General features: G+C 73.0%; 41 protein-coding genes, 1 pseudogene and 2 CRISPR repeat arrays (1 of these 44 cut by a window edge). Of the genes and pseudogenes, 5 read left to right on the plus strand and 37 right to left on the minus strand.

Features of this window, described 5'->3' with window-relative positions:
- The 20 genes from ACFVSN_RS30440 to ACFVSN_RS30535 form a co-directional block, all read right to left on the minus strand.
- Positions 1-789, minus strand: the 5' portion of a protein-coding gene (locus ACFVSN_RS30440) for a hypothetical protein (protein WP_387594146.1). 99 nt of this gene lie to the left of the window's left edge; the window shows 789 of its 888 coding nt (coding positions 1-789); its start codon is at positions 787-789; the stop codon falls past the left edge of the window.
- A complete protein-coding gene (locus tag ACFVSN_RS30445; protein ID WP_387594148.1) occupies positions 786-1,682 on the minus strand; it encodes a type II secretion system F family protein in 897 nt (298 codons plus the stop codon). The genes ACFVSN_RS30440 and ACFVSN_RS30445 overlap by 4 nt, the downstream gene beginning before the upstream one ends.
- Positions 1,682-3,319 (minus strand): CpaF family protein, encoded by a 1,638-nt coding sequence (locus ACFVSN_RS30450; protein WP_387594150.1) that lies wholly within the window; start codon positions 3,317-3,319, stop codon positions 1,682-1,684. The genes ACFVSN_RS30445 and ACFVSN_RS30450 overlap by 1 nt, the downstream gene beginning before the upstream one ends.
- 1 nt (position 3,320) lies before the next feature.
- A complete protein-coding gene (locus ACFVSN_RS30455) occupies positions 3,321-4,130 on the minus strand; it encodes a hypothetical protein (RefSeq protein ID WP_387594152.1) in 810 nt (269 codons plus the stop codon).
- A gap of 1 nt (position 4,131) precedes the next feature.
- Positions 4,132-4,809 (minus strand): SAF domain-containing protein, encoded by a 678-nt coding sequence (locus tag ACFVSN_RS30460; protein ID WP_387594154.1) that lies wholly within the window; start codon positions 4,807-4,809, stop codon positions 4,132-4,134.
- Positions 4,810-4,833: 24 nt separating this feature from the next.
- Positions 4,834-5,760, minus strand: a complete 927-nt coding sequence (locus tag ACFVSN_RS30465; protein WP_387594156.1) for an ATP/GTP-binding protein — start codon at positions 5,758-5,760, stop codon at positions 4,834-4,836.
- Positions 5,754-6,548 carry a hypothetical protein gene (locus ACFVSN_RS30470; RefSeq protein ID WP_387594158.1) on the minus strand — a complete coding sequence of 265 codons (795 nt, stop codon included), beginning with the start codon at positions 6,546-6,548 and terminating at the stop codon, positions 5,754-5,756. The genes ACFVSN_RS30465 and ACFVSN_RS30470 overlap by 7 nt, the downstream gene beginning before the upstream one ends.
- 111 nt (positions 6,549-6,659) lie before the next feature.
- Positions 6,660-7,664, minus strand: a complete 1,005-nt coding sequence (locus ACFVSN_RS30475) for a replication-relaxation family protein (protein ID WP_387594160.1) — start codon at positions 7,662-7,664, stop codon at positions 6,660-6,662.
- Positions 7,665-7,677: 13 nt separating this feature from the next.
- The gene (locus ACFVSN_RS30480) at positions 7,678-9,864 is read right to left on the minus strand and encodes an ATP/GTP-binding protein (RefSeq protein WP_387594162.1); all 2,187 of its coding nucleotides are present in this window, start codon (positions 9,862-9,864) and stop codon (positions 7,678-7,680) included.
- Entirely contained in the window at positions 9,861-10,154 is a 294-nt protein-coding gene (locus tag ACFVSN_RS30485) for a hypothetical protein (protein WP_387956931.1), read from the minus strand. The genes ACFVSN_RS30480 and ACFVSN_RS30485 overlap by 4 nt, the downstream gene beginning before the upstream one ends.
- Before the next feature lie 303 nt (positions 10,155-10,457).
- The gene (locus tag ACFVSN_RS30490) at positions 10,458-10,592 is read right to left on the minus strand and encodes a hypothetical protein (RefSeq protein ID WP_387594165.1); all 135 of its coding nucleotides are present in this window, start codon (positions 10,590-10,592) and stop codon (positions 10,458-10,460) included.
- 70 nt (positions 10,593-10,662) lie between these two features.
- Positions 10,663-11,676 carry an NAD(P)H-dependent glycerol-3-phosphate dehydrogenase gene (locus ACFVSN_RS30495; protein WP_387594167.1) on the minus strand — a complete coding sequence of 338 codons (1,014 nt, stop codon included), beginning with the start codon at positions 11,674-11,676 and terminating at the stop codon, positions 10,663-10,665.
- A 227-nt stretch (positions 11,677-11,903) separates the two neighbouring features.
- Positions 11,904-12,032, minus strand: coding sequence for a hypothetical protein (locus ACFVSN_RS30500; protein WP_387594169.1), 129 nt, complete (start codon positions 12,030-12,032; stop codon positions 11,904-11,906).
- 167 nt (positions 12,033-12,199) lie between these two features.
- Entirely contained in the window at positions 12,200-12,532 is a 333-nt protein-coding gene (locus ACFVSN_RS30505; RefSeq protein WP_387594170.1) for a hypothetical protein, read from the minus strand.
- 248 nt (positions 12,533-12,780) lie between these two features.
- Positions 12,781-13,209: an NUDIX domain-containing protein gene (locus ACFVSN_RS30510; protein WP_387594172.1), complete on the minus strand. Its 429-nt coding sequence runs from the start codon at positions 13,207-13,209 to the stop codon at positions 12,781-12,783.
- A gap of 222 nt (positions 13,210-13,431) precedes the next feature.
- Complete coding sequence (locus ACFVSN_RS30515) at positions 13,432-13,926, minus strand: NUDIX domain-containing protein (protein WP_387594174.1); 495 nt, start codon at positions 13,924-13,926, stop codon at positions 13,432-13,434.
- Between the two features lie 75 nt (positions 13,927-14,001).
- Entirely contained in the window at positions 14,002-14,340 is a 339-nt protein-coding gene (locus tag ACFVSN_RS30520; RefSeq protein WP_387594176.1) for a hypothetical protein, read from the minus strand.
- A 63-nt stretch (positions 14,341-14,403) separates the two neighbouring features.
- The gene (locus tag ACFVSN_RS30525) at positions 14,404-15,741 is read right to left on the minus strand and encodes a UDP-glucose dehydrogenase family protein (RefSeq protein ID WP_387594178.1); all 1,338 of its coding nucleotides are present in this window, start codon (positions 15,739-15,741) and stop codon (positions 14,404-14,406) included.
- Positions 15,742-15,814: 73 nt separating this feature from the next.
- Positions 15,815-17,083: a hypothetical protein gene (locus ACFVSN_RS30530; RefSeq protein ID WP_387594180.1), complete on the minus strand. Its 1,269-nt coding sequence runs from the start codon at positions 17,081-17,083 to the stop codon at positions 15,815-15,817.
- Positions 17,084-17,114: 31 nt separating this feature from the next.
- A complete protein-coding gene (locus tag ACFVSN_RS30535; protein ID WP_387594182.1) occupies positions 17,115-17,594 on the minus strand; it encodes an NUDIX domain-containing protein in 480 nt (159 codons plus the stop codon).
- A gap of 255 nt (positions 17,595-17,849) precedes the next feature.
- Between ACFVSN_RS30535 and ACFVSN_RS30540 the strand changes: the two genes are divergently transcribed.
- Positions 17,850-19,223 (plus strand): sporulation protein, encoded by a 1,374-nt coding sequence (locus tag ACFVSN_RS30540; RefSeq protein WP_387594183.1) that lies wholly within the window; start codon positions 17,850-17,852, stop codon positions 19,221-19,223.
- Positions 19,224-19,443: 220 nt separating this feature from the next.
- Positions 19,444-19,659, plus strand: a pseudogene (locus ACFVSN_RS30545) (GNAT family N-acetyltransferase); the annotation flags it as partial.
- A 667-nt stretch (positions 19,660-20,326) separates the two neighbouring features.
- Here the strand turns inward: ACFVSN_RS30545 and ACFVSN_RS30550 are convergent.
- The 8 genes from ACFVSN_RS30550 to ACFVSN_RS30585 all read right to left on the minus strand — a co-directional run bounded on the left by ACFVSN_RS30550 (position 20,327) and on the right by ACFVSN_RS30585 (position 25,906).
- Positions 20,327-20,866 carry a LuxR C-terminal-related transcriptional regulator gene (locus ACFVSN_RS30550; RefSeq protein ID WP_387956932.1) on the minus strand — a complete coding sequence of 180 codons (540 nt, stop codon included), beginning with the start codon at positions 20,864-20,866 and terminating at the stop codon, positions 20,327-20,329.
- Between the two features lie 37 nt (positions 20,867-20,903).
- On the minus strand, positions 20,904-22,292 hold the full coding sequence (locus tag ACFVSN_RS30555) for a tetratricopeptide repeat protein (protein WP_387956933.1): 1,389 nt from the start codon (positions 22,290-22,292) through the stop codon (positions 20,904-20,906).
- On the minus strand, positions 22,289-22,780 hold the full coding sequence (locus ACFVSN_RS30560; RefSeq protein ID WP_387956934.1) for a hypothetical protein: 492 nt from the start codon (positions 22,778-22,780) through the stop codon (positions 22,289-22,291). The genes ACFVSN_RS30555 and ACFVSN_RS30560 overlap by 4 nt, the downstream gene beginning before the upstream one ends.
- A 248-nt stretch (positions 22,781-23,028) precedes the next feature.
- Complete coding sequence (locus ACFVSN_RS30565; protein ID WP_387956935.1) at positions 23,029-23,430, minus strand: hypothetical protein; 402 nt, start codon at positions 23,428-23,430, stop codon at positions 23,029-23,031.
- A complete protein-coding gene (locus ACFVSN_RS30570) occupies positions 23,430-24,134 on the minus strand; it encodes a hypothetical protein (RefSeq protein ID WP_387594193.1) in 705 nt (234 codons plus the stop codon). The genes ACFVSN_RS30565 and ACFVSN_RS30570 overlap by 1 nt, the downstream gene beginning before the upstream one ends.
- 487 nt (positions 24,135-24,621) lie before the next feature.
- Positions 24,622-25,209: a hypothetical protein gene (locus tag ACFVSN_RS30575; protein ID WP_387956936.1), complete on the minus strand. Its 588-nt coding sequence runs from the start codon at positions 25,207-25,209 to the stop codon at positions 24,622-24,624.
- Positions 25,206-25,472 carry a hypothetical protein gene (locus ACFVSN_RS30580; protein ID WP_387956937.1) on the minus strand — a complete coding sequence of 89 codons (267 nt, stop codon included), beginning with the start codon at positions 25,470-25,472 and terminating at the stop codon, positions 25,206-25,208. Before ACFVSN_RS30580 ends, ACFVSN_RS30575 begins: the two co-directional genes overlap by 4 nt.
- Positions 25,472-25,906, minus strand: a complete 435-nt coding sequence (locus tag ACFVSN_RS30585) for a recombinase family protein (RefSeq protein WP_387956938.1) — start codon at positions 25,904-25,906, stop codon at positions 25,472-25,474. Before ACFVSN_RS30585 ends, ACFVSN_RS30580 begins: the two co-directional genes overlap by 1 nt.
- A gap of 265 nt (positions 25,907-26,171) precedes the next feature.
- On the opposite strand from ACFVSN_RS30585, the gene ACFVSN_RS30590 reads away from it, so the two are divergent.
- From ACFVSN_RS30590 to ACFVSN_RS30600, 3 genes are all read left to right on the plus strand, one after another.
- Positions 26,172-27,491: a hypothetical protein gene (locus ACFVSN_RS30590; RefSeq protein ID WP_387956939.1), complete on the plus strand. Its 1,320-nt coding sequence runs from the start codon at positions 26,172-26,174 to the stop codon at positions 27,489-27,491.
- A 20-nt stretch (positions 27,492-27,511) separates the two neighbouring features.
- Positions 27,512-28,078 carry a GNAT family N-acetyltransferase gene (locus ACFVSN_RS30595; RefSeq protein WP_387956940.1) on the plus strand — a complete coding sequence of 189 codons (567 nt, stop codon included), beginning with the start codon at positions 27,512-27,514 and terminating at the stop codon, positions 28,076-28,078.
- Between the two features lie 690 nt (positions 28,079-28,768).
- Positions 28,769-29,548, plus strand: coding sequence for a hypothetical protein (locus ACFVSN_RS30600; RefSeq protein ID WP_387956941.1), 780 nt, complete (start codon positions 28,769-28,771; stop codon positions 29,546-29,548).
- 74 nt (positions 29,549-29,622) lie between these two features.
- On the opposite strand, the gene ACFVSN_RS30605 is transcribed toward ACFVSN_RS30600, so the two are convergent.
- The 9 genes from ACFVSN_RS30605 to ACFVSN_RS30645 all read right to left on the minus strand — a co-directional run bounded on the left by ACFVSN_RS30605 (position 29,623) and on the right by ACFVSN_RS30645 (position 39,360).
- Positions 29,623-30,807, minus strand: coding sequence for a C40 family peptidase (locus ACFVSN_RS30605; protein WP_387956942.1), 1,185 nt, complete (start codon positions 30,805-30,807; stop codon positions 29,623-29,625).
- Positions 30,804-32,987: a hypothetical protein gene (locus tag ACFVSN_RS30610; RefSeq protein ID WP_387956943.1), complete on the minus strand. Its 2,184-nt coding sequence runs from the start codon at positions 32,985-32,987 to the stop codon at positions 30,804-30,806. Before ACFVSN_RS30610 ends, ACFVSN_RS30605 begins: the two co-directional genes overlap by 4 nt.
- Positions 32,987-35,494, minus strand: a complete 2,508-nt coding sequence (locus tag ACFVSN_RS30615) for an ATP-binding protein (protein WP_387956944.1) — start codon at positions 35,492-35,494, stop codon at positions 32,987-32,989. The genes ACFVSN_RS30610 and ACFVSN_RS30615 overlap by 1 nt, the downstream gene beginning before the upstream one ends.
- 39 nt (positions 35,495-35,533) lie before the next feature.
- Positions 35,534-36,130 carry a hypothetical protein gene (locus tag ACFVSN_RS30620; RefSeq protein WP_387956945.1) on the minus strand — a complete coding sequence of 199 codons (597 nt, stop codon included), beginning with the start codon at positions 36,128-36,130 and terminating at the stop codon, positions 35,534-35,536.
- Positions 36,127-36,408 carry a hypothetical protein gene (locus ACFVSN_RS30625; protein WP_387594211.1) on the minus strand — a complete coding sequence of 94 codons (282 nt, stop codon included), beginning with the start codon at positions 36,406-36,408 and terminating at the stop codon, positions 36,127-36,129. The genes ACFVSN_RS30620 and ACFVSN_RS30625 overlap by 4 nt, the downstream gene beginning before the upstream one ends.
- Positions 36,409-36,470: 62 nt before the next feature.
- Positions 36,471-37,565 (minus strand): conjugal transfer protein, encoded by a 1,095-nt coding sequence (locus tag ACFVSN_RS30630; RefSeq protein ID WP_387956946.1) that lies wholly within the window; start codon positions 37,563-37,565, stop codon positions 36,471-36,473.
- The gene (locus ACFVSN_RS30635; RefSeq protein WP_387956947.1) at positions 37,562-37,837 is read right to left on the minus strand and encodes a hypothetical protein; all 276 of its coding nucleotides are present in this window, start codon (positions 37,835-37,837) and stop codon (positions 37,562-37,564) included. Before ACFVSN_RS30635 ends, ACFVSN_RS30630 begins: the two co-directional genes overlap by 4 nt.
- A gap of 30 nt (positions 37,838-37,867) precedes the next feature.
- Complete coding sequence (locus tag ACFVSN_RS30640; RefSeq protein ID WP_387956948.1) at positions 37,868-38,449, minus strand: hypothetical protein; 582 nt, start codon at positions 38,447-38,449, stop codon at positions 37,868-37,870.
- Between the two features lie 41 nt (positions 38,450-38,490).
- Complete coding sequence (locus ACFVSN_RS30645; RefSeq protein WP_387956949.1) at positions 38,491-39,360, minus strand: hypothetical protein; 870 nt, start codon at positions 39,358-39,360, stop codon at positions 38,491-38,493.
- Between the two features lie 1,429 nt (positions 39,361-40,789).
- Positions 40,790-43,300: direct repeats of the CRISPR family, unit length 29 nt; unit sequence CGGCTGACCCCCGCGCTCGCGGGGACGAC.
- 241 nt (positions 43,301-43,541) lie between these two features.
- Positions 43,542-45,034: a CRISPR direct-repeat array (repeat unit 29 nt; unit sequence CGGCTGACCCCCGCGGGCGCGGGGAGGAG).
- Positions 45,035-45,039: the final 5 nt, after the last annotated feature.

A 45,039-nucleotide genomic window follows, 5' to 3' on the forward strand; every position in this document is an offset into this window, starting at 1 on the left:
GTTCGCGCGGGCCTGTTCGGCGGCGGCCAGCTCTCCGGCGAGGCTCTCGGAGCGGGCGCGCAGCGTGTCGTAGATGGCGGCGCCGTCGCGCCCGGAGATGCTGACGATGTCGGCGATGTCCTCGGCGGCGGTGACGCCGGTGTCCCGCCCGAAGGCGCGCAGGCCCTCCCACGGTGGTTCGCGGTCCAGGCGGGCGCGCAGCAGGGCCTGCTGGATACGCTGGAAGACCCAGCCGTCGGCGACGTCGGCGGGGCGCTCCAGGGAGTCGGCGGCGCCGGCGTCGGAGGCGCGCTCCATGGCGACGAGCTCCATGTAGGCGACGACGGCGGTGGTTGCCTCCTCCCGGGCGCGTTTGGCCTTGTCGCGCAGCGCGAGGTCGGGGACGAACCAGCCCGCGGCCGCGATGGCGGGCCCGGTGAGCGCGGGCAGGGTGAAGCCGATGCCCCAGCCGCCGAGGACGAGGATGGCGGTCAGCAGGGAGGGCAGCAGCAGCCCGCCAGCGGCCATCGTCGCCTTCGCGGCGACGAAGTTGCCGACGGACTGGCCGGTCAGGTCGAGGTCGCGCAGCGGCAGGCGTAGCACACCGGCGAACCGTACGGCGGCGGTGGCGCCGGCCCGTTCCCACCACGGCACGCTCTCTGCAGGGGCGTCCTGCGCGTGTTGGGCGGGGGCGGCGTCGATGGCCTCCAGCACCGCGCCTAGGTCGGGCGGGGCCGGGACGAGCTCGCGCAGCAGCAGGGCCAGGCCCGCGCCGAGCAGGGCGCCGGCGATGAGGGCGAAGGGGCTCACCGGGCCACCGTCCGGGGCCTGGTGGCGTGTGGCGCCGCTCCGGCGGTGTGCTCGCCGTCCTCCAGGAAGCCCGGCTGCGGCGGCGTGCCACCGAGCCGGTGCATCCACGCGAACAGGCCGACCACGGCGGCGAGCAGCAGCAACAGGACGATCATCCCCGGGAAGGTGTTGTAGGGCGCGAGGTACTCCCGGTTGAACGAGAACCCGGCGATGACCACGACGGTGATACAGCAGATCCAGCGCGCCGTGGTGCGGGACTTGGCGCGGTCGGCCTCGACGTCGCGCCGCCGGCGCACCACGTCGGCGGTGCGCCGGCCCAGGTCGGACAGCACCTGCGCCAGGCCCGGGCCGCGGTCCTTGATGCGCAGCGCGAGGGCGGTGGCGACCAGGTCGGCTTGCGGGTCGGCGAGCTCGCGGGCGAAGGCGCGCAGCGCGTCCTTCGGGTCCCAGCGGGCCTGCAGACGGGCCGCCAGGTCGGCGACCTCGCGGGCGATCGGTGCCGGGGCGGTGCGAAGCGAGGCGCCGATCGCCTCCTCGATGCCGATGCCCACCCGCACCAGGTCCCCCAGGCGCTTGGTCCACTGGGCGAGGGCGTCCAGGCGCTCGATCCGCTCCGTGGCCGTCTTGTTCGGGGCGAACAGCCACGGCAGGAAGAACACCGAGGCGGCGATCACCACGGCCGAGGGCAGCCAGCCGGTGACCAGCCACACCAGCACGAAGGAGCCTGCGGCGCAGGCGGCCTGGATCCGCAGGCGGCTCCGGGCCCTGGGCGGACGGGCGACGCGGGCGCGCCGGGGCCGGGGCGGCGCGGTCGTGCCGCGCAGGCCGGCCGTCAGCCCGGCCGCGCCCAGCAGCAGGCACATCCCGGCGAACGCGGCGATCAGGACGCCCATCAGATCACCGTGCTGACGGTGGCGAGCGGCTTGGCCCAGACGCCGGCGGTGGACAGCCACGCCGGGTCGAACCCGGCGGCCTCCAGCTCGTCCAGGCAGGCCGGCAGCACCCCGGTGGGCACCGCCCGCGGCTCGCCGCGCCGGGGCGCGAAGATCGTGTTGTAGGCGGGGTGGCCGCCGCGCTCGCCGATGCCGGTGACCTCCAGGACGTGCTGGACGAAGCGGTGCCGGCCGCCGCCGACCGCGGACTCGTCGACCATCCGGATGTGCACGACGAGGTCGAGCGCGTTCGCGGCCATCAGGTAGGCCAGCTCCTGGGTCATCCCGGAGCTGCCGTGCTCCAGGCACAGCTGCGCGATGCGGGCGAAGACGGCGTCCGGCCGGCGGACGTGGATCGTGCACAGCGATCCGCCCTCGCCGCCGGACATGGCCTGCAGCATCGGCACGATCTCCGCCGAGCGGACCTCGCCGACGATCATGCGGCGTAGGTTCATGCGCAGGGACGGGGCGATCAGGTCGGAGATGGTGATCCGCCCGACCTCCCGGCCGTCCGCGCCGCGCTCGCCGTTGCCCTCGCGGGCCTCCATCGGCACGACCTGGCGCAGGTGCCCGATCCGGTGCAGGTACAGCTCCGACTCGGTCTCGAAGGTGCCGATCCGCTCGTCCGGGTCGATCTCCCGTGCCAGCGCGAGCAGCATCGTCGTCTTCCCGACGCCCTGGGTGCCGGTGACCATGATGTTCTTTCCCGCGCGCATCGCCGCGCGCAGCAGCGCCAGCAGCGCGGTGTCGATCGTGCCGGAGCCGACCAGGTCCTCCAGGGTGATGTCGCGCACCCGCTGGCGGCGGATCGTCACGTACGGGCGCGGGGTGACCTGGGTCATCGCCTGCAGCCGGTAGCCGCCCTGAAGGGCGAGCGCCAGCATCGGGCTCGCCTTCGACAGGGAGCGCTCGCCCTGCCCGTGACGGCGCGCCAGCAGCTGCAGGAACTCGATCAGCTCCTCGTCGCTGTCGGCGACCGGATCCACCCTGCGCCGAGGGCGCCCGGCCCAGTCCGCCCACACGTCGTCGCAGCCGTTGATCATCAGGTTCTCCAGCTCCGGGTCGTCCAGGTAGGGCTGGATCCGTCCGAGGCGGAACTGGGCGTCGAACACCGCCTGCCCGAGCGAGCGCTCGTCGGCCGGGGTAGGGGAGACCTGACGGGCCGTCGCGTAGTCCGCCGCCCACCGAGCGACCAGGTCGCTGATCAGGGACCGGCCCAGCTGCTCGGCGTCCTCACCGGGCATCTCCGCGCCCCGGCTCTCCTTGTAGGCCTGAAACTCCGGGGCCAGGCGGTCGGCGAGCTCGCGCCGCAGCCCGCGCACCGTCGACCACTCCCAGCGCACCGCCCGGCCCCCGAGCACCGCAGCCGCCGGGCGTGCGGGCGCCGGTGCGACCGGGCCGGGCCGCACCGCCGCCGCGACGGTGCCCGGAGCCGGGACCGCGGGCGGCGCCGGGTAGGCGGCCGGGGCCGGGGGAACCGGTGCGGCCCACACCGGGGCCGCCCCCGGATCCGCCGACGCGCCCGCCGGCACCGTCCGCCCGGCGGCCGGGTCCGCCACGTACACGCTCGGGTAGAGCGGCCTGCCGCGCACCGCCACCTCAGACCACCTCCCCGACGGCCGGGGCGAGAAGCTGCTCCTGCCGCGCCCAGGCGAGCTGCTGCAGGCGCCGGCCCACCCCGGCGGCCTCCCGCAGCAGCGGCGAGCGCACGAAGCCTTTTCCGCCCTCGCCGCCGTGGGTCAGCACCCGGGCCGCCTGCGCGTCGAACGGCAGACGAGCCAGGACCGGCAGGCCCAGATGGGCCGTGATGTCCCGCTCCGCGTACGGCCCCTCGCCGACCAGCAGAATCCCGAGGTTCTGCGCGCCCCGGCCCCCTGCCAGCTCCCGCAGCGCCTCGATCCGCGGACGCGCCGCCACGATCGAGCGGAGTGTGCCGCGCACCACGACCGCGACCACGTCCGCTCCGGCCGCCAGCGCGGAAGCGCCCTGGGCCGCACCCGAGCGGCCAAGGTCCACCAGCACGTCGCAGCCCGCCCCCCGGTGCCACGCCCCGAACAGGGAGGCCAGGTGCGGCCAGACCTGCGCCATACCGGCGGCCTGTGCCGGGTGCCTGAGGCCCGGCAGAAGCAGTCGGTCCGCCGACATCTCGGGCACCGACAGGTTGATCAGCTGCTCCCACAGCCCGGCCTCCAGGCGGCCGAGCCGGTCAGCGACCTGGAGGTTGGCGAGCGAGTGCGGGCCGGGGACGCGGCCCTCCAGGTAGCCGGCGACGACCGAGCCGCCGTCGGGGTCGCATTCGGCGAGCAGCACCTTGCGTCCGGCCTGCAGCGGCCAGGTGAGCAGCAGGGCGAGCGCGCTGGTGGTCGCGCCGGGCCCGCTGCTCGCCCCGGCGAGGGCGATCACCGCCATGTCAGCTCCCCGCCGGCAGGACTAGGACCGCGACCTCGCCGCGGGCGCTCCACCGGGCGAGAGTCGCTCCGTCAGCCGCGGCCGCGGCGACGTCCACGACGATCCCCCCGGAGCTCGCGGGCGTGCCGACCCGCACGACGACGGCCGTCACGGGGGCCGCCGGGGCCTGCGAGGCCGTGGTGGCCGCAGAGTCCCTCGGGGCCTGTACCAGCTGCAGCTTCTGGCCGGGGGCGAGCGGGCTGGCCGGGATCCGCGAGGGCTCCAGCGCCACCGCGACCAGCTGCTGGCCGGGGCCGACCAGAGGGTCGGCGGTGACGGACTTCCCGGTCAGCAGGCTCCCGGCCGGCAGGGCGGAGACCGCGCGCTTACCGACCACGGTCTTGAGGTCCTGGGCCGCGACCGGTCTGAGGGCCGGGTCGGTGGCGATCTTCGCCTCCACGAGGTCGTCGGCGCTCAGCACAGCCCCGGCCGGAACGTCGCGGGCCAGCGCCAGGACCGGGGCGCGGTGGCCGGTCGCGGCGTAGAGGTAGGCACCGGACAGCGAACCGACGGCGATCAGCGCGACCGAGGCCGCGACCATCGCCGGACGGCGACGGCGTACCGGCAGCTGACGCACCGGCGGCGCGGCCGGCACGGAGACGGGGGGCTGCGCCGGGCGGGGGAGACGGGTGGTGGTCATGGTTTTTCCTCGGTGCTCAGGGCCTCAGGGCCTGACGACGGCCTGGGCCTCGGCGACGGCCACGTCGGTGGCGGAGGTGCGGGTGAGCGTCAGCTGTCCCTGCTGTCCCGCGCCGCTCCAGTCCACCTTCCACGTGGTCACGGCGCCGACGTGGAACTTCCCGCCGTCCTGCCGGGCGGAGGTAGAGGTGTAGGTGTGACCGCAGTCGGGGGAGGGGTGGGCGCCATAGGACGGGTCGTAGGGGGTGCCGGGGCCCCTGCAGGTGACGCCGTGCCCGTCGCCCATCGACCAGGCGATCTGCGTGGCATGCGCGGTGGCGGTCACGGTGACCGCACCAGCCGTGGCGGTGGCGGCGTTCGGCCCCCAGGCCGTCGGGGAGACCGCGGTCCACATCCACACCGGCATGCCCACCAGCCCGGTGGTCCCGGGGGCGGGCGCCATGCCGATCTGAGGGCCCGTGAGCAGCATCCTGTCGACGGCCTGCTGCGCGAGCGCGGCCAAGTCGACTCCGCCGCCGTAGCCGGGCGGCGGGTTCTGCAGCCACTGGTTGGGCCCGGAGGACATGCCGCCTCCGGCCTGCATACAGGCGACCGAGTAGACCGCGCCGTCGCCGGGCTTGTGTCCGGCCCAGGAGGGGTCCCCGGCCGGAGGCGGGGGTGACAGCTGTTGCCAGTAACAGCCGTCCGCGCTGTTGAACCAGCCAAGCTCGCTGTCGTGGCAGGGCCACACCATGCCGTTCCAGCTGCACGCAGGCTCGACGTCCGGGGCACTGGCGCTCGCGGGCTTGCCCGACGCGCCCGAGGTCGGCGTGGCTGGGCTCTGGGCGCGCACGCACACGTACGCGTCGTCGCAGGCGTCTGTGCCGACGTCGCCCGGGACGGCCGAGGCTGGGACGGCCCAGAAAGGCAGGAGCAGCGCGCCGAAGACTGCGGGCATGCGTCTGGTCAGCACGGCTGGTCCCGGTGCGAGGCGACATCGGCCATCTTCCAGTCCGCGCCGACGGTGCGGGCCGTGTAGACGACGATGTAGCGGAGGTGCGCGTTGGTGACCTCCAAGGGTGTGCCGTTGGCCTTGTTGACGGGCTTCCAGCTGCTGATGTCGAGGCAGTCGCGGATCGTCGCCGTTTGCGGTGAGGACGCGGTGTCGACCGACTCCACTACGGGCTGATGCGTCGGGGCTCCGGTGAGGATGATGCCCTGATCCCGCCGCTTCGAGAGGTCGATGTGGATGGTCCCCAGTGCCTTGTCCGTGGCGTACTTCTCGATGTCCGTGCCGCTGCTGCTGGCCTGGGCGTACGCCTTGACCTGCTCGGCCCAGTACGCCGTGTAAGCCGCGAGAACCTGGGCTTTGGCATCGGCTGTGGGATCTGCCGTAGTCGGCGGCGTCATTGTGGTGCTGGTGGAGGACGCGCTCGCCGGGGTGTTCGATGGTGGGGCTGCTGCCTTATCCGGCGCAGATCCGCATGCACTGAGCAGCATTGCTGCACACAGAAGCCCGGTAACCGCCGGGATCGCCCGGACGGCCGAGCGCATTGTTGAGTGATACATGTCATCCCCCGGGCGTTCATGGCTGAAAGTGGTTGTCCGTGCGGCGGTACGGGTGTTCCTGCGATCGGTGTAACTGGCCTGCGGCCCCTGAGTCACGCATCCGAACAGGAGCGACTGCGGCTGGTCGGCCGTAACCGCAACGTTCTTTGCGCACGTCTTTCCCCTGTCGTGCGTCTGCGTCGCATCGGCCACACTACGAGAGGACAAGCCTTATTCCTACGGTCACTTGGCGTGTCGTTTGTGCGATTCTCTGAACTCTTGTGGCAGATGTGACAGTTGATGTCCAGAGTGGCGGGATTGGACTCAACATCCTTTCGCTGCAGCTGTCTTGGTGGGGAAGTCGCGGTCGCGTTCACCGGGCGGTAGCGCTGGGATGGCTTCATGGTGCAGCCAGGCGTCGGTGGGATCATCCGACCCGAGGATCGGTGTGAAGATCGGGGCGAACGGTCCGACTCGTTGGAGCTGGTCGAGAGTTGTCGCACCGGCTCGCAGCGGTTGGGCCAGCAGCACCGGATTGCTCGCGGCGAGGCTCCGCAGGTCGGCGATGCGCCGCTCCAGGCGAGGCCGGGGGGCGCCGGTGAAGACGATCAGGAGTCGTGGAAAGACGGGGTAGCGGCTGCGCCAGGCCTGTGCGGATGGGCTGTTGGTACTGCGCCTCCGGGTGCTGGGGGTTCGGGCACCGCCCTGGGGCACGTACTTCTGGTAGCAGGCGTAGGCGTGGAGCTTGTGGGCGAGACGTGCGACGGTCATGGTGGCGCGGTCGATCTCGACGAAGAACGTCAGCAAGGTGCGCTTCCGGGCGTCGGTGTGGACGTAGCTGAGGACGGCGTCCGGTACGAGGGAGAGGTCCTCTCCGGGCCGGCTCTCCTCGCGGAAGTAGTGGGCGATCTCCGGTGACCAGTCGAGGGGGCCGCAGTCGTGGCCGAGCTTGCGGGCCCAGTGAGCGAAGCTGATGCCGGTCTCCACGGTGGCCAGGGTGTGTTCCTGGAGGGGGCCGGCGGCGGCTTCCGGGCTCATCCGGTACGGGCGGGAGGGGAGAAGACCGGCAGCCTCGACGGCCTGGGCGCCCTTGGCCGTGAGCCACCACAGCAGGCTCGTCTGTCCGTGGGCGCGCCGCCCGACCGCGTCCGCCAGGCCTGCCATGCGAAGCCGGTGAAGCTGGCGGCGCATGTACTCGGCTCGGGTGTGGTGCGGGGTCAGGAGGCGGTGCAACTGGTCGGTGGAAACCAGACGGTGCTGGTAGAGGACGGTCATGGCCTGCTGCGCGATCGCTCCGACGCCTAGGGCGACGGTGATGGGGTAGGGCATGCGTTGCTCCGGGCTAGTCGAGGATGGTGACCGGGTCGCCGTCACAGGGAAGGGCGGACGGCAGACCGAGGTGGTGGGCGAGAACGCTTCCGTCGAGGTCCTCAAGGGCGGTGAGGATGTCGTCGACGGTGCGGCGGCTCAGGTTGGCGTCGATGGCGCGGTCGAGATCGGGGATGCCGTCCGGGTTGTCGTAGTGGGCGTAGATCTCCTCAACGGGCAGACCACGCACTCGAAAGGGGGTGGTGCGCCGGCCGTCCAGGTTCATCGACATGACGTAGTGGTACTTCGGCAGCTCGGTGATGGTCTCGGGGGTGATGTGGCCGTTCCAGCGGCGGGCGACGAACGCGGCCTCGTCGAAGTCGGCGGCGCAGGTGGCCAGCAGGCTCTGGTTCTGCAGCAGCGCCTGCCGGGTGGTCGCGGACAGGCGCAGCGCCATCTGCGTCATCCCGGTGAAGCGGACCTCGTATTTGCGTAGTTGCTCGGCGATGGCGGCCAGGAATCCCTTGCTGGAGGCGTCCAGGGCGGTGAGCTCGTCGCCCCACGCCCAGAAGGTGGCGCGCTGCTCGCGCGGGGTGTCCTGGCGCGAGAGGCCCGCGCGGTGCAGGTCGTGGATGAGCAGGCACGAGACGAGGGCGTCGGACTCTGAGCCGGACGGGCAGACGAACACGATCCGGTTCTCGTCCATGGCCCGGCGCACGTCGTAGGCCGAGCGGGGGGAACCGAAGAACGCCTGCAGACTCCGGCTGGTGTCGAGGCGGTCGATGACGTAGGTGACGGTCGGCACCGCGTCTCTGGCCAGGGATGGGAACGTCTTCTCCCAGTAGGCCCGCACCCGGGGCGGCAACTTCGGCAGCAGCAGGGCGCGCCAGTCCTCGTCCGTCAGCCAGGTTCGCAGCTGGAACAGGGTGCACTGTGCCTCGGGGAAACCGTGTTCGACGGCTTGGAGGTTGAGCAGCGCCAGGGCCTGGGCGGCACGCGCGAGGATCGTGCGGGCGCGCGGCGCGTGGTCGCCCCAGTCCTGGGCTGCGGCGATGCCTTCCACGATCGAGCGCACGACCTCCTGGACGTCGCCGAGCGATCTGCCCTCCATCGACAGCGGGTTCCAGGAGACGACCATCTGGTCAGGCTCGGAGCGTGCCAGGTTGATCTCCCACACCCGGGGCGCGATGGGGGGATGCGCCAGGTACGGCTTCGCCCGTGCCCAGGCCTCGCCGTGCGGGTCGAGGAACCAGGTGCCGAAGCCCGCGTGCGCGAGCGCGATGCACTGCACCAGCGCCGACTCCGTTTTGCCGTGCCCCGACTTTCCGAGCATCAGCGCGAACAGCAGGTCATCGATCCGGGCCGCGCCGATGCGCTCCACGCCGTCCGGGTAGACCACCGCGCCCAGCGGCACCAGGTCGCGCTGCCCGGTGTACACGGGCAGGTCCGCCGGCGCCGGGGGCACCAGGCCGCCGGAGCGCACGACGCCGGCCGCGTGGCAGCGCGCGCTCGGAGGTTTCAGGAACCCGGCCAACTCCGGGACCGTCACCCACTGCCGACGGCTCGGCGCGAACTCTCCGCTGGCGAACCGCCGGTCGAACGCCGCCACCGACTGCCGGGTACGCGGCACCCTGGCCTTCAGATAGTTCTCACCGCCGGTGACCGCGAACGCGGCGAGCAGCTGGTGCATCCGCGCGAGCGCCGCCTGCGGGTGCGCCGCCCGGGTGCGCAGCAGCAGCTGCAGAGCGAACACCGCCGAACCAGGCTCGAACTTGCCCACCCCGTCGCGTACATCCGTCATCCGAAGCAGCCGCTGCCCAGTGCCACCGCGGCCGGATCCTCCGCTGGACCAGGCCGCCGAGAACGACTGAGCCAGTCCCGTGCCCCACAGCCCGCCGGTCAGCCGCTCCCCGTACGCCGACGGCCCCCGCCGCCTCGACTGCGCCAACAACCGGCGCCGCCGCCTCGCCAGGGCCTGCTCCGACACCGGAACCAGATCGATCACCACGTCGGCCTGCTCGCCCGTCCCGGCGAGCACCGAGGCCATGGCGGCGGCGACCTGCTGCAGCGGGTCCGGGGTCAGGCCCAGCGCCGCCAGCGGGCGGCGGTCGGCGAACGCCAGGACCAGCTCGGCCCGTTGCACGTACAGCCGCCCGCCACGCCCGGTGGCGTCCGGCTGGCTGCCGGAGGGCTTGGCGAGGCTGACCGTCGACACGCTCACCGTGCGTCCTTCGCCACGGCGAAGCGGACCGGGGTGATCGCGCTCCGGGCCCCGGCAACGCGGACCTCCACCCCGGCGAAGCCCGGCATCGCCAGCACCGCCGCCGCCTCGGCCGGCCCCTCCAGATAGCAGTGCATCCGCCCGCCCTCGGAGCTGTAGTGCAGTCGCACGGCCGAGCCACGCGCGGGAACGCTGCCGGCGGCGAGGTGGACGCGGGCCAGGTGGCGGCCGAAGCGGGCGACCTCCCCCTCGCTCGGGTCGAATGCGGTGGTGGGGATGACCTCGACCACCGACCGCCGAGCCAGTGCCGAACGGCACCGGCTCAGTCGGCGCCGCGCCGCCCAAATCCACGTTCCGCCGCCCGCAGTTACGGCGGCCGCCAGGTACGGGGTGGCCTGGGTGCCCCAATCGAGAGCGTCGGCAGCGATCACGACGCCCCCAGACGGGTCGTGCGGGGAACGGGACGGCGGCGCACGGCAACCTCCTGGCTCGCAACGGATATCTCGTCTGGACCAAGCCGCCCAGACCGCTCCGTCCGGACATCACCCGCCAGAGGTTTGCCAATCCGTTATATGGCGGCCGTTCGAAGCGGGTCAGCCGGCGAAGGCGAGGTAGCTGCCGAGGGTGAGGCGCCAGCGGCCGGGCAGGCGGGTGAAGCCGGTGATCATCCAGCCCGTCAAGGCGAGGGTCAGGGCGGTCTGGGCAGCGGGTAGCACGGATCCGTGCATGGGTGGGAATCTCCGTGGCGGGAGAGCGAAGGCGGTGGCGGCACACCCCCGCAAGGGGGTGCCGCGGGGGTCAGCGCTCGGGCTTGGGCGGGCGCTGCATCAGCGCGCCGGCGGCCTCGGCCAGGGTGACCTTCTCGTGGAGCAGAGCGGAGACGACTTCGGTGATCGGCATCTCGACGCCGTGGGCGTGGGCCAGGGCGAGGATCGCCTCCGCGCTCTTGACGCCTTCGGTGGTCTGCCGGGTGGCGGCCGCGGCCTGCTCGATGCTCAGGCCATGGCCGAGGTGGGTGCCGAAGGTGCGGTTGCGGGAGAGCGGGGAGGCGCAGGTCGCGACCAGGTCGCCGACGCCGGACAGGCCGGCAAGGGTGGTCGGGTCGGCGCCCATGGCGGCGGCGAGGCGGGTGGCCTCGGCCAGGCCTCGTGTGATGAGCATGGCCGTGGAGTTGTTGCCCAGGCCCATGCCTGAGGCGATGCCGACGGCCAGGGCGATGACGTTCTTCACCGCGCCGCCGAGCTCGCAGCCGATCACGTCGGTGGACGTGTAGGGCCGGAAGTAGGGGGTGTGGCAGGCCCGCTGGAAGCGGTGTGCCGCGTCTTCGTCGGGGCAGGCGACGGTCGCGGCGGCGGGCTGGCCCGCCATGATCTCGGCCGCCAGGTTCGGGCCGGACAGCACCGCGACCCGGTCCGCGCCGACGCCGGTCACCTCGGTGATGACCTCGCTCGCCCGCAGCCCGGTGCCGACCTCGATGCCCTTCATCAGCGACACGACCACCGTGTCCGGACCGATGTGCGGCGTCCATAGGGCGAGGCTCTCGCGCAGGGACTGCGCGGGGATGGACAGCACCAGGAAGTCCGCGCCTTCCAGCGCGGCGCCCGGGTCGGTCGTGGCCGTCACGGAGGAGGTCAGTTCGACGTCGGGGAAGTAGCCGGGGTTGCGGTGCGTGGTGTTGATCGCGTGGGCGATCTTGTCGCGCCGGGCGTGCAGGACGACGTCGGCGCCGGCGTCGGCCAGCACCTTGGCCATGGCGGTGCCCCAGGACCCGGCCGAGAACACCGCCGCACGGACGGGACGTTGCTCGTGCACTGGGGGATCCTCTCGCCGGACACGGGCCCGCTGCCGGGCGCGGGCATCCTATCGGCCACGACCGATCCGTCCGCTCCGTCCCAAACGTCCCCGCTGTGCCGCAGGGTCAGCAGGACGGCCCGGCGCCCGCGCAACGCGGGCAGTACTCGGTGCCCCTCGCGGAGCATCGTCTCGGCCGGGTCCTGGCCCAGCTCGCGGCGTAGCTCGTCGGCGCGCTCGATCCACAGTCAGTAGAGGTGCTCCCACATTGCGGGCTCACCGGGCCGCTCGTCGAGGTGCTCCTGGACGAGTTCGGCGGCGTCGATCTGGGCGTGCCAGGGCGGGTGTGCGCTGTGGCGCGTCGCTCGGGTGATCACCAGGTGCCCGCCCGGGCCAGGACGCGGCCGAGCTCGCGCAGCGCCACCGCGCGGTCGCCGGCGCCGCCGAGGATCTGGACGACGGCTTCGATGACGACCTGGAGGAGCCGGACGGCTTCCGGCTCGGGGGCTGGTAGCGGGGCCGGACGGCCCGGGGGCCTGCGCAGCTATGCCAGTCCTTGCTCGCGGGCGATCCAGCAGGCCGCAGTGATGCGCCAGTGGAGTTCGGGGCCGGTGCGTTCCTGGAGCCCCTCGGGCAGGTGCAGGTCCGCCATCGCGTCCTTGAGGATCTGGTCCGCGCGGACCAGCGTATGGATGTAGAGCGTGAGCGTGGGCAACGTCACCTCGCCGAACGCGGCGGTGACGGTGTCGGTCACGTCCTTGGCATAGAACTCCAGCAGCTGCTGACCACGGTGCCCTTGCGCCAGGATGTCCGCGATGTTGTCGCCGGCCGCGTTGTTGAGCCAGTCCGGGATGGTCGGCCACGATCTCCCGCTCATGCTCCGAGTCTCGCTGGGGTCTCGGCCGTCTGCTCGTCGTACTCGTGCAGCATCCGCATGGCGGTGGCGGGTGAGGGGTGAGGCAAAGCCGCCCTGGGTCCGGCCCTGGCCTTCAACTTGGGATAACAGCGAGGCTGGTCGTGGCGGCGATGCGCTGATCTTGATCGTAGGTTATCGCCCTGTCAACGACGGCCGGCGCGCCGAGTCATTGTCCGGCTGCCCCGGGCTCTGTCGCAGATCAGTAAAGCTTAAAGCTCCAGGTAGGCGCTTTCCCCGGCACGCCGGGCCCTGTCGGCGATGGTGATCGTGGTGTAGCGCCCGTTCTGAGTGAGTGCGCGCCAGCTGGGCAACGAGGCGATGCGCCACTCGGTGTGCTCGTCGCTGAGCCGGATGCCAGCCAGCTGCTCATCGGTCATCCGGCCGCCGTCGAAGACCAGACCGATCTTCCCGCAGGGCCAGTCGGCAACGGGCCGGTGGTAGAGCACGGCGAGCAGTCGCGGGTCCGCGAACAGCCCCGGCTGCAGCTCGGCGAAGTTGTGGCCGGTCTCCTCGGCGAACTCGCGGACCGCGGTCTCGAACGGTGTCTGCCCGGGGTCTGCGTTGCCTCCCGGCCACTGCCATTCGTCCGGGTCGAGGGCGGAACGTAGCCCGAGCGGTCGACCGGCCTGGTCGGTCACGAAGAAGCATCCATACATGGTGATCTTGGGGAGCGTCTGGACGTACTGGTCAGGGGGGAGCCACCAGGCGGGGCGGGTGGCCGGCCTTGGCTGGGGTGCAGACATCACTTTGATCTCTGTCCCGGGCCCGATCAGCGGAAACGGGCGAGCACCTGCTCGGCCCACACCGCAGGGGGCGCCCCTGCCGCCGTGGTGGGGCCCCCGCGTTGAGGTTCCAGGGGGTCAGATCACCTTCTGCGCGCTGATGGGCTCGGTGACGCCGGTCTTCCTGGCGGTCAGCGCAGCTCGCAACCGGTCTCCCCGGCTGCGGCTTGCGGCGGCTTCGACGTCGGCCGGCAGCGCCCAGTCGTAGTCGGTGATCTCCCCGTCCGCGGGCAGCGTGATCGGGGTGGTGTGCTCGATGGCGCCGAAGTAGAACAGGTACGACGCGGCGGCGCGCTCGCTCTCTTCGACCTGGTCCGCCCAGGAGATCGCCAGCAGGCCGCCCGCCGGAAGCTGGAGGCCGGTCTCCTCGCGCAGCTCCCGCGCGGCGCACTCGGCCGGCGACTCCCTGCGGTCCCGAATCCCGCCAGGGAACGACCACTCCAGCCGGTAACTGGCCTTGACCAGCAGCACCCGGCCGCGGTGGTCAGTCACGAGCGCGGACGCCACGGTGAATGCCAACGGCAGTCCCGCCAGCCACTGGGCGCGCGGCAGCCAGTCCTTGGGTTCCGTCATCTCGTCCTCCCTAGTTGGGACACGGTGCGGCCCCGGCCGGGGCGTCCGGCCGGGGCCGCAGTGGGGTCGGTTGGGTCAGGCGGCTGCGGCGTTTTCGGCGAGCGCCCGCTCGTACCCGTAGGCGAGGTAGCCGGCCCACACCTGAGCGGCGTCGCCGTCGGGGCAGAGCCGGTCCAGGGCGACCAGCCCGGCCATGACCGCGGCGCACATCTCGTGCTGGGCCTCACGCGGGGTGGCGCTCACCGGGCCGCCGGTGCCCCAGCCCTTGGACCGGCGGTAGAGCTCGCCGGCCTCGCACGCCTCCTCGGCGACCTTGGAGACGAGCAGCAGCTCCTTCACCGCTTCGTCGGGGGTCCCGCTGCGCCGCTCGTCGCGCAGGCGCAGCTGGTGGATCTGGTCGAAGAGATCTTGCACCGGACATCACTCCTTCTACAGGGGGCGGGGTGGTGCTCCCGGCCGCGGGCTCGCCCGGGGCGGTCAGGCGGCGGGGGTTCGGGACGGCCGGCCCATCTGGTGGACGGTCCAGCCGGCGGCGAGCCAGGGGTCGGCTTCCAGGGCGTTGCGGACATCGACCACCGTGCGGGTCCGCGCCCGCCCGCCAGCCGTTTCGGGCAGCTTCGGGTCGCCGGTGAACGCGGTCCATTCCGTGGCGATGACCACGACGTCGGCGCCCTCGACGGCATCCAGCGTGCTGTCGGCGAAGGACAGTTGTGGGTGGGAGCGGCGGGCGTTGTCCAGGGCCTTGGGGTCGAAGAGCTGCACGGTGGCGCCAAGCTCGTGGAGCCGGGCGGCCAGGCGCAGCGCGGGCGAGTCGCGTACGTCGCTCGTGCCGGCTTTGAAGGCGCCGCCGAGGAAGGCGATCGTGCGGCCGCGGGCGCTGCCTCCGAGGGCGTTGGTGATCAGGGCGACGGCGGCGTGCTGGCGGCCGCGGTTGACGGCCTGGACGGCGTCGAGGAGTCCGGCTGCTCCGGCGGCGCCCATCTCGCCAGCGGCGTAGGCGAAGGCGGCGACGTCCTTGGGCAGGCAGCCGCCGCCGTAGCCGAGGCCGGGGCGCATGCCGGCGTGGCCGATGCGCTTGTCGATGCCCATGGCGTAGGCGACGTCGTCGACGTTGGCGCCGGTGAGGTCGCAGACCTCGGCGACGGCGTTGATGTAGCTGATCTTGGCGGCCAGGTAGGAGTTCGCCGCGGCTTTGGCGACCTCGGCGGTCTGGGGGTCGGTGACGACCATCTCGATGTCGCCGCGGGCCAGGATCGGCGCGAACACCTCCTCGATGGCCTTGCGGGCGGTGTCGGAGGTGAGGCCGACGAGGAGCCGGTCGGGGAACAGCGAGTCCTGGACGGCGTAGCCCTCGCGCAGGAACTCCGGGTTCCAGACCAGCTCGACGCCCGGCACCGTGGCCTTGTCGGCGACGAGCTGCTGGAGGGTGGCGACGGTGCCCACGGTGACGGTGGACTTGCCGACGATGGTCGCCGGACGGTCGATCAGCGGCACCAGGGTCTCGACGGCGCCGATGACCTGGCCGGCGTCGTAGCCGCGGCCGTCCTCGCGCAGCGGGGTGCCGGTGGCGATGAAGTGCAGGTCGGCGAAGGCGGCGGCCTCAGCCGGGTCGGTCGTGAAGCGCAGCCGGCCGGTGGGCACGTGCTTGGCCAGCAGCTCGTCCAAGCCGGCCTCGTAGAACCAGGACTTGCCGGTGCTGAGGACGTCGCATTTGGCGGGGTCGATCTCGACGCCGATCACCTCGTGGCCCAGCTCGGCCATCGCGGCGGCGTGGGAGGCGCCGAGGTGGCCGCAGCCGATCACGGAAACGCGCATGATGTTCAATGTCCTTGCGTCGGTGGGGACTTCGGGGGTGCGCCCGGACGGTCCCCGGGCGCACCCCCGAACGCTATCGCGTAACCGGACGGTCACTGATCGTGTCCGGAACGGTGACGCCAGCCAGCTCGCACAGCCGCCCCAGCGCCTCGATCGCCCCCTGGCGCACGATCACGTCCCCCTCGCGGGCACCCTCGACCGGGTACTCCTTGAAGACGCCGTTCTCCTCCAGACCTTCCGGGTCCACGAAGAAGACCCGCATGCCGCGCTTGCGCGCCCGCTCCTGTACCGCCCGCCGGTCCGCGTGCAGCCCGACGACCAGCAGGGACTTCGCGCGCGGGTCGAACGGGATCTCGGGGATCTTCTGGTCGTAGCGCCGCACGAAGCACTCCGCCAGCCCGGCCCGGGCCGACAGGACGTCGAAGTTGTGCGTCACGACCGGGCCGACCATCAGCCCGGCATCCGCCAGCGCCTTGAGGGCCCGGTGGGCGAACGTCGGCTCGGCCAGGAAGCAGGCCCGGAACATCGTCACCAGGTCCGGCGCCTTCAACTCCGCGCCGAGGACCATCTCGCGCACCAGGGTGTCGGCCTGGGGGGAGAGGGTGAAGGCGTGGGACTGGGTGAGGGAGTTGTCCTTGCGGGCGGTCACCCGGTAGACCTCGTGCAGGTAGTGCAGCGGCGGGATGCCCGCCTCGATCGACGTGCCGCAGCCGACCTCGACCATGAACGGGCCGTGCGCCAGCAGCTCGGCCAGGTCGGGCGCGATCGTCGGCTCGCCCCGCTGCTCCTTGATCCGCATCCCGCCGGCCAGCACGTCCCACGGCAGGTTGCGGACGGTGCGGTGGACGTCGTGGCCGCCGTTGATGAAGGTGACGTCCAGGGAGCGGAAGCCGGCCGGGGTCGGGCGGGCGGCGCGCTCGTCCTGCGGGTGCTCGTCGTGCTCGGTGATGTGCAGCAACAGGTCACCCTTGGTCCAGCCGCCGCCGGGCAGCTGCCGCCAGCGGGCTTCTGCCAGCCAGGTGTGCAGGTCGGCGCGGTAGGCGGCGATCTCGTCGGCGGGGGCCAGGTGCGACACCATCAGGTACAGGTTGTCCAGCACCAGCCGCGGCACGGGGAAGACCCGGTTGATGCCGTACTCGTACCGGTAGTGGACGACCCGGCGCCGGCCGTGGGAGTCCTGGGACCAGCCGGACTGCTCGGCGTTGGCCGCCTCCTGGGTGCGCCGCCAGATGCCCTCCTCGATGGAGCGCGGGCGCTCGTGCCGGTCGCCGGCGAAGTGCTGGCTCCACCGCTCGACCTGCTCTTCGGTCAGGCTCTCGATCACGGGGTAGGGGAAGAACACGGTGCCTCCTCGATCAGTGGGTGGTGGTGGGTCAGTGGAACGGGAGCCCGAGGTAGAGGTCCCGGTACGAGCCGTCGGCCAGCGCCTGGGCGCACTGCTCGATGCGCCAGCGCTCGTGGTCCACCGCGAGCTCGCAGGCCTGCGCGAGGGTGACCCACCGAAGCTCGACGTAGCCGCAGTCGGCGGCGATCTCGGCCTCGGCGCTGGAGGGCACCGCCACGTGGTAGATCTCATTGGTGCCCTCGTGCTGGCCGGGCTTGTGCGGCGCGTAGTCGCTGGCGAGTTTGCGGCCGGGGGTGATCCGCAGGCCGAGCTTCGCTTCGGTGACCAGCGTCAGCGCCGACCGGGGGTGGGTGTTCGGCGGAGCCGACCCGCCGGGCAGCCCCCACCGGGAGATCGGCGTCCAGTGGGTGCGGCGGATGACGGCGAACCGCCCGTCGGGCTTCTCCAGCCAGCCGAGCGCCCCGGTGCGGCGCGGCGGCGGATCGCGGAAGTAGTCGGGTTTGTCCACGGCAGACCGGTTCCTTCCTGTGGCAGCGCGGGATTGCCCCCGGGGGGCCGAAACCTGCTCGGCTTCCCGGGGAAGACCAGACAACACCCCAGGCGGAGGCACCAGCAGGGCTCACAGAGGGGGCTCACAATCGCGAAAGCCCGTCCACGTACGGTGAGTTGGAACTAGGCTCGGTTCCCCTGGAGAGCGGCTACGGGGAAGACCGGATTGCCATCCCGGGGTCCACAGGTCCGTCCGGACACCAGAGGGGTCGCCATGGCGCAACGCCGGGAGCCGAACCACCGCCTCGCCCGGCTCATCGAGGACAGCGCGGCCAGCAACGCCGCCCTCGCGCACCGCGTCAACGAGCTCGCCGACAGAGCGGGCGTCAACCGCGCGTACACGCATACCTCGATCAGGAACTGGACCGCCCGTGCCATGGTCCCGGACCCGCCCGCACCTGCGCTTCTGGCCATCGCGCTGGGCGAACGGCTCGGCCGGACGGTGTCACTCGAAGAGATGGGCATGGCCGACACGCCCACGCCCACCCTCGAAACCGGCTTGAATTTCCACAGAGACCCCGATCAGGCCCTGGACCTCGCGGCCGAATATTGGAGCACTGTGGACCGCCGGAGCTTCGTCAAGGCCAGCCCCTTCGCCCTCACCGCCTACACCGCCCCGGTCACCCGGTGGCTGGCCGTCCCCACCGACCCGCCCCTGGCCCGCGTCGCCGGCCGCCGCGTCGGCCGCACCGACCTCGACGAACTCTGGGCCGCCGCCGAAGACGCACGCCGCTGGGACTCCAAGTACGGAGGCGGAAACTGGCGCGCCTCCATGGTCACCGACTGCCTCAGCCAGCGCGCCGCCCCGCTGCTGCGCGGCACCTTCACCGATGCCATCGGCACCGAACTGTTCTCCGCCACCGCCGAACTCGCCCGTGTCGCCGCCTGGCACGATGTCGACATGGGCCACCACGCCGCCGCCCAGGCCCACTTCGTCCAAGCCCTGCGCCTGGCCCGCGCCTCCGGTGACCCCGCAGTCGGCTCGTACGTCCTCGCGACGATGAGCCTCCACACCTACCTGCGCGGTTTCCCCCAGGAAGCGATCGACATGGCCGAGGGCGCCTACGACCGGGCCAGACACACCGCACCGGCCCGCGTACTCGCCTTCGCCAAACTCGCTGAAGCCCGAGCCCACGGCCAGGCAGGCGACGCTCCTGCAGCCGCCGCCGCCCTCAGCCGCTGCGAGCAGCTGGTCGACGCCGCCGAGACGGATCCGCGAGACCCCGACTGGCTGGCCTACCTCACCCGCGCCCGCGTCGCCGCCGACGCCGCCGAGGTCTACCGCGACCTCAACCGCCCCACCGAAGCACTGCGCTGGAACCTCCAGGCCGCCGCCATGCCCGCCGCTGATTTCAGCCGCGCCGTCGGCATCCGCCATGCCGTCATCGCCACCGCCCACCTCCAACAGCGCAACCTCGAACCCGGCCTCGAAGCCGGCGAACGCGCCCTGACAATCCTCAGCAACGTCCACTCCACCCGCAGCCGCACCTACCTGCGGACCCTCACCACCACTCTCAACCCCTGGCGCACCGAACACGACGTCGCCGACTTCCTCCACCGCGCCGACCTCGTCCTCACCGCCGGATGACCGGCCAAAGAGAGCCCGCGCCCGTTCCCGAACAGCCGACCCGCCCGGACACCACCCTCCACCGTTATGGCCCGGGCGACGTCCCCGCTCTCCTGGACACTCTCACCAAGGTCTGGACCGACGCCCACCACGACGACCGCGAAACAGCAGCAGCCGGCCTCACCCCGACAGCCTCCGCCGGCAGATCACCGGCCACACCCGCCACGACGGCTTCACCCTCATCGCCGCCTACCACGACGGCGAGACGGCCGGCTTCGGCTACGCCTTCCCCGCTACCCCGGCCTACTGGTACGGCGAACAGCTGCTCCCCACCATCCCCGAACCCGCCCGCACCACCACCCGGCTGATCGGGGTCTGCGAACTCGCTGTCCGACCAGGCCTCCGGGGCCACGGAATCGGCACCGCCCTGCACGCCGAACTTCTCCGCATCCTCGACCCCGCCTGGTCCTCCCTGCTCGTCATGCCCGGCAACCAGCCAGCCCGCCGCCTCTACCACAACTACGCCGGGCCCTACCAGGCCGGAACCGGCGGACCGGTCTTCGACCTGCTCCTCCTGCGCGCCACCGGCTGACGAACCGCGCGCCGAACAGCACGAGGCCGTTGCCCACGTACCCGCGACGGACGTCAATTTCGGGATGGCGCGGTCGGCGTGCACGGTCCTGCCATAGATCTCCAGGATGACGCCCCACCGGCCCTCGGTCAGCTCGTGCACCAGTGGCGAGCCCGCAGTGGCCTTCATCCTCCTCGTCGGCGGTGATCAGGACCGGCAGCGTGCGGGAGCCATCCCGGACGTAGACGCGCACGCGCCGGGCGGTGGGCTGTCGGCTGCCAACCTGCATGGACGTCAGGCAGCCGGTCTTGACAGCGTCGCCGACGAGCTCGGAGACGATCAGCTTGGCGGCGTAGGCCAGTTCCTCCAAGCCCCACTCCGTCAGCTTCTCCCGGACCAGGCGGCGGGCCGAGCGGGCGCCAGCCGCCAGGCACCCCCAGTGGGACGGCCTGCTCCTGCTCACCTGACACCCGGCTCGGACGAGCAGGCCGTCGAGAACGGCAGGAAGGAACCACCGCCGCCCCGAGTCGATCGGACGGCGCCGAGGAGGCCCCTACCGGCCGACGGCCCGTGGAGAGGGCGGCGTCGGGCAGGGGCACGGGTGGTGGGTGTGGAGCATCCCGCGGGCGTGCAGGGAGTAGACCGCGTGCGGCGCGCTCACCGCTTCGAGCGCCTTGTACAGCGCGTGCAGGTGGGACTTCACCGTGTCCGGGCTGCAGTCGAGGTCGGCGGCGATCTTCGCGTAACTGTCCCCGGCGGCCAGGCGGATGGCGACGCGCATCTGGCTGGGCCGGACCAGCAACTGCTTCTTCTGAGTGGTGTCGGGGAAGGGCAAAAGCCCAGCCCGGCAGGCGATGTCGACGGCCTGCGCCCGCCCGGTCGCCCCAAGGGCCTGGATCACCTCACCCAGCGCGCCGGCGGCCTTGTCCTTGCCGCAGCCGTAGCGCGTGCGGATCGCCTTGAGGGTCTCGCCCATGGCGATCCGCCACAGCATGGCGCGCTGCGGCTCGGCAAGGCGCAGACGGGACCCGCACCTCGGGCAGGGCCGCCCGTGGGCGGGCTGGGCCTGCGGATCGGCGGTGAGGAGGGACATGCATCGGCTCCAATACGCTCGGTGGTGGTGATGTCGGTCAGCGCCGGTGCGCCAAGACGGCCGTCGGCTCGGTCGGGTCGGCGTCAAGACGGTGCAAGGCGGCGTCGACGCGCCGCGCGTCGTCGAGGCTGCCGGCGCACAGCGCGCGGGCTCGGTTCAGCAGCGCGATGGCCGTCTCCTTGCGGTCCTGCGCGGCGGCGCTCTCGCCCTCCCACAGGAGGGTCCGGGCTTCCCACAGGTCGGCGCCCTGCTCTCGGAAGCCCTCTCTGGCGGCGGCGAACGCCTTGTCGGCATCGTCGAAGACACCGACCGTGGCGAGCACACGGCCCCACCAGGCCTGGGCGCGGGACGCGTTCAGCGCGTCGTCGGCGTCCTCCAGCTGGCGGCGCGCGGTGTGCAGGTGGGTGAGGGCCGCAGGGTGGTTGCCGAGCTCGTGCTCGACGACGCCGAGGAGGAGCCGGGTCACGCCGGCGTCCCGTGCGCGGTGCAGGTCGCATCGGCGCTCCAGAGCCCGGGTGAGGTAGATGAGAGCGAGGATGGGCGCGCCGGCCGCCTGGGCACAGGCACCGAGGTCGTGGAGTGCCTGGGCCTGGCCGGTCTCGTCGGCTTCTCTTTTGGCGGAGGCGAGCGCGCTGTGGCAGTCCTCGATGGCCTCGGTGTGACGGCCCACGGCGCGCAGGGCGGCGGCGCGGGCGCCGTAGAGCTCGCGGAGCATGAGGCGGGCGCCGCCTGTACGGGTGCGGGGGGCCGCGTCGGCGAGGTTCCGCGCGGCGGGGATCGCGAGGTCGTGCATCCAGATCCACTGGCCGTAGTCCCGCTCGCGAAGAATCAACGGCCAAGCTGCATAGACCAGTTGGCTAACGATGTAGTCCAGGCCGTAGGCGTCGGCAGCCTCCAGGGCGGGCCGCAGGTAGGTGCTGCGGGTGCGCAGCCAGGCGAGGGCCTGCTCTGTGGTGGCGACAGCGGCGCGGTGCGGCGGCGGGTAGATAACCTGAGGGTCGATCCTGCGCCGGTAATGGTCGACGACGCGTCCGGCGGCGGCGAACTCGGCGACTAGCCAGTCCAGGGCGCGATGGCGGGCCTTGTCGGTCGCGCCGGTGCTGTCCTCTTGGCGGCCGAGGGCGGCGGCGTGGCGCCGGCCGTCGGTGGCGACGAAGTCGAACATCCCGTCGTCGGCGGGTGCGATGAGCCGGGCCTGCGTGAGGGTGGTGAGGTGGAGTTCGGTGGCCGCCGGGTCGAGGCCGGTGGCCGCCGCGGCCATGCCGGGGTCGATCCGGGTCGAGGGCAGCGGGAGAACTCCGAGGGTGCGGTAGACAAGGGCGGTGCGCGGGGCGAGGGCCTGGTAAGCCTGGCCGGGTGCGTCGGTCACGGCGTTCTCCGGCGGTCCGGCCGCCGGGTCGGCGGCGACGGTGTCGTGGACGGTCATCGGCCGCCTCCCGCAGGGAGGCCGGGGCGGCCGGTGGGCAGGGTGTCCGTGCCGACCAGCCGCAGTGCCGGGACCGGTCCGCGTCCCTTCGGGTCGACGGTGACGTGGAGCAGCGTCCAGCCGCACCAGATTCCGGCGCGGGCGAGCAGCCCGTCGTGGCGGGCCTCCACTCCCCAGGTCATCTCGCGTGGCGTGGCAAGGATGCCGGGGCCGGTCGTGGCGGCGCCGGGCAGCGCCCGGCGGACGAGCTGTTCCGGCGTGGGGCCCGCGGGGGTGTGGACTTCGGCGCGCAGGCCGTCGCGGTAGGAGGCGATGGTGGAGGTGTAGCGGCGGGGTCGGCCAGCGGCGGTGAGGCCGAGGACCGGTTCGTCGGGCTCGGTGGCGAGCAGGAGCACGGGGATGCCGGTGCGTGCGGCGAGGGCGGCCGCCTGCCGGTGGCGGGCGGCCGTGGCGTCGGTGGTGGTTGTGGCGCGGTTTGTGGGTGTCAACGGGGTTCCTGTGGCGTGTAGTCGTGCTTCCGGGTTCGGGCCGGGCCGGTGTTGGCCCAGCCCGAGTGGCCTGCTCCGGCGCCCCGCCTTGTTGCGGGACCACATGGGCGTCGGAGCAGGCCGGGCCGCTGCGAGTCGGGTGGCCTGCGGCGGCTTCGGCCGGCGGTGGACCCCGGGTCCTCCCCAGACCCTGTCGGTCCTTCGCCAGCCGCCGCCCGCCGCCGTCCAGGGCGAGGGAAGAGCGGAGGTCAGGGCGGCCCGGGATCCGTGGCGATGTCCACGACTTCGGGGAGGGTGGCCACCACGATGCACAGCATCCGCAGGCGGGACAGGATCCTCTCGGGGCCGGGGTCCGACGCGAGGAGCTCCCTCAGCCCCTCGGCGGCGTCCTCCAGTACCTCCGCCACCGGCCCCGGACCGTTCATGATCAGCTGGAACATCGCGGTGAAGGTGAAGACGCCGGGCAGCTCGTCGACGACGGGCGTGGGCAGGTCGGGACCCCCGATCGCGCCGAGGGCGGTGACGATGAAGGCGAGCGCGCCGTCCTCCGACAGGAGCGGCTCGCCGTTCTCGAACTCCACACCGGGCATGCGCTGCTGGGCCAGGTCGACCAGCCGTAGGGCCTCGTCGAGGTCCGCCTGCTCGTACATCAGCGTCCCCTCACGGCCAGGCCGGTGCGCAGCGGGTGCCAGTCGAGGGCGGCGAGCAGCGGCGGGTGCGGGGTGATGTCGCGCAGTTCGGGGTCGTCGGGGGTGGTGAGGGAGGTGACGGCCGGCAGCAGGGTGGTGCTGATGTGGATCCGGCCCGGATGGGGCCGGTCGTCGGGTGGTGTGGTGGCCGGGATGGCCGGCAGGCCTGCGTCGGTGAGCACGGTGTCGGTGTCGTCGCCGTCCGGGTTCGCGGGCCAGCCGCCGGCGACGAGGACGTGCTCGTGTCGGGCGATCGCGGCCAGCCAGCGGGCCTCGGTGTCTGCGCGCTGTGGTGCCCAGGTGCACGGGGCCGCGGCGATGAGCCGCAGCAGCGAGCGGCCGCGGCCGCCGGGTGTGTCCCGCAGGCGGACGGAGACCTGGGCGGCGAAGGGCCAGGGGGCGGCGTAGGGCGGGAAGTCGTAGCCGACCACCAAGGGCCCGTCGTCGGGGAGGACCACCGCCGCGCACCGGTCACGGCGTTCGACACGCTGGGTGTGGCAGTGCCGGGCGACCGCCTCCTGGAACCGGTGGAAGCGCCGGGTGTCCAGGCCCCAGAGCAGGGCGACGTCGTGGTCCTGGTCGCGCAGCCACTCGGCGGCCAGGACCTGGTCGGCGTCCTCCAGGTCCCAGGCGAGCACCCGCAGCGGCGGCACGTCCTCCGGCACGACGGCGGCCGGCCGTGCCCGCGCCGCCGGTTCCTCGCCCGTGGGCCGGCAAACGGCGCCGGGCCGGGTTGGCCGGGCTGGCGTGGCCGTCGCCCGCGGAGGTGCCGCGAGTCCCGTCCGTCCGTCGGCGAACGCCGTCCCGCCCCATCCCATCCTGGTCCTCATCCCTATCCCTGTGGTGTCGTCGAAGGGTCTGGCGCGGTGGGCCCCGGGCGCGCGTCGAATCGCCCGGGACCCACCGTTCGACCGCCGGCAAGGCGGCCGGTCCCGAAGGGGTGGCGCCGCGCCGGTTGCAGCGGCACGGCAGCACCCTGCTCCCCGCGGGCACGTCCCGCCGGGAGCGGGGCCGGCGGCGGGACAGCGAGCGCTCTGCGAGGCCGAGCACCCTGTCCCGCCGCGGCCTACCCGCCCCGGGAGGGCGTCGTCCCTGGTGGCCGAGAGCCGCTCGGCCACCAGGAGTCCACCGCGCGGACTCGCGGGTCCGCGCTCAGATACGGCCGGCGCGGCCCGCCTCGATGAAGGCCACCACCCGGTCCGCGTCCGGCCGGGCCGGCCCCGAACGCTGCTCCTCCTGCTCCGCGAGGGAGGAGGCCAGGACGCGCTCGTAGTCCTCCCCGAGCGCGCGCAGCACCTCTCCGGGATCCGGGAGCCGTCCGGTCCCGTCCGGCGGCACCGCCCACCGCGGTGTCCGCCAGACCGGCAGGCCCGCCGCCGTCATCATCGGCACCGCCGCCTCCGGCGCCGGGCACAACAGGTGCCCCGTCTCCAGGACCTGTCCGATGCCGGGCACCGGCCCGGCCGCGGCCAACGGCGCGACGAGGAACTCGATCGTCCCCCGGGCGACGCTGTGCAGGACCGGCCCGTACCCCGGCAGGGACCGCAGCGCGCGGTACCCGAGCGACGCCGAGGTCTGCACCGCCCAGAAACCGCCCAGCGGAATCGGAGCCAACCCGCCTTCGTCCCAGGCGGCCTGACACGCGGCCGGGTCGGTCGTCCAGTGGGAGAGCCAGCTGCGGCCGGGGAAGTCGGCCGGCGCGGGGGAGCGCGGGGCGGAGTGCACGGTGGTCCCTCTCATCGGTCAGATGGGGCGGGGTGGCCGGCGGTGGTGTGGATGCGGGCGGCCACGTCCGGGCACTCGCGGCACAGTTCCTCGATCGCGGCGGCCAACCGCAGCGCCGTCGCCGCCGTCGCGCCGCCGAGCTCGACCATGTCCTCGGCGCCCGGGCCCACGGGGTACGGCACCGCGGCCAGGCTCGGCAGCCGGACGCCGAGCAGTTCCAGCGCGCGCTCGACCGCATCCCTCGCCGTCTCGGCCTGCGCCGGCATGTCGGCGCACATCACGCGCCGACCTTCTGCGGCACACGGCCGATCTGGTGGTGCGCAGACCCGAAGGGCTCGGCGTGGAAGAAGTGGATGAACGTGTTGAAGTCGGACGCCCAGTCCTCCAGCCGCCGCAGACCGGCGGGATCGAGGACGACGGCTTGCAGCCGGTGCACCACCAGGCCCTTCACCAGGCCGCACTCGGCCTGCTTCAGTGCCCTGGCCCACTGTTCCCCGAGGTCGACCCGGACATCGCCCGGCCGGGGACCGACGTCCCAGAACTCCTGCACCGGCCGCCACCCTCGGGCCACCGCCAGGTTCGAGCAGTCCCCGAGCTGGAGATTCGGTCGCAGGAGTCCGTTTGACAACGCGTAGAGCGCGACCGGGACCGGCCTGCTGCCCGGTCCGTCCGGGTGCTGCGCGGGATATCGCAGCCAAATGGATGCGTTCATGACATGCCTCCGAGGGCCACCGTCATGGTGGGGAGTGTGATGGGGCTGCCGCAGGACCGGGGCGATGTGACGGTGTCTCACCGGGCTTCGCGGCAGCAGGTCCATTCCACTGGCTGTCCGCAGCCGAGGGGAAGACAACCGAGGGACCACCGAAGGGCCATCGAAGGACCACTTGCCGGCCCCTCGGGGTGAATCCGGCCAGACGGCTCCCATCTGGCCACATCACCCAATAACTTGGGAATGTGACGATGCGTGGGGAAACCCCATGAGCAGGCCGAAACCAGAGGGGTACAACCGCCTCCTGTACGCGGCCCGGATGCGCAACGGATGGACCACCTACGTGCGAGCCGCGGAGGAGGTGACGAAGGTCGGCAGGAGGCTCTTCAACAAGCCGACCTGGGAGATTACCCCGCGAAGCTGGCGACGCTGGGAGTCTCCCAACCCCGGCCTGCCGAACGCAGAAGCCCTCCAGGCCCTCACCACGACATTCGGCTGCACCTACGAACAGTTGGGATTTGTCACACCTTTCGATCTCGCCGGGGGTGGCGCAGACCCCAGCACGGGAGCCATCATCGCGTCTGTGAACCGACGTGACTTCGTGACTTCCGGTGCGGCGGCCGCTTTTGGAGGTCTGCCCTGGCTGGCCGCGGCCCCCGGTACGCAGCCGTCAGCCGCAGAAGCCCGGGTCGGCATCGACCAAATCGAGGATCTCCGCGCGACCCTGGACGACCTCGACGCGATCGACCAGCGCTTCGGCAGCGACCGTCTCTGGCGCCCGGCGCAGACCACCCTCCAGTGGGTTCACACCCTGCTCGACCGGGCCACCTTCACCGCTGACATCGCCGCCGAACTCCACTCCATCGCAGGCTCACTCACCACGAGCCTGGCCTGGTACCTGTACGACGCGGAACAGCAGGAACGCGCCGCGATCTACTTCGGGCAGGCCCTGAACACGGCGTTGCTCTCCAACGACCGCCCCCTCGCGGTCCGCACCCTCTCCAACATGTCCCGCCAGGCCGTCGATCTCGGCAAGGCTCGCGACGCGATCCGCTACGCCCAGCTCGCGGCCACCCATGTCGGAGCCTGGGCGCCACCGAGGGTCCATTCGCTCATCGCGGTGCGCGAGGCCCAGGGGTTCGCCCGCCTCGGGGACACAGCCGGCGCCAACGGCGCGCTCCGGCGCGCGTGGCAGGCGTTCGAGGACGGCCCCAGCGACCGCGACCCGGAATGGTCGCTCTTCCTCAATGAGGCCGAACTGGCTTGCCTGGAAGGGATGTGCCGCAGCGACCTCGGCCAGCACCAGAAGGCCGTCTCGCTACTCGAACGATCTGCCTCCCTCCAGGACGCCGCGCACGACCGCAACCGCGGAATGTGCCTGGTACGGCTCTCCGGAGCCGCGCTACACGCCCACGACCTGGACCGATCACTCGAAGCCGCCAACACCTCCATCACCATGATCGCTGGCGGCATGACCTCCCGCCGCAACAAGCGCGTGCTCCAGGTTGTCGCAAACGACCTTCACACCTATGGGACCGACGTACGCGCCCGCAGCATGATCGAACAGATCAACACCTACGCCGCCTGACAAGCAAGGACTCTCCACACATGCCCATCGCTGAACTCCGCCTCGAACGCCACACCCCCGACGCCACAATCGAGGTCCTCGATGACCTGGTCGACGTCTACGCGCAGGTCTACAACGTCCCGCCGTACGTCGACGACCCGTTCTTCACCCCGGAGATGTTTCGCGACCGGCTGCGGCTCGCCACCGAGATGCCGGGCTTCGAGTGTCTCAGTGCCCAGACCGGCGACGGCTCGATGATCGGCCTGGTCCACGGCGTCACGCTGCCGGCCGACCGGGCGTGGTGGGTCTCCCTCGGTGCTCTCCGCCCAGCCGAGCTCGCCGAGGCCACCGCGGCCGGGGCCGTGGGCTGGCTGCGGGAGCTGATGGTCCTTCCCGGGCACGGGCGCCGTGGCGTTGGGCGGCGCCTGCACGACGAGTGGATCGCCGGGCGCGGACAACGGTGGACGACGCTCACCTGCATCCCCGACAACGAACCGGCGCACGGCGCCTACCTGCGCTGGGGCTACAAGATCATGGGCCAGATCAAGCATGCCGATGACAGCCCCGTGTACGACGCCATGGCCCTGCCGAACCCTCCCGTGGCCTGAGCTGCTCCCAGACCGTGCCAGACGATGGGGCCCATGCGATCGGTGGCGAACAGGCCCTCGGAGCGATCGGGTGACGAGACGCCCTCGGGCCTTCATGCTCTTCTTCAACTCGGTTACGAAGGCGCCGGGTTGAAGGAAGGCGGCCAGCCAGCTACATCTCGCCGCGCTAGCAGTGGGGGCGCATCACCTGGCCCGGAGCTGGCGAGGCGGTGTCCGAGGACGCCGTCGACACGGTGGTAGATGGTGAACACGTCTCCGCTGTCGGCGGCGGCATCGGCGCCGAGGAGGCCCAGTCGGGGCTTTCGGGGGCGCGTCCCTGGGCGGCCTCCTCAATCCAGGACAGTGGGATCGCGACCGTGGCCGCGACGGCGTGCTGCTTGGACCACGCACCATGATCAGTCTTGACGGCAAGTCAAGGTTGATGCTGTGAAAGGCCTTTGCCGCGCCACGTGTCGTGGTACGTTCCGTAATCTAACCGAAGATAGAGCGACCCCGGCGGTGCTGGAACACCCCGGGGTCCGGCAACAGGAGCTGAAACTCCCGATGCGAGTACATCGTACAGAACATGCACGTCATTTCACCGTGCTTCCGAACGCCGTTCTGCAGTACCGGCGGCTGAGCTACACCGCCCGAGGCCTCCTCGCTGATCTCCTCTCCCGTCCTGACGGCTGGAGGGAGGACGGCCGGCACATGGCCGACACCAGCACGCAGAGCCGCGGTGCCGTCCGCAAGGCACTCAAGGAGCTGACCGAAGCTGGCTTCTACCGCGTCGAGTTGATCCGTCTGCCCGACGGCACGCTTCGCAGCGAGGCTCACGTCTACGACGTCCCGCGGCTGGTGGCACCGGGTGCCGTCTGTCCGGCCTCCGGTGGAGCGGGTGCTGGGCGTGCAGGCCGTCCTGTTGTAAAGAACCGGCATGAAGAACCCTCCCTCCCTGCGGGGCCGGACGACTCGCCGGTGACCGCTGCCGTTGGCAGGCCGGAAGGGCGGGAGGCGGGTCCTGGGAGCGTTCCGGATCCGGGTCCCGTGGCGGATGAGGCGGTCCGTGAAGCGGTTGCCATCCTGTTCCGCGTGATCAGGCCCGAACCGCGTCTTCGCCTGGGCGAATCCGAAGCGCGGGAGCTGGCGCCCTTGGTCGCGCAGTGGCTGGAGCGCGGCAGCACGCCGGGAGATCTGGCCCAGGCCCTGCTGCCGGGGCTGCCCACCCCCATGCACTCGGCGGTGGCAGTGCTCCGCTACCGCCTTGAACACAAGATGCCGCCCGTCCGCACCCAAGAGCGCCACCCGGCCCGGTACTTGGAGTGCGGGCAGTGCCACGACCCCGTGCCCCGGCCGGGCATCTGCCGCAGCTGCGCGGGCCTCGGCAGCCCGCCTGCGGCGGGAAAGGCGGAAACGACCGTGGCGACCAGAGGAGCCGCCCGCGCCCGCGCGGCCCTGCTGACGGCCAGAACGGCCTTCTCAACCGGATGACGGACGACCGGCACCGTTCGTCCCACTGGACAGTGCCGACCGCCTCGCGGCAACCCGGCGGGGCGCCGAAGCCGTCAGCCGGAAACCATCCTGCGGGCGGCGAGGATCGGTCCCTGCTGCGCCAGCTCGGAGACCTTGACGACGTCGCCGGTGCGCGGCGCCTGCACGATGAGGCCGGGTCCGATCACCATGGCCACGTGCTCGGGGTGCTGCGCGGTGCCGCGGCTGAAGACCAGGTCTCCCGGGCGCAGTGACGCCGGGTCGGCGGGCACGGCGGTGCCTTCGCCGACCTGGTCGTAGGTGGTGCGGGTCAGCTGGATGCCGGCGACGCCGTAGGCGCGCTGGACCAGGGAGGAGCAGTCGCAGCGCCCGGACGGGTCGGGGCCGTGGGCGTTGGTGCAGGATCCGCCCCATTGGTAGGGCGTGCCGAGCTGTTCCAGGGCCCAGCGGATCGCGGTGCGCACCGCTACGGGCGCGTCGAGCGGGATCTGGTAGCCCGCCGGGAGCGTGCCCGGGGCGGTCGTCGAATCGGAAACCGGGACGGTGCCGGTGCAGGAGGCGTAGCCGGCCGGTGCGGGGGTGGTCGCCGTGGCGGGGGCTGCGCCCAGGGTGGGGGCGATGGTCTGCTGGAGGGCGGTGGCGAGCGGCTCGTGGTGGGCGTAGGCGTCGGGGTAGGCGGACTGCTGGACGCGTTGGGCGGCGACGGTGAGCGGCAGCTGCTGCCAGCCGTCGACCTGCTGGAGGGCGGTGTAGAAGCGCGCGCTGGCGTAGACGGGGTCGAGTATCTGCTCGCGGGTGCCCCAGCCCTGGGAGGGGCGCTGCTGGAAGAGGCCGGCCGAGTCGCGGTCGCCCGCGGGAAGGTTGCGCAGCCCGGATTCCTGCAGAGCGGTGGCCAGCGCGATGACCTGGCCGCGCGCCGGGACGGACATGCGGATGCCGGTGGCGACGATCGTCTTCGCGCTGGGGATCTGTTCGGCCGGCTGGGACAGGTCGGCCGGTGTGCCGGATCCGGCTGTGCCGGCCAGGACAGCCTTCACCTGCTCGGCGATCCGCCCGGTGTCCGGATCCGCCGCCGGGGCGGCCGGGCACGGGACCGCGTTCTGGCGGGCGGCCGCCTTGGCCTTCTTCTGCCGGGCGTTGGCGGCGTTGGAGGCGTGCGACGCGGCGGCGGCGACCAGCAGGAAACCCAGCACGAGTACGATCCCGGCGGCCAGCAGCAGGGGTTTGACGGCGGATCGCTTCTTCTCCGGCTCGTTCACCGGCGCCGCCGCCGTGGCGGCACGGGCCGGTTCGCCCGGTCGAGACGCTGGCGAAGCCGTTGCTGCTGCGCGGAGGCCGCCGGCGTGGCGGCTTGGCGCCGGGCGGCCGCGCGCGCGGCGGGACCAGGGGCGCCTGCGCGCCGGGCCGGGCGGGCCAGCGTCGTGCCGGGGGCCGTGGCCGGCGCGGTCGGGGCGGCCGGTGTGGGGCCGGTACGGGGGCGGCCCGGCGGGGCCGTGCGGGGCGCGGCGGATGCGGGGCGCCCGGCGGGCCGGGCACCAGGGCGCCCGCTCGGGCGGGCCGGACGCTGGGCGGGACGCCGCCGGTTCGTTCCCTGGGTTCGTGCGAGACGGGACATCAGCGCGGTGGCGCCGATCGACTGCGGCATCGCGTAGCCGGCGGCGGCCAACGGGTTGCCCTGGGCCAGAGAGGCACCGGCCAGGGCGGTACGCACCAGCACGCGGGCGGTGGTGCGCCCGATCTGAGGCGGTTTCACGGCGGGGCCGGTGGGCGGGCCGAAGACGCTGCCGTGGCTGCCGCCGATCCGGGCCGACGACATCTTCTGGCGCCAGGCGGTGGCGACCTGCCGCGAGCGGGCGGCGATCTGGCGGCGTTTGCGCACCGCCGCCAGGCACACAACGTCGATGGCGAGGAAGCGCAGGGTCAGTTCGCCGCCCCAGTCGCTCTGGGAGGGATCGAGCACGGCACGCAGGACCACGATGAACACGGCCAGGGCGATGATGCTGGCGATCATCTGGCCGAGCGAGCGCAGCACGGAGGCGCACCAGTCCCACAGGTAGGCGCGCCCGGCGCCGGGGATCGTGCCGAACACGAGCGCGCCCTCGCCGCGGACGGCGTCCCAGGCGATGCGGCACTGCGCGATGAGGAAGGATCCGGCGAGGGCGCAGATCAGGACGGTGACGATGGCGGCGGCGAGGAGGAGGAACGCGCCGCCGCCCACCTTGTCGAGGCTGGCCTGCTTGGCGGCGGTGACGTCGCCGGGCACACACTTCTTCTCGAACTTCTCCATCGGCGGGACGCCGTAGTGGTGGGCCGCCCACTGCAGCGCCATGTCCATGGGCTGGTCGACGAGCCCAGAAGCGTTGAGCATGGCGCCGCCAGGCAGGTAGCCGGTGACGGTGGTGGCGAGTTTCTTGATCCTGTCGGCCTGCTGATCGGCCCCCCGCTCCCAGGCGAGCTGGGCGATGCGGGCGCGGGCGTACTCCTCCGAGCAAGCGCCGTCGAAGACCCGGCCGTACTGCAGCAGCATCGCCGGCTTGACGACGAAAGCGTCCACGAGGGCGTTGGTGAGCGGGCGGGACAGAGTGAAGTGTGTGGCGGCGTCGTTCTCGGAGCGCGGCGCGACGGGGTCGGTCTGGAGGACGATGCCGGCGATCTCCAGGGACAGGCCGCGGGCGGCAGCGAGCGCGCCGTGGTCCTCGCCCAGGAGCATCTGCGGGGGAGAGGCGAGCAGCGTCGTGGTCAGCGCGGCCAGCACGATCGACACCGCCGCGTCCCCCCAGCCGCGGGCCTTGTCGCCGAAGAAGATCCTCCCGGCACAGATCAGCGCGCACACCGCAAGGAACAGCGAGGGCAGCCCCATCGCGACGACGACCTGGGCGTGCAGGGAGGCGGCGACCGACAGCGCCGGCGTCAGCAGCAGCTTCGCCAGCCCGAAGGACAGCGCCCAGGCGATCAGCCAGCACCCGAACGCGATCAGCCACTTGGTGACCATGAACGCGAGTTCGGTCAGAAGGTTCTCCACACCCAGGTCCCAGTCCAGGACGCCGCCGGTGCTGCTGCGCACGGTGTAGGCGGAGACGGGCAGGCCGCGTGCGTCGGTGACGTTGAAGGCGCCGAGCAGCCCGCCCTCGTCGGGCAGCAGCTTGCGCAGCTCCGCCGTCTCGCGCGCGAGACGGGCCTCCTGCTCGTCGGGGGAGACGCTCTCGCTCTGCTGGCGCAGGACGTCCTGGATCTGCTGCAGCTGCTCGGTCGTCGGCGCCGGGGCCGAGGCCGAGGGCTGCGCGGGCGCCGAAGGGGCAGCGGGGGCCGGCGTGGGGTCGGCCTGCGCGGGCAGGGACGTGAGGAGCGTGAGCGCGGTGGCGGCCAGGGCCGCCACCGCCAGCGCCGCACGCAGGCGGGCCGCCCCGAGCAGCCGCAGCGAACGCAGCCAGGCGCCCATCAGGCCGCCCTCCCGGACGAGGTGTCCCGGCCCGGGGTGGTGTGGATCGCGTCGGCGACGGCTTCGTCGAACGGGATCAGCACCTTCATCAGCCCGATCCGCCCGGCCAGGTCCCGGTAGAGGCACTCCCCGGCGCGCTCCGCCTTCTCCTCCTCGGGCAGGTCGATCGGCGACAGGCCGCCGGTGACCAGGTCCAGCAGATCCGCGTCGGCCGCGTCCAGGCCGAGGAAGGCCAGGGCGCGCGCGGCCAGCGGCCGGGAAGTCTGGCGGAACATCAGCCGGTGCGGGATCAGACCCCGCACGATGGCGCCCTTCTCGCTGTCCGCGGGGCCGATGTCGTCCGGGTCGTGGCTGCCGAGAAGGGCGGCGGCGTTGCGCTTGCGCCCGTCGCGCAGCATCTCCAGCAGCAGCTCCAGCCCCTCGTCGCTGCTGGTCAGCCACCAGCACTCGTCGAAGACCACGACCCCGAACTCCTCCGGGCTTCGCAGCACGGTCTCGCGGGCCACCGCCGCGATCAGGTACATCACCGCCCGGCCGAGGACCTTCTCGAACTCCAGGCGCTCGATGCGGTGGTCGCTCGCCAGCTCGGCCTTCTTGGGCAGCTGCAGGGCGTTGACGGCGAACACGACGCTGTCGGCGCCCAACGTGTCGACCACCGGCAGGTGTTCGTCGAACACCACGGCGGCGAGGTCCTTGCGGGCGACCGCCGCGAGCTTGCGGGCCAAGCCGCGGGCCGCGTCGTCGCCGGCGCCGCGCGCGGCGAGTTCGTCGGCCAGCCGCCGCATCGACGGATGCGGGCGCTCCAGTACCGCCTGCACCGCCTCCGACAGCGCCACGCCCTCCAGGTCCATCGGCCGTACTCCGAGCAGCAGCGTCAGGAAGCTCTCGCAGAACCGCGCCGCCTTCGGGCTCTCACCGGCGAACAGCCGCAGCGGGTCCAGGCTCACCTCCGCGCCCTGGCCAATGCGGATGACCTGGGTCGTGCCGGGGCAGGCACGGGCGAAGCGCACCCACTCCTCGTCCCGCGTGCGGTCCACGACCACCGCCCGGCCCCGCGACCCCGGCCGGCCCAGGAGGCGCCCGCGCGTGAGCACGTTGAACACCGAGGCCTTCATCGCCACCGACTTGCCGCTGCCGAGCTCGCCGATGAACGCCATCGAGGCGGCGCAGTCCTCGCGCGGTCCCCGGGCGGAGTCGAGCAGGACCGGCCGGGCCCCGCCCGCGGCGACCTGCACGCCGAACAGGCCACCGCGCTCGTCGCCGAGCCGGCACCCGCACCACGGCATCGCCATCGCGAAGTCCCGCGCCAGCAGGATCTGCGCGTAGCCGGCCATCACCCGCGGCGTGCGGCATCCCGGCAGCATCGAGCGCCACAGGCCGAGCTGCTCGCCCACCGGCCTCGCGAAGGCGTAGTCGTCGCCGCCGAAATCGGACGCCAGCGCGGCCGCCCGGTCCTGCGCCTCCTGCGCCGTGGCGCCCCAGACCGCCAGCGTGACCATCGCCCGGATCTCGACCTCCCGCGGCGAGGCGGTCAGCTTCTCGTGGTACTCGTCGTTGTCGGCTGCGTTGCGGGCCACCAGCGGCGGCGGACCGGCCGGATCGCCCGCGTACTCGGCGGCCTGGGCACGCAGGTGCCGGGCCCGCTTGCGGACCTTCGCCTCCGCCCTGGTGCCAGGCACGACGACCAGGCGCGCCGCCCAGTCCGCCGGGAACGCGATGTCGTCCAGCTGCTGCAGGTAGGCCGCGCCCGGCAGCGTGAACGCCTCCGGCATCTGAGCCAGGGCCAGCAGCGCCTGGTAGGAGTCGCCCCACTCGCTGGAGATCCGCAGGAAGCGGCGCGCGAACGGGTTCACCGGCACCGAGCCGTCGGCGCCGCTGCCCTCGGCGAGTACGACGTCTTCCAGAGCGGCGATCCCTCGCCCGCGTCCGCGCAGCCGCTGCCCGCCGTCGCCGGGCAGCTGCGGCTCCAGCAGGCCGCGGCGGATGCTGTGCGCGTAGATCCACAGGATCTCGGCCTCGCTCGCCGGGCGCATCGCCACCCCGGCCGGCCACCGGGCCTGCATCTGCCGGGCCTGGGCCAGGCGCCGCTCGCTCTCCCGCACCCCGACGGGGGCGGGCACCAGACCGAGCTGGGCGGAGAGCTCCGCCGTCGCCGCGGAGAACACCGACGCCACCGCGTCCCTGGGCGAGGCAGCGGGCAGCGGCACGGCGAGCCAGTCGGTGCGCCCGGTGAGCTCCATCTGCCCGAGGTGGTCCAGCACCGCGTGCCCGAGCCGCTCGAACCGCGGGCTCGCGTCGAGGTCGACACCCTCGACCATCGCGCGCACCACGGCGACGGGGTCCACCTGCGGGCACAGGCTCAGCAGCATCGGCTCGCCGGTCAGGCCCTTCAGCAGGGCCTCGATCGCCCTCAGACGCGCCCGCTTCGCCGAGGCCGGGGCGTAGGTGTAGCTGGTGGCCCCCACCCGCCACACCGCCCAGCACGCGCCGTGCGTCGTCCAGATCACGTTGCCGGCGATATGACGGATCGGCAGTCGTCCCACAGGTCAGTCCCCCAGAGATGTACGGCGGGCGGCGAGAAGGGCCTGGACCCCGGAGGCGACGGGCGCCTCCACCGGCACGGCGGACGCGGTCGCTCCGGCAGATCCGGTCCCGGCCTTGATGCCTGCGGCCGTGCGGGCCGTGCGGGTTCCGGGGGAGAGTGCGGGCCCGGGCACGGGCGTCCCCGGGCCCGAACCGAGCGTTACCAGGGCACGGGTATCCGACGGGCGCACCGGCCGCACGGGCCGGCCACGCAGCAGACCCGCGCCGGGCGCGGACAGCAGCATCACCACGCTGGCCGCGGCAGCCAGCGGATTGCGGCCGTCGATGTGCAGATGCCGCAGCGCGAAGGCCGCGCCGAACGGCACACCGGCCAGGACCGCCAGGTCCGCCACGCCGTGCCCGCCCCACACCGGCCGCGCCAGCACCAGGACCACGACCGAGACGACCATCGTCCCCAGCTGCGTCACCGTGTACGGCCCGCCGGCCAGCCGCAGGTTCCGGCCGCCGCCACCCGGCACTACCCCCACGACCACGGGGGAGCGGCGCGCCCTGGTGTAGCAGCGCCCGACCAGGACGTCCTCGTCCTCGGGCGCGCTCACCGGTCGCCCTTCTGGACCGCCGGGGTGCTGTCGTAGTGGGTGACGTCCTCGGTCGCCTTGTCCTTCAGGGTGTCCATGTTGGCCGACAGGCCCCACACGACCGTGGCCAGGATGACGGCCATGATCGTCGGCCCCGGGGCCTTCGTCTTCCAGCCGACGACCATGACGAAGATCCCGCACAGCACCGGGATGCCCACAGTGAAGATCAGCGCCTTGAAGTCGTTGCCCAGGCCGGTGCCGGTGGTGATCCAGCCGGCGGCGAGTACGGCGTTGTGCATGACGAACTCCTCGAACAAAGAGACCAGAGAGGGGAATGGGGAGGAGAGGAGAAGGGGGAGGGTCAGGACGTGGTGGCAGGCCCGGACGGGGCAGGGTCGAGTGCTTCAGACGGGGCACCGTCCAGCGAGGCGATCTCCCACCGCCCCGCCCGGGAACTGAGCGTCAACGCGTACGTCAGCGGCACCCGCACCCCGTCGTGACCGGTCGCCCGCAGCACCACCAGCAGCCGCGCGCGCACACCGTCCGCCGGCACCGCACCGGCACCCTCACCGCCGCGCTCACCCTCCACCGCCAACTGGTCGACCACCACCGCCGTGTACGGCACCGGGGCCACCGCCTCCAGACGCACCCCCGGCGCCAGATACCGGTCCAGCTCACCGGCCCCCGTCAGATACGACGCCAGGAACGCCGCCACCGCCTGCGTCCGCGCATCGCCCGGCAGCGCCGGGCGCACCGGCCCATACACCAATACCGGCGCCTGCGCCCGGGGCGGCGCCGACACCTCCGCCGGCATCGCCAGCGCCACGTAGCCCATCACGCCGCCGCCCGAAGGAACCGCCGCCACCGGCACCTGGAAGTAGTGCACCGCCGCCGCCGAAGCGACCGCCGCCTCCACCTTCGGATCGCGCCGCCCATCAGCGGACGGCGCCGCCCCCGGCGACCCGATGGCCCCCGTGATGCGGGCGGCCACCGTCACCGACCACACATCCCGGTCCGTCTGCCGCAACCGCACCACCGCCAGCTGCTCACCGCTGCGCCGCCCCGGCGTCCCCTCCAGGCGCAGGCCGGAGGCCGCCGGGAAGTAGGCGGCGAGCCGGGCCTGGTCGCCGTCCCCGGCCGAGATGAACGCGGCGACGAACAGCTGGGCGAAACCCGCCGCGCCCTGCGACCCCGTGGCCGGCAAACCGGGCTGGGCCTGCGGGCGGCCCGCCGCCGTCGGCGCCGGCATCGAGAACCAGGCGGCCACGCCGAGTACCGGGCCGAGGAGCAGCAGACACCAGGCGGCCCAGCGGACGAGGACCACAGAGTTCGCCCGCGCGCCCGTGGACCAGCCGCCAGCCTCGACACCCCCGTCCTTGGCGTCGCCGTCCTCGGCCACCGCGGTACCGAGATGCTCTTCGGCCAGCGTGGGGCTGTGCTTCGACAGGAACCTCACGACGCGCCTCCGCCCGGGCGGAGGCGGTTGCCGCACAGCTCGGCGCTCCTGCGCCGCAGCTGCTCCTTGAGACGTCGGCGAAGGACGCTCAGCGAAGTCAGGACCCCGGAGGCGTCCCCGGTGAGGAAGGCGTGCAGGCGCTGGTGGACATCGGTGTCGAAAGGGCGGTGGACGAGGGCAGCACCGAGCCCGACGAGCAGCCGGTGAGCGCGGGTGACGCGTTCCTCGTCGATGTCGAGCTCTTGGGCCCGAAGGCCATGGGGCCTGGTCATCGTCGTCTCCAGAGGAGAAGAGGGGCGGGGTCAGCAGAAGGTGAGGGAGCGGTAGACGCCGTCGGCCCGGCAGGCCCCGTCGGCGGTGGCCGCGGTGGCGGCGAGGTGCGTTACCAGGTCCCAGGCGTCGAGCGTCCACGTGTGGTCGTCGCCGAGAAGCTGGGCGCAGTCGGAGAGCAGGCCCGAGACGGATTCCAGTGCGGCGACCGGCCCGCTCTCGGCGAGCACGGCCCGGGCGGCCTCGTAGCGCTGGCGGTACCAGTACGGCGGCGCCGGCCACGGCGGCGGTGTGTTCGCGGGCGTGAGGGCAGGCGGGGGAACGGCCTGCCGCCGCCACAGCACCGGGTCCGCCACCGTGCGGGGACGGCGCACCGCGCGGAGGGTGCGTGCGGCAAGAGGGACCGGCCACAGCAGCGTCACCGCCGTCCAGACAAGGACGGCGGCCACGGCCGCAAGGGCGCCGTCCCCGATCTCGTGCCGGCGGATGCCGCCGCCGATCCCGGTCGACGCCACGTAGATCCAGCCCGTCACGACATAGGCGAGCGCCCCGAGCACGAGCAGGCGCGTGGTGGTGTCGAGCCCGACGGTGAAGGCGGGGAGCAGAGAGGACACAGATGTCTCCAGACAGGAAGGAGGGGCAGGGCCGGGACGGGTCAGCCGACGGGCCGCAGCGAGGCCCTGAGGGCGTGCACGGCGCGCGAGCGGCGGCGCTGCCAGGCGCCCGCGGTCGTTCCGGCGGCCGCAGCGGCCCGGGCGTCCGGCACGGGCGAAACCGTGTAGTGCCAGGCGATGGCCCGCGCGTCGGCCGGGCACAGGACACCGGACTCGATGGCGTTGACCAGCAGCCCCAGAAGTTCGAGGCGGCCGCGGTCCGGCTCCTCGTCAGATGCCAGACCCGCGGCGTGGGCGGCGGCGCGCACGGTCGAGGCATAGGCGTGCTCGTACGGGCCGGGACCGCTGCAGGTCTGCTCCTTGGCTCCGAACACGTCGGCGTCGAGCGAATCCCGATCGGCACCGAGCTCGCGGCACGCGCGCTTGAGAGCGTCGAGCATGAGGTTGGCGGCGGGACGGCCAGGCCGCGCGTGGATGCGGCCGGACACCACGGTCTCGAACAGCGCGGCGACGACCACCTGGGCGACGTCCTCGAAGCAACGGCCGCCGAACGACCGCACCTGGCTCCGGGTCAGACGCACGGCTGCGGGCACCATCGTCTGCAGCACGACGCGAGCGGCGAGCACCGCCGCACCGCCGCCCCCACTCGCGCGCCGAAGGAGCGCACGCAGCACCCCGTCGGACAGGCTGTCACCGAACCCGGGCCTGCCCGCCGGCCCCAGGACGGCAAGGACATGCTCCGGACCGAGATCCGATACCCAGACATCACAGGCCGCGGCGATGCCGGGCCCCGATTGGTCGGCCGCCAGCCAGCCGGCCACAACGGCGCGCACGGAGCCGTCGGAACACAGCAGTGCCCATTCGGCATCCAGGCGGTCGAAGAGCCCCGGGGAAAACGATGGGGGAGTCATGGCACCTCCGTCTCGGATCGATGCCTGAACTCTCCTCACACCCGCTTGCCCACCGGCTTGCCCGTTCTACGAAAAGCGCAGGCCACGGGCTTGCCCGCTGCGACGGTCAACCTGGGCAAGCCGCCAGCAGCCTCGGGCAAGCCCCGCTTGCCCGGCCCCGCGGTACCCCGGATCAAGTACGGCGTCCCCACGCGACAGCGTGTCCGCTGTCCCAGGCCGGCCGTGGTTACGCCCTGCACCATCATCGAACCCAGTAGCCAGGCCCTGGCCCTGGAAGATCACCGGCGCCCGTAACGGCGAACGGGCAGTCGGCCGGCGAGCAGGCGACCAAGATGAGGCGCTCATCGCAGCCCTTGCTGGCCTCTGCGCCATGGCGGACAGGACCGCATGCACTTCCTCAGCTGGCGCGTCAGTACTGCCCATCCGGAGCCTGATAATGCTTCACCCGGTAGAGAAGCGAGTCTCGTGTTCGAGTGCTTCCACGGGGTATCGAACCGTTGTCTGAGCCGGGGACTGGGAAGTTGCACCGAGAGCAGCACCGGGCGTTGCAGCCCTGTGATTGCACTCGGACAGGTCTCTGCAGGTCAGAGCCCTTGGGCAAGCGGACCATGGCAACGACACCTCTTTCTCGCGATAGCCGAGGAAGAGCCAGGTCTGACGGAACGTGCCTTGCTGGAACCCGCATGCGATCTTTCCTGCCCGCCACCTCCAGGCCGTCGATCCTCCAGCGTGCAACCGGGAGGAGAGTCAGGCCGTCGGCAGGTCGAATTCCCCGGCCAGCGAACACCCGCTCGCGCGGGGAGGAGACCTACACCGCAATGCCGGTGGCCGCGATGACCGGCCGACCCTCGCTCGCGCGGGGACGACTTCGGCCCCGACCCCGTCGGCGCACCAAGTGGCGGCTGACCCCGCGTTCGCGGGGACGACTCAGCCTGGGCGAGTTCGGCGAGGAAGCTCTCTGCTCCCCGCGGTCGCGAGGCGGAACGTGGCTCGACGACCTGACGGACAACTGGCTGGCGGCCGACCCCCGCTCGCGCGGGAAAAGGACCGAAGGCGCGACATCTCCTCGGCGACCATCGGCTGACCCCCGCGCTCGCGGGGACGACCGGCCCACTCGGCTGCGGTTCGGCTCACGCCTTGGCTGACCCCCGCGGGCGCGGGGAGGAGAGCCCGGGGGCGGCGGCCTTGGCGATGATCGCCAGCTGACCCCCGCAGGCGCGGGGAGGAGTGCCGCAGCCGGAGGAGGGGCCCGCGACCAACCGGCTGACCCCCGCGCTTGCGGGGACGATGCCCGGAATGAAGACGGCCCGGACCTGACCGACGGCTGACTCCCGTAGGCGCGGAGCGGCGGGTCTCGACCGGTATCGCGGACTGACCCCGAGCTCGCGGGGACGACCTCCAGCTCCTGGCGCTGTTCGCCGACGTCGACGGCTGGCCCGCCGCGGGCGCGGGGAGGAGACCAAGGCGCTGCCCGGGCTCCTGGCCGAGGGCGGCTGACCCCCGCCGGCGCGGGGAGGAGTCGACCGGCCGCCGAGGGACCTCCCCTCTTCTCGGCGGACCCCCGCTCGCGCGGGGAAGAGGACGTCGTCGTCCCGGCCAGCCCCAGCAGCGGCGGACCCCCGCTCGTGCGGGGAAGAGTCCACGACCCCGCCCCGATCACGCACCGCCCGCGGCGGACCCCCGCTCGCGCCGGGAGGACCTGTACGGCTGGCGCGCCGAGGACATATGGCGCGGCGGACCCTCGCGGGCGCGGGGACGACTCGCTCTCCGCCGGCCGTGCACCTCCAAGTGCGGCTGACCCCCGCGCTCGCGGGGACGACAAGGTGACGACTGCGCGGCGGGGTGCACCGTGCGGTTGACCCCCGCGCCAGCGGGGACGACCATGTCCTTCCCATCCCGCCCCGTTCCCAGTGCGGCTGACCCCCGCGCTCGCGGGGACGACAGGAGCTGCATCAGGAGTGGGATACGGCACACCGGCTGACCCCCGCGCTCGCGGGGACGACTCGAACCGGCAGAACCTGGACGACTCGATCGGCGGCTGACCCCCGCGCTCGCGGGGACGACTTGGTCTTCTTGCCGTCTTTGACCTTGTAGACCGGCTGACCCCCGCGCTCGCGGGGACGACCACCGCTCGGACGTGGTCGAGTTCCGCGCGACCGGCTGACCCCCGCGCTCGCGGGGACGACGTCGGGCCGTTCCGCATCCCCGTCGGCTGACCCCCGCGCTCGCGGGGACGACCGGTGGTGGTCGAGGGTGCTGAGGATCTTCTCCGGCTGACCCCCGCGCTCGCGGGGACGACCTGGCCCAGTTGCTGACCGATCTGGTGAAGAACGGCTGACCCCCGCTCGCGCGGGAAGGAGGCACCTGAAGTCCAACGGGGCGGAGGCCTCCCCGGCTGACCCCCGCGCTCGCGGGGAGGAGCGCCCCGCCGCGCGACCAGAGCGCGATGGACTCGGCTGACCCCCGCGGGCGCGGGGAGGAGTCGCCGGTCACGGTGGTGGCGCTGACGGCGGGCGGCTGACCCCCGCGGGCGCGGGGAGGAGTGAACCGGAACCGTCCCGCTCTGCCCGGCCGACGGCTGACCCCCGCGGGCGCGGGGAGGAGGCCATGAAGGCGGCACGGGTCTCCTCCATCCGCGGCTGACCCCCGCGGGCGCGGGGAGGAGGGTGGACCTCACCGAGCCGCCGTACCGCGACGCGGCTGACCCCCGCGGGCGCGGGGAGGAGGCGTCCAGGGCGTCGTTCGCGAGGTCCTTGACCGGCTGACCCCCGCGGGCGCGGGGAGGAGGCTCCCAGGCCTTCTCCCAGACGGGCGACATCCGGCTGACCCCCGCGGGCGCGGGGAGGAGGGATCCATCGGCCTGATGTCCTTGAGCCGGACCGGCTGACCCCCGCGGGCGCGGGGAGGAGGTCTTGGCGTCCCGTTTGTCGTCCTTACCGGTCGGCTGACCCCCGCGGGCGCGGGGAGGAGGTCTTGGCGTCCCGTTTGTCGTCCTTACCGGTCGGCTGACCCCCGCGGGCGCGGGGAGGAGGGTATGTCGGGACCCCGGCCGCCGGGAATCTCCGGCTGACCCCCGCGGGCGCGGGGAGGAGGCCAACACCAGCGTCACCGCCAACACCCGAATCGGCTGACCCCCGCGGGCGCGGGGAGGAGTCGGGCGGGGGGTCATCTGGTGCTCCTGGGTGCGGCTGACCCGCGGGCGCGGGGACGACCCGGTCACCGTGCCGTGTTCGAACGTGGTGGGCGGCTGACCCCCGCGCTCGCGGGGACGACCTGTCCGGGCCGGTGCACGAGCTCCACCCCGCCGGCTGACCCCCGCGCTCGCGGGGACGACGACCTCGGGAGCGACCATCCCCGCTACCAGGGCGGCTGACCCCCGCGCTCGCGGGGACGACCTCGGTAGCGAGGTTCCTGGGTAGTCATCCTTCGGCTGACCCCCGCGCTCGCGGGGACGACGAAGCCGCCTGACGGGGCGCGATGTCCTTGATCGGCTGACCCCCGCGCTCGCGGGGACGACGCCCTGGCGGATCTGGACGAAGCGTTGGAGCGCGGCTGACCCCCGCGCTCGCGGGGACGACCAGGCGGTGCGCAGCCCGTCCGTCGAGAAGGCCGGCTGACCCCCGCGCTCGCGGGGACGACGCGCTTCTTCGCCATCAGGCGGCCTCCTCCATCGGCTGACCCCCGCGCTCGCGGGGACGACTGGTGGGGGTCGGTGGCCTTCGTCGGCTTCTCCGGCTGACCCCCGCGCTCGCGGGGACGACGCGGTCTTGGCGTCCGTGCTGGCCCGGTCGTCCGGCTGACCCCCGCGCTCGCGGGGACGACACGACGGCCTGGAAGATGCCGCCGTGCCGCACCGGCTGACCCCCGCGCTCGCGGGGACGACCCCTTGCCCAGGCGCTCGGCCAGCTTCCACGCCGGCTGACCCCCGCGCTCGCGGGGACGACTCTTTCTGGCCTGCGGCGTAGCGGGGGCTTTGCTGTTTCTTGACTGTGCTGTAGGTCGGCTGGGTGTGCTGTTGTGGTGTCAAGGAGCGGGTCTCATCGTGTCACGCTGCGGCTGTAGTTCGGCGCGAGACGGGGACAATCAGAGCCGGTAGAGCCAGCCAGGACGACCCCGGTGCTGCCTGGCCCCCTGCCGGTGCAAGGAGAGGTCGGTAGCCAGTCCAACGGCGACGGCCTGTACGGCTGGCCCCCGCGGACGCGGGGAGGATTAGGTACGGGTGCCGTCGTCGCCCCAGTCCGCCGGCTGACCCCCACGAGCACGGGGAGGAGCTCTCCGTGTCGACCACAGCCGGGTCGAACGCCGGGGGACCCTCGCGGGCGCGGGAAGGAGCCCAGCCAGAAGATCGAAACCACGACGTACTACGGCTGACCCCCGCGCCTGCAGGGAGGAGCGGATCCTTGTTGACGCCTACCGCGAACGCGGCGGCTGACCCCCGCGCTTGCGGGGAGGAGGCCTCGGCCAACTCTGTGCCGAGACGGATCCGCGGCTGACCCCCGCGCCTGCGGGGAGGAGCGACCACCAGCGGCGGTGGAGCAGTTGCCTTGCGGCTGACCCCTGCGGGCGCCGGGAGGAGCAGGTCACGCTGCGGTGCGTAGGCCATGGCTACGGCTGACCCCCGCGGGCGCGGGGAGGAGCGGTAGGTCAGCGCCATGGGTCAGTTTCCGTCCGGCTGACCCCCGCGGGCGCGGGGAGGAGTACCTCGACCGCTGGGCCCCGCGGTTCAACCTCGGCTGACCCCCGCGGGCGCGGGGAGGAGGCGCGCGGAAGGAGAGCACCGATGAGCAGTAACGGCTGACCCCCGCGGGCGCGGGGAGGAGCCGAAAGGGATGTCGGGGGCACTGGCCGGCGCCGGCTGACCCCCGCGGGCGCGGGGAGGAGCGCCTCGACTGCGCCGACCATGGCCGCGACTGCGGCTGACCCCCGCGGGCGCGGGGAGGAGCGGTCGTGCCACGGGTCCAGGTACGCGCCGGCCGGCTGACCCCCGCGGGCGCGGGGAGGAGCGGTCGTGCCACGGGTCCAGGTACGCGCCGGCCGGCTGACCCCCGCGGGCGCGGGGAGGAGGACCTCGTTCTCCCGGACGCCGACGCGCAGAACGGCTGACCCCCGCGGGCGCGGGGAGGAGCCAGCGGGCTGCGGTGGCGGGGTCGGGATCGGCGGCTGACCCCCGCGGGCGCGGGGAGGAGCTGTCGCCAGAGGTGACCTGCGACTACGCCACCGGCTGACCCCCGCGGGCGCGGGGAGGAGCCGGGGGCGCCGATCCACTCGCGCCGCTCGGACGGCTGACCCCCGCGGGCGCGGGGAGGAGCTCCTCGGCCTGCTCGGCCGCGGCCACGGCGGCGGCTGACCCCCGCGGGCGCGGGGAGGAGGCTGGAGAGGTGGCCCTGGAGGCCGTCCACGGCGGCTGACCCCCGCGGGCGCGGGGAGGAGGAAGGGAAAGGAAGGGAAGCGACGGACAGTTACGGCTGACCCCCGCGGGCGCGGGGAGGAGGCGGCCCTCGCCGGGGATCCACCGCAGCCGGACGGCTGACCCCCGCGGGCGCGGGGAGGAGGACTCGCCGCTCACCAGCCCGGCGGAGCGGAACGGCTGACCCCCGCGGGCGCGGGGAGGAGGAAGGGAAAGGAAGGGAAGCGACGGACAGTTACGGCTGACCCCCGCGGGCGCGGGGAGGAGGCGGC

The organism is Kitasatospora sp. NPDC057904 (genome assembly GCF_042887925.1).
Lineage (GTDB): Bacteria > Actinomycetota > Actinomycetes > Streptomycetales > Streptomycetaceae > Kitasatospora.

What these genes read in the sequence shown, in the direction of transcription:
- ACFVSN_RS30445 (WP_387594148.1), bottom strand. Translation starts at nt 1,682, where the DNA reads ATGGGCGTCCTGATCGCCGCGTTCGCCGGGATGTGCCTGCTGCTGGGC.
- ACFVSN_RS30455 (WP_387594152.1), bottom strand. Translation starts at nt 4,130, where the DNA reads ATGGCGGTGATCGCCCTCGCCGGGGCGAGCAGCGGGCCCGGCGCGACC.
- ACFVSN_RS30460 (WP_387594154.1), bottom strand. Translation starts at nt 4,809, where the DNA reads ATGACCACCACCCGTCTCCCCCGCCCGGCGCAGCCCCCCGTCTCCGTG.
- ACFVSN_RS30475 (WP_387594160.1), bottom strand. Translation starts at nt 7,664, where the DNA reads ATGCCCTACCCCATCACCGTCGCCCTAGGCGTCGGAGCGATCGCGCAG.
- ACFVSN_RS30490 (WP_387594165.1), bottom strand. Translation starts at nt 10,592, where the DNA reads ATGCACGGATCCGTGCTACCCGCTGCCCAGACCGCCCTGACCCTCGCC.
- ACFVSN_RS30505 (WP_387594170.1), bottom strand. Translation starts at nt 12,532, where the DNA reads ATGAGCGGGAGATCGTGGCCGACCATCCCGGACTGGCTCAACAACGCG.
- ACFVSN_RS30515 (WP_387594174.1), bottom strand. Translation starts at nt 13,926, where the DNA reads ATGACGGAACCCAAGGACTGGCTGCCGCGCGCCCAGTGGCTGGCGGGA.
- ACFVSN_RS30525 (WP_387594178.1), bottom strand. Translation starts at nt 15,741, where the DNA reads ATGCGCGTTTCCGTGATCGGCTGCGGCCACCTCGGCGCCTCCCACGCC.
- ACFVSN_RS30540 (WP_387594183.1), top strand. Translation starts at nt 17,850, where the DNA reads ATGGCGCAACGCCGGGAGCCGAACCACCGCCTCGCCCGGCTCATCGAG.
- ACFVSN_RS30550 (WP_387956932.1), bottom strand. Translation starts at nt 20,866, where the DNA reads ATGTCCCTCCTCACCGCCGATCCGCAGGCCCAGCCCGCCCACGGGCGG.
- ACFVSN_RS30555 (WP_387956933.1), bottom strand. Translation starts at nt 22,292, where the DNA reads ATGACCGTCCACGACACCGTCGCCGCCGACCCGGCGGCCGGACCGCCG.
- ACFVSN_RS30565 (WP_387956935.1), bottom strand. Translation starts at nt 23,430, where the DNA reads ATGTACGAGCAGGCGGACCTCGACGAGGCCCTACGGCTGGTCGACCTG.
- ACFVSN_RS30575 (WP_387956936.1), bottom strand. Translation starts at nt 25,209, where the DNA reads ATGAGAGGGACCACCGTGCACTCCGCCCCGCGCTCCCCCGCGCCGGCC.
- ACFVSN_RS30580 (WP_387956937.1), bottom strand. Translation starts at nt 25,472, where the DNA reads ATGTGCGCCGACATGCCGGCGCAGGCCGAGACGGCGAGGGATGCGGTC.
- ACFVSN_RS30585 (WP_387956938.1), bottom strand. Translation starts at nt 25,906, where the DNA reads ATGAACGCATCCATTTGGCTGCGATATCCCGCGCAGCACCCGGACGGA.
- ACFVSN_RS30590 (WP_387956939.1), top strand. Translation starts at nt 26,172, where the DNA reads ATGAGCAGGCCGAAACCAGAGGGGTACAACCGCCTCCTGTACGCGGCC.
- ACFVSN_RS30595 (WP_387956940.1), top strand. Translation starts at nt 27,512, where the DNA reads ATGCCCATCGCTGAACTCCGCCTCGAACGCCACACCCCCGACGCCACA.
- ACFVSN_RS30600 (WP_387956941.1), top strand. Translation starts at nt 28,769, where the DNA reads ATGGCCGACACCAGCACGCAGAGCCGCGGTGCCGTCCGCAAGGCACTC.
- ACFVSN_RS30610 (WP_387956943.1), bottom strand. Translation starts at nt 32,987, where the DNA reads ATGGGCGCCTGGCTGCGTTCGCTGCGGCTGCTCGGGGCGGCCCGCCTG.
- ACFVSN_RS30625 (WP_387594211.1), bottom strand. Translation starts at nt 36,408, where the DNA reads ATGCACAACGCCGTACTCGCCGCCGGCTGGATCACCACCGGCACCGGC.
- ACFVSN_RS30635 (WP_387956947.1), bottom strand. Translation starts at nt 37,837, where the DNA reads ATGACCAGGCCCCATGGCCTTCGGGCCCAAGAGCTCGACATCGACGAG.
- ACFVSN_RS30645 (WP_387956949.1), bottom strand. Translation starts at nt 39,360, where the DNA reads ATGACTCCCCCATCGTTTTCCCCGGGGCTCTTCGACCGCCTGGATGCC.